58 protein-coding genes and 1 pseudogene (2 of these 59 cut by a window edge) are annotated in these 55,498 nt (G+C 61.1%); 27 read left to right on the top strand and 32 right to left on the bottom strand.

Features of this window, described 5'->3' with window-relative positions; translation table 11 throughout:
* The 3 genes from metF to AB4O36_RS27945 all read left to right on the top strand — a co-directional run.
* Positions 1–470: the 3' portion of a methylenetetrahydrofolate reductase [NAD(P)H] gene (gene metF, locus AB4O36_RS27955; protein WP_460120102.1), read on the top strand. 376 nt of this gene lie to the left of the window's left edge; 470 of the gene's 846 nt are visible here — the last part of the coding sequence; its start codon lies off the left edge, out of view; its stop codon occupies positions 468–470.
* Positions 471–663: 193 nt separating this feature from the next.
* Positions 664–1,467, top strand: coding sequence for a substrate-binding periplasmic protein (locus AB4O36_RS27950; RefSeq protein WP_460120100.1), 804 nt, complete (start codon positions 664–666; stop codon positions 1,465–1,467).
* A 224-nt stretch (positions 1,468–1,691) separates the two neighbouring features.
* Complete coding sequence (locus AB4O36_RS27945) at positions 1,692–3,557, top strand: DEAD/DEAH box helicase (RefSeq protein ID WP_460120098.1); 1,866 nt, start codon at positions 1,692–1,694, stop codon at positions 3,555–3,557.
* A 103-nt stretch (positions 3,558–3,660) separates the two neighbouring features.
* Here AB4O36_RS27945 and AB4O36_RS27940 read toward each other — a convergent pair whose 3' ends face one another.
* From AB4O36_RS27940 to AB4O36_RS27930, 3 genes are all read right to left on the bottom strand, one after another.
* On the bottom strand, positions 3,661–4,239 hold the full coding sequence (locus AB4O36_RS27940) for a YceI family protein (RefSeq protein WP_368555815.1): 579 nt from the start codon (positions 4,237–4,239) through the stop codon (positions 3,661–3,663).
* 31 nt (positions 4,240–4,270) lie between these two features.
* Positions 4,271–4,822, bottom strand: coding sequence for a cytochrome b (locus tag AB4O36_RS27935; protein ID WP_460120096.1), 552 nt, complete (start codon positions 4,820–4,822; stop codon positions 4,271–4,273).
* A gap of 336 nt (positions 4,823–5,158) precedes the next feature.
* Positions 5,159–6,919, bottom strand: a complete 1,761-nt coding sequence (locus AB4O36_RS27930; RefSeq protein ID WP_460120094.1) for a flavin monoamine oxidase family protein — start codon at positions 6,917–6,919, stop codon at positions 5,159–5,161.
* A gap of 223 nt (positions 6,920–7,142) precedes the next feature.
* On the opposite strand from AB4O36_RS27930, the gene AB4O36_RS27925 reads away from it, so the two are divergent.
* Both AB4O36_RS27925 and AB4O36_RS27920 read left to right on the top strand, forming a co-directional pair.
* Positions 7,143–8,549: an adenosylmethionine--8-amino-7-oxononanoate transaminase gene (locus AB4O36_RS27925; protein ID WP_460120092.1), complete on the top strand. Its 1,407-nt coding sequence runs from the start codon at positions 7,143–7,145 to the stop codon at positions 8,547–8,549.
* A gap of 47 nt (positions 8,550–8,596) precedes the next feature.
* Positions 8,597–9,316 (top strand): 16S rRNA (uracil(1498)-N(3))-methyltransferase, encoded by a 720-nt coding sequence (locus AB4O36_RS27920; RefSeq protein WP_460120091.1) that lies wholly within the window; start codon positions 8,597–8,599, stop codon positions 9,314–9,316.
* Between the two features lie 99 nt (positions 9,317–9,415).
* Here the strand turns inward: AB4O36_RS27920 and AB4O36_RS27915 are convergent, their stop codons facing one another.
* Genes AB4O36_RS27915 through AB4O36_RS27905 form a run of 3 tightly spaced genes read right to left on the bottom strand, consistent with a single transcriptional unit; the run spans position 9,416 to position 11,964 of the window.
* On the bottom strand, positions 9,416–10,318 hold the full coding sequence (locus tag AB4O36_RS27915) for a transporter substrate-binding domain-containing protein (RefSeq protein WP_460120089.1): 903 nt from the start codon (positions 10,316–10,318) through the stop codon (positions 9,416–9,418).
* 25 nt (positions 10,319–10,343) lie between these two features.
* A complete protein-coding gene (locus AB4O36_RS27910) occupies positions 10,344–10,694 on the bottom strand; it encodes a RidA family protein (RefSeq protein ID WP_460120088.1) in 351 nt (116 codons plus the stop codon).
* A 28-nt stretch (positions 10,695–10,722) separates the two neighbouring features.
* Positions 10,723–11,964 (bottom strand): D-amino acid dehydrogenase, encoded by a 1,242-nt coding sequence (locus tag AB4O36_RS27905; protein ID WP_460120086.1) that lies wholly within the window; start codon positions 11,962–11,964, stop codon positions 10,723–10,725.
* A 109-nt stretch (positions 11,965–12,073) separates the two neighbouring features.
* Between AB4O36_RS27905 and AB4O36_RS27900 the strand changes: the two genes are divergently transcribed.
* On the top strand, positions 12,074–12,991 hold the full coding sequence (locus AB4O36_RS27900; RefSeq protein WP_460120084.1) for a LysR family transcriptional regulator: 918 nt from the start codon (positions 12,074–12,076) through the stop codon (positions 12,989–12,991).
* 23 nt (positions 12,992–13,014) lie between these two features.
* On the opposite strand, the gene trhA is transcribed toward AB4O36_RS27900, so the two are convergent.
* The gene (gene trhA / locus AB4O36_RS27895; protein WP_460120082.1) at positions 13,015–13,632 is read right to left on the bottom strand and encodes a PAQR family membrane homeostasis protein TrhA; all 618 of its coding nucleotides are present in this window, start codon (positions 13,630–13,632) and stop codon (positions 13,015–13,017) included.
* Positions 13,633–13,761: 129 nt separating this feature from the next.
* On the opposite strand from trhA, the gene AB4O36_RS27890 reads away from it, so the two are divergent.
* Positions 13,762–14,676, top strand: coding sequence for a LysR family transcriptional regulator (locus AB4O36_RS27890; protein WP_460120080.1), 915 nt, complete (start codon positions 13,762–13,764; stop codon positions 14,674–14,676).
* A gap of 90 nt (positions 14,677–14,766) precedes the next feature.
* Here the strand turns inward: AB4O36_RS27890 and madM are convergent, their stop codons facing one another.
* The 17 genes and pseudogenes from madM to pilG form a co-directional block, all read right to left on the bottom strand.
* Positions 14,767–15,531, bottom strand: a complete 765-nt coding sequence (madM, locus tag AB4O36_RS27885; protein WP_460120078.1) for a malonate transporter subunit MadM — start codon at positions 15,529–15,531, stop codon at positions 14,767–14,769.
* Between the two features lies 1 nt (position 15,532).
* Complete coding sequence (gene madL / locus AB4O36_RS27880) at positions 15,533–15,949, bottom strand: malonate transporter subunit MadL (RefSeq protein WP_460120076.1); 417 nt, start codon at positions 15,947–15,949, stop codon at positions 15,533–15,535.
* Between the two features lie 65 nt (positions 15,950–16,014).
* Positions 16,015–16,935, bottom strand: coding sequence for a malonate decarboxylase subunit epsilon (gene mdcH / locus AB4O36_RS27875; RefSeq protein WP_460120074.1), 921 nt, complete (start codon positions 16,933–16,935; stop codon positions 16,015–16,017).
* A complete protein-coding gene (locus tag AB4O36_RS27870; RefSeq protein WP_460140747.1) occupies positions 16,932–17,552 on the bottom strand; it encodes a malonate decarboxylase holo-ACP synthase in 621 nt (206 codons plus the stop codon). The genes mdcH and AB4O36_RS27870 overlap by 4 nt, the downstream gene beginning before the upstream one ends.
* Positions 17,546–18,349 (bottom strand): biotin-independent malonate decarboxylase subunit gamma, encoded by an 804-nt coding sequence (gene mdcE / locus AB4O36_RS27865; protein WP_460140746.1) that lies wholly within the window; start codon positions 18,347–18,349, stop codon positions 17,546–17,548. The genes AB4O36_RS27870 and mdcE overlap by 7 nt, the downstream gene beginning before the upstream one ends.
* Positions 18,346–19,197, bottom strand: coding sequence for a biotin-independent malonate decarboxylase subunit beta (locus tag AB4O36_RS27860; RefSeq protein WP_460120069.1), 852 nt, complete (start codon positions 19,195–19,197; stop codon positions 18,346–18,348). Before AB4O36_RS27860 ends, mdcE begins: the two co-directional genes overlap by 4 nt.
* On the bottom strand, positions 19,190–19,489 hold the full coding sequence (locus AB4O36_RS27855; RefSeq protein ID WP_460120068.1) for a malonate decarboxylase subunit delta: 300 nt from the start codon (positions 19,487–19,489) through the stop codon (positions 19,190–19,192). Before AB4O36_RS27855 ends, AB4O36_RS27860 begins: the two co-directional genes overlap by 8 nt.
* Positions 19,489–20,364, bottom strand: coding sequence for a triphosphoribosyl-dephospho-CoA synthase (locus tag AB4O36_RS27850; protein WP_460120066.1), 876 nt, complete (start codon positions 20,362–20,364; stop codon positions 19,489–19,491). The genes AB4O36_RS27855 and AB4O36_RS27850 overlap by 1 nt, the downstream gene beginning before the upstream one ends.
* Positions 20,365–22,035: a malonate decarboxylase subunit alpha gene (gene mdcA, locus AB4O36_RS27845; RefSeq protein ID WP_460140745.1), complete on the bottom strand. Its 1,671-nt coding sequence runs from the start codon at positions 22,033–22,035 to the stop codon at positions 20,365–20,367.
* 214 nt (positions 22,036–22,249) lie between these two features.
* On the bottom strand, positions 22,250–22,675 hold the full coding sequence (locus AB4O36_RS27840) for a hypothetical protein (protein WP_460120062.1): 426 nt from the start codon (positions 22,673–22,675) through the stop codon (positions 22,250–22,252).
* A complete protein-coding gene (locus tag AB4O36_RS27835) occupies positions 22,638–23,267 on the bottom strand; it encodes a transcriptional regulator (RefSeq protein ID WP_460120060.1) in 630 nt (209 codons plus the stop codon). Before AB4O36_RS27835 ends, AB4O36_RS27840 begins: the two co-directional genes overlap by 38 nt.
* Positions 23,268–23,328: 61 nt before the next feature.
* Positions 23,329–23,784 (bottom strand): chemotaxis protein CheW, encoded by a 456-nt coding sequence (locus AB4O36_RS27830; RefSeq protein WP_460120058.1) that lies wholly within the window; start codon positions 23,782–23,784, stop codon positions 23,329–23,331.
* Positions 23,777–29,673 (bottom strand): annotated as a pseudogene (locus AB4O36_RS27825) (Hpt domain-containing protein). Before AB4O36_RS27825 ends, AB4O36_RS27830 begins: the two are co-directional and overlap by 8 nt.
* A 33-nt stretch (positions 29,674–29,706) precedes the next feature.
* Positions 29,707–31,764: a methyl-accepting chemotaxis protein gene (locus AB4O36_RS27820; RefSeq protein WP_460120056.1), complete on the bottom strand. Its 2,058-nt coding sequence runs from the start codon at positions 31,762–31,764 to the stop codon at positions 29,707–29,709.
* A gap of 162 nt (positions 31,765–31,926) precedes the next feature.
* Positions 31,927–32,466, bottom strand: a complete 540-nt coding sequence (locus AB4O36_RS27815; RefSeq protein ID WP_460120054.1) for a chemotaxis protein CheW — start codon at positions 32,464–32,466, stop codon at positions 31,927–31,929.
* A 10-nt stretch (positions 32,467–32,476) separates the two neighbouring features.
* On the bottom strand, positions 32,477–32,842 hold the full coding sequence (gene pilH, locus AB4O36_RS27810) for a twitching motility response regulator PilH (RefSeq protein ID WP_007987790.1): 366 nt from the start codon (positions 32,840–32,842) through the stop codon (positions 32,477–32,479).
* A gap of 46 nt (positions 32,843–32,888) precedes the next feature.
* Positions 32,889–33,305, bottom strand: coding sequence for a twitching motility response regulator PilG (gene pilG / locus AB4O36_RS27805; protein ID WP_460120052.1), 417 nt, complete (start codon positions 33,303–33,305; stop codon positions 32,889–32,891).
* Between the two features lie 361 nt (positions 33,306–33,666).
* Between pilG and gshB the strand changes: the two genes are divergently transcribed.
* From gshB to AB4O36_RS27760, 9 genes are all read left to right on the top strand, one after another.
* A complete protein-coding gene (gshB, locus tag AB4O36_RS27800; protein ID WP_460120050.1) occupies positions 33,667–34,638 on the top strand; it encodes a glutathione synthase in 972 nt (323 codons plus the stop codon).
* A gap of 103 nt (positions 34,639–34,741) precedes the next feature.
* Positions 34,742–35,641: a TonB family protein gene (locus AB4O36_RS27795; RefSeq protein ID WP_460120048.1), complete on the top strand. Its 900-nt coding sequence runs from the start codon at positions 34,742–34,744 to the stop codon at positions 35,639–35,641.
* Between the two features lie 95 nt (positions 35,642–35,736).
* Positions 35,737–36,309, top strand: coding sequence for a YqgE/AlgH family protein (locus AB4O36_RS27790; RefSeq protein WP_460120046.1), 573 nt, complete (start codon positions 35,737–35,739; stop codon positions 36,307–36,309).
* A complete protein-coding gene (ruvX, locus tag AB4O36_RS27785; protein WP_371050549.1) occupies positions 36,309–36,746 on the top strand; it encodes a Holliday junction resolvase RuvX in 438 nt (145 codons plus the stop codon). Before AB4O36_RS27790 ends, ruvX begins: the two co-directional genes overlap by 1 nt.
* A 93-nt stretch (positions 36,747–36,839) precedes the next feature.
* Positions 36,840–37,343, top strand: coding sequence for a bifunctional pyr operon transcriptional regulator/uracil phosphoribosyltransferase PyrR (pyrR, locus tag AB4O36_RS27780; RefSeq protein WP_460120044.1), 504 nt, complete (start codon positions 36,840–36,842; stop codon positions 37,341–37,343).
* 27 nt (positions 37,344–37,370) lie between these two features.
* Positions 37,371–38,375: an aspartate carbamoyltransferase catalytic subunit gene (locus AB4O36_RS27775; protein ID WP_460120042.1), complete on the top strand. Its 1,005-nt coding sequence runs from the start codon at positions 37,371–37,373 to the stop codon at positions 38,373–38,375.
* The gene (locus AB4O36_RS27770) at positions 38,372–39,643 is read left to right on the top strand and encodes a dihydroorotase (protein ID WP_460120040.1); all 1,272 of its coding nucleotides are present in this window, start codon (positions 38,372–38,374) and stop codon (positions 39,641–39,643) included. Before AB4O36_RS27775 ends, AB4O36_RS27770 begins: the two co-directional genes overlap by 4 nt.
* Before the next feature lie 323 nt (positions 39,644–39,966).
* Positions 39,967–40,359 (top strand): hypothetical protein, encoded by a 393-nt coding sequence (locus AB4O36_RS27765; RefSeq protein ID WP_460140744.1) that lies wholly within the window; start codon positions 39,967–39,969, stop codon positions 40,357–40,359.
* A 227-nt stretch (positions 40,360–40,586) separates the two neighbouring features.
* A complete protein-coding gene (locus tag AB4O36_RS27760) occupies positions 40,587–41,555 on the top strand; it encodes a lipid II-degrading bacteriocin (protein WP_460140743.1) in 969 nt (322 codons plus the stop codon).
* Between the two features lie 59 nt (positions 41,556–41,614).
* On the opposite strand, the gene AB4O36_RS27755 is transcribed toward AB4O36_RS27760, so the two are convergent.
* Positions 41,615–42,046: an NINE protein gene (locus AB4O36_RS27755; protein WP_460140742.1), complete on the bottom strand. Its 432-nt coding sequence runs from the start codon at positions 42,044–42,046 to the stop codon at positions 41,615–41,617.
* Positions 42,047–42,295: 249 nt separating this feature from the next.
* Between AB4O36_RS27755 and AB4O36_RS27750 the strand changes: the two genes are divergently transcribed.
* Positions 42,296–42,913 (top strand): C40 family peptidase, encoded by a 618-nt coding sequence (locus tag AB4O36_RS27750; protein ID WP_460140741.1) that lies wholly within the window; start codon positions 42,296–42,298, stop codon positions 42,911–42,913.
* A gap of 114 nt (positions 42,914–43,027) precedes the next feature.
* On the opposite strand, the gene AB4O36_RS27745 is transcribed toward AB4O36_RS27750, so the two are convergent.
* Positions 43,028–44,062, bottom strand: coding sequence for a type IV pilus twitching motility protein PilT (locus AB4O36_RS27745; RefSeq protein WP_460140740.1), 1,035 nt, complete (start codon positions 44,060–44,062; stop codon positions 43,028–43,030).
* 56 nt (positions 44,063–44,118) lie between these two features.
* Here AB4O36_RS27745 and AB4O36_RS27740 point away from each other — a divergent pair, with 56 nt between their 5' ends.
* From AB4O36_RS27740 to AB4O36_RS27700, 9 genes are all read left to right on the top strand, one after another.
* Complete coding sequence (locus tag AB4O36_RS27740) at positions 44,119–44,817, top strand: YggS family pyridoxal phosphate-dependent enzyme (protein ID WP_460140739.1); 699 nt, start codon at positions 44,119–44,121, stop codon at positions 44,815–44,817.
* A 35-nt stretch (positions 44,818–44,852) separates the two neighbouring features.
* Positions 44,853–45,671 (top strand): pyrroline-5-carboxylate reductase, encoded by an 819-nt coding sequence (proC, locus tag AB4O36_RS27735; protein WP_460140738.1) that lies wholly within the window; start codon positions 44,853–44,855, stop codon positions 45,669–45,671.
* A 10-nt stretch (positions 45,672–45,681) separates the two neighbouring features.
* Positions 45,682–46,272 carry a YggT family protein gene (locus tag AB4O36_RS27730; protein ID WP_460120024.1) on the top strand — a complete coding sequence of 197 codons (591 nt, stop codon included), beginning with the start codon at positions 45,682–45,684 and terminating at the stop codon, positions 46,270–46,272.
* Between the two features lie 252 nt (positions 46,273–46,524).
* Positions 46,525–47,664, top strand: a complete 1,140-nt coding sequence (metX, locus tag AB4O36_RS27725) for a homoserine O-succinyltransferase MetX (RefSeq protein ID WP_460140737.1) — start codon at positions 46,525–46,527, stop codon at positions 47,662–47,664.
* Between the two features lie 7 nt (positions 47,665–47,671).
* A complete protein-coding gene (metW, locus tag AB4O36_RS27720; protein ID WP_460120021.1) occupies positions 47,672–48,292 on the top strand; it encodes a methionine biosynthesis protein MetW in 621 nt (206 codons plus the stop codon).
* Between the two features lie 26 nt (positions 48,293–48,318).
* The gene (locus tag AB4O36_RS27715) at positions 48,319–48,753 is read left to right on the top strand and encodes a DUF4426 domain-containing protein (RefSeq protein WP_460120019.1); all 435 of its coding nucleotides are present in this window, start codon (positions 48,319–48,321) and stop codon (positions 48,751–48,753) included.
* Complete coding sequence (rdgB, locus tag AB4O36_RS27710) at positions 48,750–49,346, top strand: RdgB/HAM1 family non-canonical purine NTP pyrophosphatase (RefSeq protein WP_460140736.1); 597 nt, start codon at positions 48,750–48,752, stop codon at positions 49,344–49,346. Before AB4O36_RS27715 ends, rdgB begins: the two co-directional genes overlap by 4 nt.
* Positions 49,343–50,548 (top strand): radical SAM family heme chaperone HemW, encoded by a 1,206-nt coding sequence (gene hemW / locus AB4O36_RS27705; RefSeq protein ID WP_460140735.1) that lies wholly within the window; start codon positions 49,343–49,345, stop codon positions 50,546–50,548. Before rdgB ends, hemW begins: the two co-directional genes overlap by 4 nt.
* Positions 50,549–50,557: 9 nt before the next feature.
* Complete coding sequence (locus tag AB4O36_RS27700; protein WP_460140734.1) at positions 50,558–50,881, top strand: DUF3392 domain-containing protein; 324 nt, start codon at positions 50,558–50,560, stop codon at positions 50,879–50,881.
* A 160-nt stretch (positions 50,882–51,041) separates the two neighbouring features.
* Here AB4O36_RS27700 and trmB read toward each other — a convergent pair whose 3' ends face one another.
* The 4 genes from trmB to AB4O36_RS27680 form a co-directional block, all read right to left on the bottom strand.
* Positions 51,042–51,767, bottom strand: coding sequence for a tRNA (guanosine(46)-N7)-methyltransferase TrmB (trmB, locus tag AB4O36_RS27695; RefSeq protein WP_460120011.1), 726 nt, complete (start codon positions 51,765–51,767; stop codon positions 51,042–51,044).
* A gap of 9 nt (positions 51,768–51,776) precedes the next feature.
* Positions 51,777–52,571 carry a thiazole synthase gene (locus tag AB4O36_RS27690; RefSeq protein ID WP_460120009.1) on the bottom strand — a complete coding sequence of 265 codons (795 nt, stop codon included), beginning with the start codon at positions 52,569–52,571 and terminating at the stop codon, positions 51,777–51,779.
* Positions 52,572–52,634: 63 nt separating this feature from the next.
* Entirely contained in the window at positions 52,635–52,835 is a 201-nt protein-coding gene (thiS, locus tag AB4O36_RS27685) for a sulfur carrier protein ThiS (RefSeq protein ID WP_008026157.1), read from the bottom strand.
* 71 nt (positions 52,836–52,906) lie between these two features.
* A complete protein-coding gene (locus tag AB4O36_RS27680; RefSeq protein WP_460120007.1) occupies positions 52,907–53,287 on the bottom strand; it encodes a DUF423 domain-containing protein in 381 nt (126 codons plus the stop codon).
* A gap of 74 nt (positions 53,288–53,361) precedes the next feature.
* Here AB4O36_RS27680 and mtgA point away from each other — a divergent pair, with 74 nt between their 5' ends.
* Positions 53,362–54,084 carry a monofunctional biosynthetic peptidoglycan transglycosylase gene (gene mtgA, locus AB4O36_RS27675; RefSeq protein WP_460120005.1) on the top strand — a complete coding sequence of 241 codons (723 nt, stop codon included), beginning with the start codon at positions 53,362–53,364 and terminating at the stop codon, positions 54,082–54,084.
* Positions 54,085–54,197: 113 nt separating this feature from the next.
* Here the strand turns inward: mtgA and rpoH are convergent, their stop codons facing one another.
* Both rpoH and ftsX read right to left on the bottom strand, forming a co-directional pair.
* Positions 54,198–55,052: an RNA polymerase sigma factor RpoH gene (rpoH, locus tag AB4O36_RS27670; RefSeq protein WP_368555870.1), complete on the bottom strand. Its 855-nt coding sequence runs from the start codon at positions 55,050–55,052 to the stop codon at positions 54,198–54,200.
* A 112-nt stretch (positions 55,053–55,164) separates the two neighbouring features.
* A protein-coding gene (gene ftsX, locus AB4O36_RS27665; protein WP_460120003.1) for a permease-like cell division protein FtsX crosses the window boundary here: on the bottom strand, positions 55,165–55,498 show its 3' end. Its footprint extends 689 nt past the window's final position; the window shows 334 of its 1,023 coding nt (coding positions 690–1,023); its start codon lies off the right edge, out of view — the gene reads right to left on this strand; its stop codon occupies positions 55,165–55,167.

The following is a 55,498-nucleotide window of genomic DNA, read 5'->3' as shown; positions in this document are numbered from 1 at the left end:
AAGAAACCGGCAATCATTTCCACATCGAAGTCGCCGCCTACCCGGAAATGCATCCGCAAGCGCGCAACTTCGAAGATGATCTCGCCAACTTCGTGCGCAAGGCCAAGGCCGGCGCCGACAGCGCGATCACCCAGTATTTCTTCAACGCCGACAGCTACTTCTATTTTGTCGACCGTTTGCAGGCGCTGGGCGTGGATATTCCAGTGGTACCGGGGATCATGCCGATCACCAACTACAGCAAGCTCGCGCGCTTCTCCGACGCCTGCGGTGCGGAAATCCCGCGCTGGATCCGCAAGCAGCTGGAAGCCTACGGCGATGACACCCAAAGCATTCAGCGCTTCGGCGAGCAAGTCGTCACCGAGATGTGCGAACGCCTGTTGCAGGGTGGCGCACCAGGGCTGCACTTCTATTCCATGAACCAGGCCGAACCTAGCCTGGCCATCTGGAATAACCTGAAGTTGCCGCGTTAAGCGACAAACCAGGCATCGATCAAAAAATCGCCGTTTTTGACGGTTTCTGCGAGTGCCACACTCCATAGCAGAGACCGCCGAAGACGGCGATTTTTTTGCTTCTCATGCACATTTTTTGTGCAGCAATGCACGGAGCCAGAGCTTCTGGCGAGGGTTTCTGGCGATTTACGGTTTCTCGTCGTAATCTCAAGCCATGCCTTTGATCACCCAACTTCTCTCCCTGGTGCTTTTCACTTGCCTGAGCTTCGCCGCCCGGGGCGAGAAATTGCGCATTGTCACTGAGCCCTGGGCACCTTACGTCTTTGAGGAAGATGGCAAAGCGCTGGGCCTGGATTACGAAACCACGGCCATTGTCTTCAAGCGATTGGGGATCGAAGTCGAGTGGCAATTCCTGCCGTGGAAGCGCTGCCTGTCCATGCTCGAAACCGGGCAGGCCGATGGCGCGCTGGATATTTTTCACAGCGAGGAGCGCGATGCCACCTTGCTCTACCCCAGCGAGCCGCTCTCGCAGGTCCAGTTCGTGATGTTCTACGCCAACGAGCGCCCTCACCCGTTTCGCACCCTGGAAGATCTCAAGGGCCTGACCATCGGCACCTCACCTGGCTACCTGTACAACCCGGAATTCCGGGAGTCGCCTCTGTTCATCCGTGAGCCGGCGCCCACTCATGAGGCCAACTTCGGCAAGCTGCTGCGCGGGAGGATCGACCTGCTGATCACCGACCGCCGCGTGGGCCAGCATTTGCTCGACGAGCTGAACATCCGCGACAAGATCAGCGAAAACCCGACTGTGATCAGCCAGCAGAGCCAGTTCCTGGCGGTTCGGCGCAATGCCGGCATGGACCTGCTGGTCCAACGGTTTGGTGCCGAGCTCAAACGTTTCAAACGCGAGCCGGCCTACGCCGAGCTCAGTGCCCGTTACGGCGCGGCGCCCAAAGTCAGCGAGTCCACGGCTGTCCTGGATAAAACCGTTGAGCAGCAGGAAAGCAGCGCACAGTGATTGCTCTGTTATACTCCGGCGTTCCCGCCAGGCTCACGCCCGGACGCTCGAACCTGTTCAAGGCATCTCGACCCGCTACAGCGCAGCTTTTCAGCCCGCGCGAGTGCTCCAGATGTGCTTCCAGGGCTCAGCAGGACCGGACGGGATTGCGTTGCTCTTGAACGCCATTCGCGCCAGGCAAGACTCCCATTTGGGCCCAGCTCTAACTCACAACAGGATTACTCATGTCCTTTGCTTCCCTCGGTCTCTCCGAGGCTTTGGTCCGCGCTATCGAAGACGCGGGCTATACCGAGCCTACTCCGGTGCAACAGCGGGCCATTCCCGCCGTGTTGCAAGGTCGCGACCTGATGGTTGCGGCTCAGACAGGTACTGGTAAAACCGGCGGTTTCGCCCTTCCGATTCTGGAGCGGTTGTTCCCCAACGGTCACCCGGACAAATCCCAGCGTCACGGCCCGCGCCAACCGCGCGTGCTGGTCCTGACCCCGACCCGCGAACTCGCCGCCCAGGTTCACGACAGCTTCAAGGTCTACGCCCGTGACCTGAAGTTCGTCAGCGCCTGCATCTTCGGCGGCGTCGGCATGAACCCACAGGTTCAGGCCATGGCTCGCGGTGTCGATGTCCTGGTAGCCTGTCCGGGCCGCCTGCTCGACCTCGCAGGTCAAGGCAGCGTCGATTTGTCCCACGTGGAAATCCTCGTGCTGGACGAAGCCGACCGCATGCTCGACATGGGCTTTGTTCATGACGTGAAGAAGGTCCTGGCCCGTCTGCCGGCCAAACGCCAGAACCTGCTGTTCTCGGCGACCTTCTCCAAGGACATCACCGACCTCGCCGGCAAGCTGCTGCACAACCCCGAACGCATCGAAGTGACGCCGCCGAACACCACGGTCGAGCGCATCGAGCAGCGCGTGTTCCGCCTGCCTGCCAACCACAAGCGCTCGTTGCTGGCTCACCTGATTACCGCAGGCGCCTGGGAACAGGTGCTGGTGTTCACCCGTACCAAGCACGGCGCCAACCGTCTGGCCGAGTACCTGGACAAGCACGGCCTGAGCGCTGTGGCGATCCACGGCAACAAGAGCCAGAACGCACGCACCAAGGCCCTGGCCGACTTCAAGGCCGGCAGCGTGCGCATCCTCGTCGCCACCGACATCGCCGCCCGTGGCCTGGACATCGACCAGTTGCCACACGTGGTCAACTTCGAGCTGCCTAACGTCGACGAAGATTACGTACACCGCATCGGCCGTACCGGTCGTGCCGGTCGCTCGGGCGAAGCGATCTCGCTGGTCGCTCCGGACGAAGAGAAGCTGCTCAAAAGCATCGAGCGCATGACCAAGCAGAAAATCGCCGATGGCGACCTGATGGGCTTCGATGCCAGCGCCGTGGAAGCCGAGAAGCCGGAAGTACGCGAACGTCCGGACGTGCGTAACCCGCGCAATGCCCGTGGCCCGCGTGGCGACGGTCCGAACGGCAGCGGCGGTGGCGGCGGTCGTAAAGACAAAGGCAAGGACAAGGGCGGTAAGGAAAAACCTGCCGCCAGCGGTCGTGGCGAGCGCCCGGCGCGTGAGCAGAAACCCCGCGAAGGCACAGCGCGCGAGCAGCAGCGCCCGGCGCCACGCGCGGCCGCTGATCGTGCCCCGGACGAGTTCCTCGATGACGACATCGATAACTTCGGTAACCGTGTCGACTACGTGCCCCAGGCCAAACCGGCCCAGGGTCGCGGTCGTCGCCCGGGTGCTCCGGCCCAAGGCTCGGCTGGCGGTGCCGGCGCACCACGCAACGGTGCCAAGCCTCAAGGTCGTCAAGGCGGCCCACGTGGCGGCGATGCCAGCGGCTCCTCGACCGGCAAGCGCAGCGGCCCTCGCAATGGCGCACCACGTGACGGCCAGGCCCGTCGCGAAGAAGGTCGCAACCGTCGTCCGGCCCGTGACGATCAGCCGCGTTCGGAACCGGCCGTGCAGAACACCCGCAGCCCGGCACCGAAGATCATTCACAAGGAGTCCAAGGCTGATCGCTTCCCGACGCCTGAACAGCTTGATCAATTGCCAGTACGCCCTCGCGGCGAAAAACCAGCGCTGCTGACCCGCAACCGCTGAGTTTTCATCGCAACAAAAAAATGCCCCGGCTCGCAAAAGCCGGGGCATTTTTTATGCTTCACCACAAACCCAAACAGGTGGGAGCACTGTGTGAGGGCGAAAATTACTTCGCTTTCACACCTTCAAACGATACGTACAACTCAACGGTATCAGACGCTGGGCCCAGGTCTTTCTGCTTGCCGAAGTCGGAACGCTTGATGGTGGTCGTGCCTTCGAAACCGGCACGGTAGCCGCCCCATGGATCCTTGCCTTCACCCAGGAAAGTGGCCTTGACCACGACTGGCTTGGTCACGCCCAGGATGGTCAGATCGCCGGTCACATCGGCAGTCTTCTCACCGGTGGACTTGACGCTGGTGGAGACGAAGGTGGCCTTGGCGAACTTGCTGGCGTTCAGGAAGTCAGCGCTGGCGATGTGCTTGTCACGCTCGGCGTGGTTGGTGAACACGCTGGCGGTATTGACGTTGAACTCGATTTTGCTGGCTTCAGGCTTGGCAGCGTCGAAGCTGAACTTGCCGTCGATGTCCTTGAAAGTACCGGTGATGTAGCTGTAGCCCAGGTGGCTGATCTTGAAGTCAACGAAGGCGTGCTGGCCTTCTTTATCAACAACGTAATCAGCGGCCATTACGTTGGCGGACAGTACGGCAGAACCGATTGCCAGAGCGGCCAGAGTCTTTTTCAACATGCTTTCTTTTCCTTTGAGTCGAGGTTGAACTTCAGGCTTTGCGACCGAGCATTCGCGTCAGGGTCGCATCACGATCGATAAAGTGGTGCTTCAATGCTGCCAACGCATGGAGACCGGAAAAAATTACCAGCGCCCATGCCAGATACAGATGAATCACCCCAGCGGTATCTGCCTGGTCCGGTAGTCCGGAGATCAATGCAGGCACTTCAAACAGGCCAAACACCGGGATACCGACACCGTCTGCGGTGGAAATCAGGTAACCGGCAATCATCACAGCGAACAGACCGAAATACAGAAACCCATGGCCGAACTTGGCGCCAATGCGGGTCATCCGGCTGTAGCTTTGCAGCGTCGGTGGCGGTGGACTGACAAAGCGCCACACCACCCGCAGCAGCATCACACCCAACAGCACCAGCCCAATGCTCTTGTGCAGGTCCGGCGCGTCTTTGCGCCAGGTGCTGTAGTAGTCCAGCCCCACCATCCACAGACCGAGTGCAAACAGCCCATAGACCGCCAGCGCTACGCCCCAGTGCATGAAGATGCTGACCCAACCATAGCGTGAAGAAGAGTTACGTAGCTGCATTGCCCAAATCCTGTGAGAACTGCGAACCAAGACTATCGAGTTATCTATCGAATTAAAGCGGAAAATTTCGCTTTGAAATATCGAGAAATACGATCAAGAGTCTGAAATAGACGCGTTAAGGAAAGATTAAAGGCGAAAGTGTGACGGGGTGTTAGGGGGCAGGCTCAATATTTTTGCTGTGCCTGGCAGGGCCTCATCGCGAGCAAGCCCGCTCCTACAGGGGTTCTTGCATCCGCACCGCCACCCTGTAGGAGCGAGCTTGCTCGCGATGGCTATCTCAAGAGCAATAAAAAAAGCGCGGCTCAAGAGCCGCGCTTTTTGGTTCAGCGCAAGGCCTTACTGCGCCTTGGCCTCAGTCGCCGCAGGCTTCTTGGCCGGCTCGGCTTTTTTGGCGGGCGCCTTGGCCGCAGGTTTTTTCGCTTCGGTCTTGGCCGCCGGTTTTTTCACCGGGGCTTTTGCCGGCGCCTTCTTGGCAGGCGCGGCTTTCGCCGGTGCGGCAGGCTTGGCAGGCTCAACCGGAGCAGGCGCTGGAGTCGGCGCAGGTGCCGGGGCGGGTGCGACCGGTGCCGGAGCAGGCTCTGGCGCCTTGACCGGTTCCGGTTTTTTCTCGTCATCCGAGCCGCCGAACAGATTGCTGAAGAAATTGCCCTTCTTCGCCGCCACAGCGCCCGCTGCGGCAGCTGCGGCAGCTGCCGCTACAGGGGCCGCTTTCTGCGGTTCAAACGATTTGCCGGCCGCCAGGTCTTCAACCTGACTGGCGGCACGCTGGCCGGTACGCAAAGCGCCTTCCAGGGTACCGGGGTACAAGGCGTCAGTGTGCTCACCGGCGAACGCTACGCGCTGAATCGGACGCTCCCACAGGCGCCAGAACTTGCTGATCTGCCCCGGGCCGAACGCCAGGTAAGCGCCACCCATCGAAGGATCGACGCTGTAACGACGGATTTCATAACCCGTGAACGAACCCCGAGCCTGTGGATAAAACGCATGCAGACGGATCAGCACCTGGTCGGCCATCTGCTTGTCGCCGAATGCCTGCATCACCCGCGCATTATCACCGGACAGGTTGATCACCACATTGGCGCCACCCTTGAGGGCTGGCTCGACCCACAACATGCCAAGGCCGGTGTTGCTGTAGATCTCGCCGGACATGCGCGCCTTGCTCTCCCACACCGGCGTCTTGAACTTGAGCATGATCTGATCGCGCCAGCCGTAGTTGGTGCCCTTGATCGCGGCCACGTGCTGGGCGTCCAGCGCGGGGGTCATCTGGATCTTCGCCAGCGCACGCAACGGTACCGCCACGACGACGTAGTCCGCCTGATAACCGACGCTGCCGACCTTGACGGTCACGCTGTCCTTGTCCTGGGTAATGGCCGAGACCGGGGAATTGGTCTTGATGACTTTCAACTGCTTGACGAAGGCCTGGGCCAGCACCGGGCTGCCACCGACCAGACGCGAGGCGCGCAGGTCACGGTCAGAGACGCCTCGATAAACGCGGTTCTGCTGTGCGAAATACAGCAGCGACAGGCGCGACGGTTCGTCATATCGCGAACGAATCTGCTGGTTCACCAATTGACGCGCGGTGGCTGGCAGGTTCAGTCGATCCAGCCAGTTGGACACGTTGATCTGGTCCAGCGCATGCAGCGTGTTGTTGGCGGCCGGGTTGAGCGGGTCTTCGATGGAGCGCGCCAGGTCATCCAGGGTCTTCTCGTAGCGTTTGAGCGCTTCGGCGGTCGCCGGCTCCTTGGTGGCCAGGTCGGACGCGCTGTAATACACACCGTCGATCAAGTAACCCGGCGTGCGGACGAACTCGGGAGCTGGCGTGGTGCTCAGCTTGAAAGTCGAAACGTATTTGTTCAATACCGGCTGGGTCTTATCGTTGCCGATCCATTCGCTGGTGGCCATGCCGGAGCGACCGCCCATGCCTGGCTTGGCCTCCAGCAAGGTGACCTGCCAGCCCTTGGCCTGCAGTTCGTAGGCCGCCGTCAGGCCGGAAAGCCCGCCGCCAATCACGATTGCCGTTTTATCCTTGGCCAGCGCAGACACGCTGAACAGCCCCAACATCACTAGCGCACAGGCGCGCAGCCAACCAGCAGACATTCAGCGAACTCCGGAAATACACGTAGGAAAAGGCAGTTTTACGAGTCAGGCGACTCAGAGAGTCGCGAAGAATACGTCAGCCATCAGTAGGCCGCCAGCGACGTCTATCGCCCTCTACAAAGTAGCTCAATCGACACAATGGGTTGTTCCCGCGCGACGCATTGCATAGGCTTGCGCGATTGTACGTCCGCGCCTGCCACGGACCGCCTCGAGGAGACTGAACATGGGCCTGAACAATCAGTGGATGCAACGCGATCTTGCCGTGTTGTGGCACCCCTGTACCCAGATGAAAGACCACGAACAGCTGCCGCTGATCCCGATCAAGCGCGGCGAAGGCGTCTGGCTGGAGGACTTTGAAGGCAAACGCTACCTCGATGCCGTCAGCTCCTGGTGGGTCAATGTGTTCGGCCACGCCAACCCGCGCATCAATCAGCGCATCAAGGATCAGGTCGATCAACTGGAGCACGTCATCCTCGCCGGCTTCAGCCATCAGCCGGTGATCGAGCTGTCCGAGCGCCTGGTCAAGATGACGCCGGAGGGCCTGAATCGGGTGTTCTACGCCGATAACGGTTCGTCCTGCATCGAAGTGGCGCTGAAAATGAGCTTTCACTACTGGCTCAATCGCGGCCAGCCGAACAAGAAACGCTTCGTCACCCTGACCAACAGCTACCACGGCGAAACCATGGCGGCGATGTCGGTGGGCGACGTGCCGCTGTTCACTGAAACCTACAAAGCCCTGCTGATGGACACCCTCAAGGTGCCAAGCCCGGATTGCTACCTGCGTCCCGAGGGCATGAGCTGGGAAGAACACTCGCGCAACATGTTCGCCGCCATGGAGCAGACCCTGGCAGAGCACCACGCCAGCGTCGCAGCCGTGATTGTCGAGCCGTTGATCCAGGGTGCGGGCGGCATGCGCATGTATCACCCTGTGTACCTCAAGCTGCTGCGCGAAGCCTGTGACCGTTACGGTGTCCACCTGATCCATGACGAAATCGCCGTCGGCTTCGGCCGCACCGGCACGATGTTCGCCTGCGAGCAGGCCGGCATCCGCCCGGACTTCCTCTGCCTGTCCAAGGCCCTGACCGGCGGCTACCTGCCACTGGCGGCGTGCCTGACCACCGATGAAGTCTACAGCGCGTTCTACGACGATTACCCGACCCTGCGCGCCTTCCTCCACTCGCACAGTTACACCGGCAACCCGCTGGCCTGTGCGGCGGCATTGGCGACGCTGGATATCTTCGAGCAAGACAACGTCATCGAGAACAACAAGGCGCTGGCCGCGCGCATGGCGTCGTCCACCGCGCACCTGGCCGATCATGCCAACGTGTCCGAGATTCGCCAGACTGGCATGGTCCTGGCCATCGAGATGGTCAAGGACAAGGCGAGCCGCGAACCCTATCCGTGGCAGGAGCGCCGGGGCTTGAAGGTGTTCCAGCATGCTCTGGAGCGTGGCGCTTTGTTGCGGCCATTGGGCAGCGTGGTGTATTTCCTGCCGCCTTATGTGATTACCCCGGAGCAGATCGACTTCCTGGCTGAAGTGGCCAGCGAAGGGATCGACATCGCGACCCGCGACAGCGTCAGCGTGGCAGTGCCGAAAGATTTTCACCCGGGGTTCCGCGATCCGGGCTGACCGCACCACCGATCCACCTCTGATTCACACCTTTGCAGAGACAAGATATGAGACTGTCCCGCTTCTTTATCGACACCCCCATGAGCACCGGCGAGCACGAGTTGCCTGAAGCACAGGCTCACTACATCAGCCGTGTACTGCGCATGGCCGAGGGCGATGCGTTGCAGTTGTTCGATGGCTCGGGCCAGGAATTTCGCGCCACGCTGAGCGAAGTCGGCAAAAAACGCGTGGTCGTGCAGATCGATGAAGGCTTCGCCGGCCAGGTCGAATCGCCATTGCAGATCCATCTTGGCCAGGGTTTGTCCCGGGGTGAGCGGATGGACTGGGCGATTCAAAAAGCCACTGAACTGGGCGTGAACGAAATCACCCCGATCTTCAGCGAACGCTGCGAAGTGCGCCTCAAGGATGAGCGCGCCGACAAGCGCCTGCTGCATTGGCGGCAGGTGGCAATCAGCGCCTGCGAACAATGTGGCCGGTCACGGGTGCCAGTGATTCATCCGCCGGTGTTGCTGGCCGACTGGCTGAAGCAGACCGAGGCAGATTTGAAGCTGGTGCTGCATCCGGTGGCCGAGCCGTTGACCAGCCATACCAAACCGTCGAGCCTGGCATTTCTGATCGGGCCTGAGGGCGGGTTGTCGGATGCGGAGGTCGATCAGGCCAAGGGCGCTGGTTTTCATGCGGCGCGCCTGGGGCCGAGGGTGTTGCGCACTGAGACGGCGCCGGTGGTGGCTTTGTCGGTGGCCCAGCAGCTTTGGGGTGATTTCTAGGGCCCCATCGCGGGCAAGCCCGCACCTACAAAAACAACCCCCCTGTAGGAGCGGGCTTGCCCGCGATGGCCGCGCCGCGGTCTGCGGCGGTACCCAAAACTACTGCACCGGATCACTCACCGGCTTGGCAATGATCGCCTTCAGTTCACTGGTCATCGGAAACTCAAGGTTCAAACCCTTCGGCGGAATCGGCTGCTCGAACCAGCGCTGATAAATACCGTTGATCTCCCCCGAACTGTAGAGCTCGCCCAGCACACCGTTGACCAGCGCGAGGAACTGCGGATCGTCCTTGCGCACCATGCAGCTGTAGATCTCCCGCGATTGTTCCTGTCCGACCACCACCCACTTATGCGGGTCGTGGGCCTTGGCGCGTTCACCGTAGAGCAGCGCGTCGTCCATGTAGAACGCCGCAGCACGCCCCGATTGCAGCATCTGGAATGCTTCGCCGTGATCCTTGGCGCTGATGACGAACATGTCGATCTTGTGGTCGACGTTGTAGCTTTTCAGGAACCGCTCGTTGGTCGTGCCGGCGGTGGTCACCACGTTCTTGCCGCGCAGGTCGTCGAAGCCCTTGATGCCGCTGTCCCTGGCGGTCAGCAACTGCCCTTTGACGTAAATAAAGCCGTAGGAAAACGCCACTTGCTTCTGACGCTCGGCGGTGACGCCGGTGGAACCGCACTCCAGGTCAACGGTGCCGTTCTGCACCAGCGGGATGCGGGTCTGCGAAGTCACCAGGTTGTATTTTACTTTCAGATCCGGCAGCGCCAGCTGTTGCTGGATACGCTCGACGATCTTGTTCGCCAGGTCCACCGAGTAGCCCATGGGCTTGCCGGTGTGATCACCCACATACGAGAACGGCACCGACGCATCGCGATAGCCCAGGGTGATGCTTTGGCTGCTGGCGATCTTGCCCAGGGTGCCAGCCAAAGGCGCTTCGTTGGCCTGAACCTGGTTGGCGAGCAACAGCCCGAGGGTGCAGCCGAGCAACGTGATTTTTTGCATTGTTATTCTCCGTTGTGGGTGTGTTTTACGAGCGAGCGGCGATGACGGTTATTTCCACCAGTACCTGCGGCCGGGCCAGTTCGGCCTGCACGGTGGTGCGGGTGGGTGCCTGGCCCGGCGACAGCCAGTCTGACCACACCTCGTTCATCGCAGCAAAATCCTCGTCGATGTTTTTCAGGTAAATCGTCGCGCTGAGCAGATGATCCTTGTCACTGCCGGCTTCGGCCAGCAGCGCGTCAATTTTGGCCAGGACTTCGCGGGTCTGGCCGCCGGCATCCAGCGCCTCGCCCGGCACTTGGCCGGAGAGAAACACCAGGTCGCCGAAGGTCACGGCGCCGGACAGGCGCGGGTTGCTGTGCAGACGTTCGATGGTCATGAAGCAGTCCTCTTGTCAGATGGATATTTCAAGCCGCACGAGGCGTGAAACCGTGCAGGTCGATGGAGGGTTGGCGCTGGCCGATCAGCTCACTGAGCAAGCGCCCACTGCCACACGCCAGGGTGAAGCCCAGCGCGCCATGGCCAAGGTTGAGCCAGAGGTTGCGATACGCCGTGGCGCCCAGCAACGGCACGCCACTGGGTGTGGCCGGGCGCATGCCAGCCCATTCCACGGCGCGGTCGTAGTCGCCGGCATCCGGGAAAGTGTCGCGGGACTGGCGCTTGATCAGTGCCAGGCGTTTGGGGTCTATGGACGGGTCGAAGCCGACGATGTCGACCATTGCCGCCACTCGCAATTGCGCGCCGATACGGGCGTAGACGATCTTGCGGTCATAGTCGGTGATGCTCACGTCCGGCGCCTGGTGGTTGGCGCCTATCGGTACGGTCAGGCTGTAGCCCTTGAGTGGGTACAGCGGGAATCGCAGGCCGGGCAGGTGCAGCAACGGGCTGCGGTGGCCCGCCGCGATCACCAGTTGATCCACCGGCAGCACCTGCTCACCCAACTCGATGGCGTTGACGCTCCCGTTGGCGTGGCGGATGCCGGTCACGGCCTGTCCCAATCGCCACTCGCAACGCCCGGAGGCGGTCAGCCGCTCGGCCAGCAACTGGCAAAACGCATGGCAATCGCCGACTTCTTCGTCCGGGGTGTAGATCGCCCCTACGAATGGGCCGTTCGCCAGCGCCGGTTCCAGCTGCGAGCACTCGCTGGCCGACAATACCTGCTGCTGTTGCGGATCGGCCAGGCCCTTGCGCGCGTGGTCGAAACTGCCCGAATTGCGGAACGTCACCAGTTTGCCGTTGCGCCGCCACTCGAAACCGGCCAGCCCGTCGTCCTCGCGCCAGTGCTTGAGGGTGCTTTGGCTCAACAGCGCCAGGCGCAACAGGTGCGCGGCGTTTTCCCGGTTGACCGAGCTGCGGCACGCCCCGAGGAACGAAGCCATCCAGCGCCACTGCGCCGCGTCGAACCGTGGGCGCAACTTCAGCGGGGAGTCACCGCGCAGCATCCATCCAATGGCCTGCAAAGGCACGCCAGCATCGGCCAGCGGCGCGACGTATCGGTACGAGAGCTGGCCGCCATTGGCGAAACTGGTCTGGCTGCCCAACGCATCCCGAGCCTCGACCACCGTCACGTCGTAGCCGTCGCGCACCAGCGCGTAGGCCGTTGCCAGGCCAATCACACCGCCGCCGATGATGCACACACGCTGAGCCATGTCTGTCCTTAAAACCGTTGTGAAGACCAGAGCGAGGTTAGAGCCAGGTGACAGACGATGAATAATGAATAAAGATGCCCATCCCATAAACAAAGGTTATGGACTCGCCATGCGCCTTCGTCACATCGAGATTTTCCAGGCCATCCGCCAGACCGGCTCGATCAGCGCCGCCGCACAATTGCTGCACGTCTCGCAACCGGCGGTGACCAAGGTCCTGCAACATGCCGAGCAGCAACTGGGCTTCCCGCTGTTCCTGCGGGTGCGCGGCAAGTTGCAGGTCACACCCGAGGCGCTGGAGCTGGAGCGCGAAGTCGACAAGGTCAGCGAAAGTCTGCAAGGCGTGCGGCGCCTGGCCCAGAGCCTGCGTCGCGAGCCCGGCCACAGCCTGCGGGTCGGCGCCACCCCGGCCCTGGCCCTTTCCTTGCTGCCGCCGGCCATCCACGAGTGGACCGGACGCTATCCGGACATCGCCTGCGAACTGTCCAGTGCCCATAGCCGGGAATTGGTGCAAAACCTGCTGATGCGCGAAGTGGATGTAGCGCTGACGTTGCAGCGCCCTGATCATCCGGGATTGAAGGCCGAAGCGCTGGCCAGCGGCGTTCTGGTCGCACTGGCGCCGAAAGGCCACTGGCCCGACGAAGAACTTGGCCAGCCGCTGCCGTTGATGGCGTTGGCGGGGGCACCGTTGATTGGCTTGTCCAGCGCCGACCCTTTGGCGGCGCGACTCGACAGTTACCTCGAAGCGGTCGAGCCACCACCTCGAGTGCGCGTCGCCGTGCAAACCTACTCATTGGCCCGGGCAATGGTGGAATCCGGTGCGGGGCTGGCGGTGATCGACCCGTTCACAGCCCTGGGTGCCTCTGCTCTCACGACAACCATCCGGCCGCTGGCCCCGCCGCTGCCCATCACCCTGTATGCCGTGACCCGCACGACGGAACCGTTGCCGCATACATTGAACGATTTGTTGCAGATCTTCGGTCGTCGAGCGCAGGAGCAGTTGGATCGGTTGGTTCCGGCACCGACTTGACAGCGCTCCCACAGATTTTGGGTTCACAACACATAGAACCAGATCGCCACGAAATGCAGCAAACTCCCGGCGATCACGAACAGATGCCAGATCCCGTGGGCATGCCGCATTCGATCACTGAGGGCAAAAAAGATAATGCCCACGGTGTACAGAACGCCTCCTGATGCCAGCCAGGCAAAGCCCGCCGTACCCAGGGCCGTGAGCAGCGGGTTGACCGCGATCAGCACAATCCAGCCCATCACCGCGTAGATCACGATCGACAGGATCCGCGCGTCCGAGCGTGGCTTGATTTCCTGCAGGATGCCTATCAGCGCCAGCCCCCAGACAATCCCAAACAGCGTCCACCCCCAAGCCCCCCGCAAGGTCACCAGACAGAACGGCGTGTAGCTGCCGGCAATCAGCAAATAGATCGAAAAGTGATCGACCTTCTGCATGATCGCTTTTTTGCGGCCGCGCACGCTGTGGTAAACGGTCGATGCGCTGTAGAGCGCAATCAGCGTGAACCCGTAAATCGCCACGCTGACGATCTTCCACGGACTGCCGTCCATCCCGGCAATCACCAGCAGCCATAAGGCGCCGACCGTCGCGGCCACCGCCCCAAGCAGATGCGTCCAGGCGTTAAATTTTTCCCCGTGGTACATGGGTGTCTCACCTCCAAAACCAAAAGCACTGCGCAAGGCTCAAGCCTTGAGCCTAAAAGCGCAATATTTCCAAACGACATCGACAGCAATAATTGGGCACAATCAGCGCACTACAAGAGAGTACGGCCCATGCTGATCGACGAAGAGTTGACCCTGAAAAAACTCGAGGTGTTCCTGGCCTTCATGCGCACCGGCAACCTGGCACGGGCCGCCGCCGAGTTGCAGACCAGCAACGTCAGCGTGCATCGCGCCATTCACTCCCTGGAAAACGCCCTGCGCTGCCCGCTGTTCAAGCATGAGGGCCGCAACCTGACGCCGCTGGAGAGCGCCTACGTGCTGGAAGAACGGGCGCAGAAGCTGATACAGGACGTCGTCGAAAGCGTGCGTCTGACCCGCGAGGCCGCCGGTTTCTCCGCCGAGCGTTTCAAACTGGGGTCGCTGTATTCGCTGACGGTGAAGACCGTGCCGCAATTGATCATGGGCCTGAAAATCCGCCGCAGCGAACTGAATATCGACCTGATCCTGGGCTCCAATTTCGACCTCTTATACAAGCTCAAGAACATGGAAGTCGATGCGATCCTGGTGTCGCTGGACGACAGCGTGAACGACCCGGATTGCGAGCACATTGCCCTGTTTTCCGATGATATCTACCTGGCAACGCCCGCCGATTCCAGGTTCGCCCAGCGCACCGAGGTCGACCTGGCCGAGGTGCGCGACGAAACCTTTATCACCCTGACCCAAGGCTTCGCCACGCACCAGGACGGCAATCGCGTGTTCAGCCAGGCCGGGTTCGAGCCGAAGGTGGCGATGCAGGTCAACGACATCTTCACCCTGCTGAGCATGGTCAGCTCGGGCGTGGGTTATGCCTTGCTGCCGGGGAGGATTGCGGCGGTGTACGAGAACCGGGTGAAGCTGATCCCGTTACAGGAAAAGTACCGGTTGCAGCAGCACATTGGCGTGGTGTTTCTCAAGGCCAAGGAGCGCGATCCGAACTTGCTGGCGTTGCTGGCGGAATGTCGGATGTATGCCAATCGGCAAGGTTGAGACCGAGTCGCCTGCATCGCGGGCAAGCCCGCTCCTACACACAATGAGAACCTGTAGGAGCGGGCTTGCCCGCGATGGCGATCCAGGGGCCTAACCCACAATCCCCCGAACAATGAAGTACAACACCGAAGGCCCCATCAGGCAACCAAGCCCGGTGTGAAACGTCGCCGTCAGCGCGCCATAAGGCACCAGGCGTCGGTCGGTCGCCGCCAGCCCGGCGGTCACGCCGCTGACCGTCCCGGCCAGGCCGCCGAACACCATGGCCGAGCGCGGGTTATCAAGGCCCATCCAGCGCGCTGCCATCGGTGTGCCAACCATCACCAGGATCGCCTTGATCAATCCGGTCGCAATCGACAGCGCCATGACATCCGAGCTCGCGCCAATGGCTGCGCCCGTCACCGGACCGACAATGTATGTCACCGCACCGGCGCCGATGGTGGTCATGCTCACCGCATCGCGGTAACCAAACGCCCAGGCCATGCAGGCGCCGACAATGAACGGCAGCACCGTGCCCAGCAGCAAGGCAATCACGCCAATCAGCCCGGCCTTTTTCGCTTCGGTCGCCTGCACCTCGAACGCCGTGGCGACGATGGCAAAGTCGCGCAGCATCGCGCCACCCATCAGGCCGATGCCGGAAAACAGCGTCAGGTCCGCGAGGCCTTTCTGCCCGCCGGTCATCGTGCCGCCGACCCAGGCCAGTACCAATCCGATGACGATGGCAATGGCCGAACCGTGAATACGTCCGAACGTCAGGCGCTTCGACAGGACGACCGACACCCACATGATCACGCCCACGAAGGCAAATGCCGTGATCAAACCATTGTGTTCCAGGCCTTTCTCGATGAGATCCCACATATCAGCGACCTCCTACCGGTGTGCCGACCGGAGAGACCTGCTCCGGTTCGTCGGGCAAGGGTTCACCCTTGTGGGTCCGGCTGATCAGGGCGATGGTGCAACCGCACAGCACCACTGAACCAATGGCCGCCAGCACCGCTACCGGGCCGCCGTGCAAGGCGGTCACCACGTTCTGTTGCGCTGCCATCGCGACAACCACGGGAATGTACATGGCACCCCAGAAGCCGACACCCATCTCGCATTCCTTGGTCATGCCTCCGCGCTTGTGCATCCATAACCGGGCGCAGATCAGCAGGATCATCGCGATGCCGACTCCACCCACGTTTGATTTCACACCCAGCAACACGCCAAGCATGTCGCCCATGATCACACCTGCCAGCGTACAGATCGCCAACAGCGCCACACCGTAAATAATCATTGTTGTTGTCCTCAAAGTGCATCGTCGAATGTTGTTTTTGTTGTTCGAAGGCCTGAGTCGGATGTCTAGTTCTGGCGGCTTCCCTCCTCACGCATCAGCGCCTGCAAGGTATCGAGCCGTGCCCCGTCGAAGGCCATGACGGTGCCCTGCTCGAACACCCGGCGCGCCAGCCCGGTCAACACCGCACCGGGCGGCAGTTCGATCTGTAGTCGTACACCGCGCTCGTAGGCGCTTTGTACCGTACCGCGCCAATCCACCACACGGCACATGTTGAACGCCAGGTCGTCACGCAAGGCATCAGTGTTGACGACGGGCCTCGCGCGGCTTCCACTCAGGTAGCCCGAGGTCGGAATTTTCAATGGCACCCTGGCGAAGGCTTCGGCCAGGGCTTGCGCAGGTTCATCCAGCAATGGGCAGTGCGAAGGTACGCTGACTGCCAGGCGCTTGACCACGCAGGTGCAGGCACCCAGGCGTTCCTTGGCCAGCGCTGCCACGGCTCTCATGGCGGCGTCACTGCCGGCAATCACCATCTGGTTATCGGCGTTGATGTTGGCCAGGTAAACCGGTGAATCGGCGCTGTGAACCTGCGCCAGCAACACCTCCACCGTGGCCAGGTCGAGGCCGATGATCGCGGTCATGCCGTAGCCTTGCGGATAGGCCCGTTGCATCAGCTCACCGCGCAGGCTGACCAGGTGCAACGCATCGCTAAAATTCAAGGCGCCGGCCACCACCGCCGCCGGGTAAGCACCGATGGACAACCCGGCGACGTAGTCCGGCGCCATCGCCAACTGACGCGAAGCGGCCACCCCGGCGATCAACAGGCATAGCTGGACAGCCCGTGTTGATTTCAGCGCGTCGGCGGTGTCCAGTAACAAGACGTCTTCGCCCAATACGTCGTTTGCCTCGATGACCGTTTCCCTAGGCAAATGATGGAGCATGCCCGGCTGCTGCGCACCCTGGCCGGGGAACACCAGCAAGCTGCTCATGCGACGTGCTCCAGTGGCTGCCACGGATCAGCGACCAGGCAGGCTCCGCTGGCATTTTTCAGCAACACTCGGCGTTGCGAACCCGCCCATTCACGCAGGGCGACCGCACCGAAGGGGGTTTGCAGTTGCATATCGACCGGGCACATCGCCGAGTCCAGAATCTTCACCCAGGCTTGCGCCTGCCGACGATCCAGTGATTGCGGTGTGCGCATGATCAGGTCGAGATCACTGCCCTCGTGCAAGGCCTGCACACCACAGGCCAACTCGAACCCGGCGCTACCGCTGACACCCCAGACCCAGCCGCAGTCATCGAGCAGCGGACGCAGTTGATCCAGAGCGCGCAAGGCCGGCAGATCACGGTCAACCGGGACCTGACACAGCGCCTCTGGCTTCACGCAGCGCTGGACCGCATCAACCGCCATGAACGTTGCGTACCGCTGTTCACGCAGACGACCGCGTACACCCACCGCAACCAGGCCCTGCCCACTCAGCGCGCGCCGCACCACCACCGGCTGACCGGCAGCGAGCGCGTCAAGCACCCAGTCCGGCGCGTTTGCGGGCAACCGCTCAGGGGGCATTCCCCAGAGCAGGTCGTGGGCCTCAAAGGTGTTCACCACTGCGCTCTCAGCAATTGGCGCACCTTGCTCGATGCCGCGCGATTGCTTGCACCCAAGCGACTGCTGAGGTCGCGGCCATTGGCGGCGACATCGCTGATCGCCTGAGCCAGGCACTCGGTCACCCGGGTCAGATCAGCGGCGCTCGGTTGCTCAATCTGTTCCACCGACAGGGTTTCCCACAGCAAGCCCAGGCCGGCATAGCTGTCGATGTCATAGGCCATCGGCGGTACGCTGGCGGCGAGCGCTTCGAGTTCTTCAACGCTGCGCAATGTCACCCGCGCTGCCGACGCCTTGCCCATGGCATGCACCATCACCCCCGGATCGCGCAGCGCGATCAGGCAATTGGCCTGGTAACCGTGGGCCAGAAACGCGCCGGACATGGCCTTGCCCACCAGCAGCCCGATTACCGCGTGGCCGGCTAATCGAGCACGGGCATAACTGTCCGCCGCACCGGCCAGGGCCTGGTGAATGCCGAGTGCTTCCTCGCGTCGGCCATAGGCCTGGCTGGGTACGTCGACGATGGCGACCAGGGCACGCTTGTGTGTTTTATCCGCATCGGCAGCAATGACGTCATCCACGGCCTTGGCCAGGCCCCAGCCTTCGAGCAGACCGACCTCGCCGCTGCGCGCCCGAACAAAACGGTTGCCCGGGTCCGCCACGACAGCGATGAACCGCACGGCTTGTTGGCCCAACACGCCATCGGCGGCTTTCAGCGACGCCGGCAAGCCATCGACCGCTTGCGCGCCGGCACTCAGGGCGTTGAACCAGTGCAGCCCTCTCAGGGAATACGAACTCATGAGCGTTCTCCTTGGTACAGCGCGCGAACCGTCGACGGCTCGATTTGCGGCTCGGCGTCCAGGCGGGCCAGCCGTTGCAGGAACAGTTCGGCCTGACGGCTGCGTTGTTGTTCAGGAAGTCCCTGTTGCAGCAGCTCACTGACTTGCTGCTGGATCTGTGCCACGTCGTCGGCGACAAAACGATCCACCAGTCCACTGGCAAACCGCTGCTCGCCGCCGGTGAGGCTCCAAATGAACGGACGGTCACGGGAGTCGTATTCCGCGAGCCCGGCTTCCTGCTCGATCACCTGCGGACCGTTGAGCCCCAGCCGCGCTTCCTGGGTCACCAGCAGATAGCTGCACAACCCGGCGGCAATCGACATGCCGCCAAAGCAGCCGACGCTACCGGCGACCACGCCAACCACCGGTTGGTACTGGCGCAGATCGACGATCGCTGCATGAATATCGGCAATCGCCGCCAGCCCGAGGTTGGCTTCCTGCAGGCGTACGCCGCCGGTTTCCAGCAGCAACACGGCGCGGGTCGGTAGGCCGTTGCGGTTGTCTTCGGCCGCCAGCTCCAGTGCGCCGGCAATCTTCGCCCCACCGACTTCACCGAGACTGCCGCCCTGGAACGCGCCCTCGATAGCCGCCAGCACCACCGGCAAGCCGCCGATGCTGCCCTTGGCAATCACCACGCCGTCATCGGCTTGTGGCACCACGCCCTGTCGCGACAGCCATGGCGACATGACGCGCTGGAACGGGTCGAGCAATTCGCGGAAGGTCCCGGCATCGAGCAAGGCTTTCGCCCGCTGCCGCGCACCCAATTCAACAAAACTGCGTTTTTGCAGGAGTGCGGCGTTATCAGTCATGGCCGATCTCCTCAAAGCCCTGCTCCAGCCGCAAGCGCACCACCCCCGGCGTGGCGCCGAAATCGTGGATGTCGATGCTCATGGCCGGTGGTGTCTGGCCGTCGAACATCCGGGCGAACAGATGCTGCCAGCGCTGCTCGCTGCCGTTGACCGACGTCTGCACGGTGATGCTCAGCTTTCCCGGTTGACCGGGTTCGATCAGCACTTCCAGGTCGCCCGAGCCGACACAGCCGACCAGGGTGCGTCCGCGTGGCGGTTGGCCGGCGGGAAATTCAAAGGATAAGGTTTCCATCAATACGCTCCCGGGTGAATGCCGTCAGTCGAACCGACGCGGTCGATGAACAGGCAGGCCGCGAGCAGGTCCGCAGCACCGCCGGGCGAGGCATTCAAGGCGATCAGTTGTTCGTCCAGTTCATGTAATCGGCGGCGTCCGGCGAGGCTGGCGCTGCCGCCCGCCTCCAGCACCGCCTGGGCGCCCTGTTGCATGGTGTTCAGGCCCACTTCACCAGCCCGGTAAAGCACGCAGGTGTCGGCCAGCCCCGTCATGATCGCCAACAAGGCGTCGAGCCGAGCGTTCTGTTCGCCATGGCCGGCGGCGCGGCTGCGTTGCAGCTGCGGCAAGGCACGTTGCGTCACGGCGGGGAAAGCCAATTGGGCTTCTTCCCGGGCCCCGTGGGCACCGTAACGCTGGGCAACTTGCGCGCCGTGGCTGAAAGGGCGTGGCGCGTAGCGATCGTCGAGCAAGGCCAGGCGTGCGGCGCGCAAAGTCAGTGAGCCGGCTGAACAGGCTTCAGGTTCCAGCGCTGCCGCCGTGACCAGCAAGCCCAAGGCCCAGATGGCGCCGCGATGGGTGTTCACCCCATCGGTGGTAGCGAGCATCGCTTGCTCGCCCTCCCGGCCAATCCGGCCGATGGCTTCGCGCAACGGCAAACCCGTTTCGCCAAGCGCCAAGGCGGCTTCGGCCATCTCCTTGAACGTCGGCCACAGCGACAGCGCTGAAGCGTGCATGAGGCCCAGGTGCAAATCGGTGTGGGCGCCATTGCCGCGACGGTCCACCAGCGCCGGTTTTGGCGACAGGTCGGCTTCGTCGATCAACGCGTCCACCGCCAGGTCCGCCAGCCGCTCGGCCAGGGACAGAGGTTTGGGTTGCAGATTGAAGGCGTGCATTTACCAGCTCCTGAATTTGGCGGGCGGGTTGTAGAGACCACCCGACCACTCGACCAGATCGGCCACGCTTTTTGCCGCCAGCAATTCGCGGGTGGCGTCAGTACGGCGAATGCCGAGGTCTTCGGGCAAGGCGATCAAGCCTTCACGGCGCATGCGTGCGGTGTCTTTCGGGTCGTGCCGCAAGCCGATGGTGGTGACCCCGGCGACGGCGGCGATCATGGCCTGACGCTCTTCAAGAGATCGTGCCTTGTACAGGTAGGCGATGCCTTCCTCGGTGAGCAGGTGGGTAACGTCGTCGCCGTAGATCATGACCGGTGCCAGCGGCATGCCGCTTTTCTTCGCCACTTCCACGGCATCAAGGGTTTCGACGAAGGTCGGTTTGCCACCCTCCTGGAAAGTCTCGACCATTTGCACCACGAGTTTTTTGCCGCGTTCGAGCATCGGCTGGTCGCTATCGCCATGACGCATGTCGAGCCAGGCCGGCGTGCCGTGACGACGTCCGCGTGGGTCGTGGCCCATGTTCGGGGCGCCACCGAAACCGGCCAGGCGACCCCGGGTCACAGTGGAGGAATGACCGTCGCCATCGACTTGCAGGGTGGCGCCGATGAACAAATCCACCGCGTATTGCCCGGCCAACTGGCTAAACATCCGGTTGGAACGCAGCGAGCCATCGCGCCCGGTGAAGAACACGTCGGGCCGTGCGGCGATGTACTGCTCCATGCCCAGTTCGGTGCCGAAGCAATGCACACTTTCGACCCAGCCACTTTCGATGGCAGGGATCAGGGTCGGGTGCGGGTTCAGCGTCCAGTTGCGGCAGATCTTGCCTTTCAGGCCCAAGGATTCGCCATAAGTGGGCAGGATCAATTCAATGGCGGCGGTGTTGAACCCGATGCCATGATTCAGCGACTGCACATTGTGTTTTTCGTAGATGCCACGGATCGCCATCATCGCCATCAACACGTGCACCGGCTTGATGTGCCGAGGGTCACGGGTGAACAACGGCTCGATGTAGAACGGCTTGTCTGCCACCACCACAAAATCGACCCAGGACGCCGGGATGTCGACCCGAGGCAGGTCGCTGACGTCGTCGACCAGTTGGTTGACCTGGACGATGACGATGCCATCGCTGAAGGCCGCCGGTTCGATCAGCGCCGGCGTGTCCTCGGTGCTGGGGCCGGTGTAGATGTTGCCGGCGCGGTCGGCCATGAAACCGGCCGAGAGCACAACGTTGGGAATCAGGTCGACCACCAGGCGGGCGTAGAGCTCGATGTAGGTGTGGATCGCGCCGACTTCCAACAGCCCGTCTTCCAGTAGCTGGCTGATGCGCAGGCTCTGGGTGCCGGCGAAAGAAAAGTCGAGCTTGCGGGCGATGCCGCGTTCGAACAGGTCCAGGTGCTCGGCACGACCCACGCTGGGCATGATCATGTGAAGATCGTGAAGCTTGCCCGGATCGGCCTTGGCCAGGGAGCGCGAAAGAAAATCCGCCTGCTTCTGGTTGTTACCTTCCAGCACCACCCGGTCGCCCGGAAGAATCAGCGCCTCGAGCGCCGCGACGATGTTTTCGGTGGGCAGCACCACACCGTCAGCCAGTCCCTTGACCAACTCAAGACGCCGCTGCTTTTCACTGCGCCGCCGCGTCCATCGCGAGTCGGGGGATATTGTTGTTGTCATGACCACTCCACGGGTTCGCTGTCGTGGAGGTCACCTTAGGAGCGTTGGGTAGGGGGCATCAATCAAGCGCAGCGGCGGATCGTTACGGTCAGGGTAATGGTTGGCTGTGCTGACGCCATCGCGGGCAAGCCCGCTCCCACAGGTCTCGTGAACACCATAAACTTACTGTGGGGGCGAGCCTGCTCGCGATGGGTACTTCAAATGATCATGCATATCAGAGGCAAGTTAGCTGTGCCCGCACTTGCTTCGACAGCTGTTCGGCAATTTGCAGCAACTGCGCCAGTAACGGCTCGTCGTCATCCATGTACCCCTCATATTCCGCCAAATTGCGTCGTTCATGGCACAGTGCTAACAGCCGTACCTCGACCCTGTTCACATCGGCGGTATGCACCAGACACTGAAAAACCAGATAACGTTTATCGGACCGATATCCGCTCAGGCGCAATGCAGTCAATGCAATGGCATGAGCGGCGTTATAGGCCAGGTCGAAGCGACCGGCGAACGATAATGACGCCGTTTGTGCATCCTTGAGACGATCTGCTGCCGAGCGCATTAACCCTTCGCACTCCCTGCGATCTGGTGGTTCGGCTTTTAATCCACCACTACGTAACAGATTCTCCAGATTCTCGTTGCCGCCCATCCGTGGACTCCAACAGGCTCGCGCCCATCAAGTTGATTTTGTCCTGCTGCGCTACACGCACGACGAAGCTATTCTCGGCGGACAGTTTTGTCATCCAGTCGTCAGGGGTGTACAGCGTCGGGTTCAGGGGGCGGCCCAGCTGTTCTTCCAGAGGTAAAAGCCGCTCCATCACGTCACTGTAGTTCAGGCCCTGACCGATCAACATGAGATCAATGTCACTGGATGCGTTTGCCTCGTCCTTGGCAACGGACCCATAGATGAATGCCCAGATGAGCTGACTGGAGAACGGCTGCAGTGCATCACGAACAGGATCGGCAATGCCAAATGTCTTGCGGGTGATGCCCAGCAACTCGGCATAAATTGGACAGTCGGGATTGGCCTGATAGTGAATCTGATTACCCTGCCGGAACATGGTCAGCACACCCGCTCGCTGCAGTCTGTCCAGTTCTCGTACGAGGCTACCTTTTCCCATCTGTGCCCATCGAGCGATCTCATTGGTGTAGAAACTGCGCTCAGGTTTCCCGAATATCAGCCCCAGCACCTTTTGCTGGGTAGCCGTAAACAGAGCATTACTCAGGGAAAGCGTATTCACGACAACCACCTATCGGTCCCAAAAAAGGAACGATAGGTCCCTTTTTGGGAATCTTCAAGACTCAGCCCAACCCCGCCGCCGCCAACATCTCTTCCACCCCCAACAAATCCGGCACCTTCGCCACCTGGTCAGCCACCTGCACCGCCGCTTTTTCCAACGGGCACAACGGCACATCGACATAGCTCAACTGGCTGTCGAGCTTGTAGGAGCGCGGGATGCCCTGGACCAGCATGGCGATGAATTTCAGTTCCGGGCGGCCGCCCAAGGCGTTGAGGACGACGATACGGGCGCGTTCGCCGATCACGATCTTGTTGCCACAGGCCGACTCGAAACTGATCAGCGGTATCTGCCGGTTACGCCAGGTGACACGACCCAGGTACCACGGTGGCGTGTCGAGATCGAACGCGCCGGCCTGGTAGTCGATCAACTCGGCGATCGCCACGTTCGGCAGGATCAGCGTGCGGTCGGCCAGGGGCAACAAAAGCCCGGTCAGGTTGCTGGTGCGGTGTTCAAGCATGGGTTTTGCTCCACAACGCGATGCTGTCGAGCAACACCGATTCCTGGTAGGGCTTGCCAAGGTAGTCGTTGACGCCAATCGCCATGGCGCGATCCCGGTGTTTCTGTCCGGTACGCGAAGTAATCATGATGATCGGCAGATGCCGCAACCGTTCGTCGGCGCGCACCTGGGTGGCGACTTCAAAACCGTCCATGCGCGGCATCTCGATATCCAGCAGCATCAGGTCGGGCATGTGATCTTCGAGCAACAGCATGGCATCGACACCGTCTTTGGCCGTCAGCACGCTCATGCCGTGTCGTTCGAGCAAGCGGCTGGTCACCTTGCGTACCGTGACCGAATCATCCACCACCAGCACCAGCACCAGCAACGGCTTGTGCGCCTCGGCCTCGCTGACCTGTCCTGGCGCGCGTTGCGCCACCCGCGCCTGCATGGCGCGAATGGGGGCCAGCAGGTCGAGAATCAGCACCACCCGGCCGTCGCCAAGGATCGTCGCACCCGATAACCCCTGGACCGCCGCAAATTGGGGGCCAAGACTTTTCACCACGATTTCCCGGGTGCCGGCCATGGCGTCGACCTGCACGGCGACGTGACGTTCATTGCATTGCACCAGCAACACCGGCAACGGCTGGCTCTGGCCGAGCAGTTTCGGGCGAGAGCCGGTGTTCAGCAGTTCGCCCAGGTAGCACAACTCATAGCGCTGCCCGGCGTACTGGTAAGTCGGCGGATCGAGTCGGTAATGCTCTTCGAGCTCAACGGGCAGCACACGCACGATGCCGTCGATGGTGTTGAGCGGGATCGCATATTGATCCTCGCCACAGTGCACCATCAGCGCGCGGTTGACTGACACGGTGAACGGCAGGCGAATGCGAAAATGAACGCCCTGCCCCGGCACGGACTCGATGCTCATGTTGCCGCCCAGTTGCCGGACCTCTTCATGGACCACGTCCATGCCCACGCCACGCCCGGATATCTGGGTGATTTTCTCGGCAGTGGAAAACCCTGGCTGCAGGATGAATTGCAGCACGTCGCGATCGCTGAGGTCGCTGTCCGGGGACAGCAAGCCGCGCTTGATCGCCTTGCGCCGCACCGCGTCCAGCGGCACGCCGGCGCCGTCGTCGCGAATGTCGAAAATCATGTCGCCGCCTTCCCGAGACAGGTCAAGGGTAATCCGTCCCTGCGCCGGCTTGCCCGCTGCCACGCGCGCCTCGGCCGACTCAAGGCCATGATCGACGGCGTTGCGCAGCATGTGTTCCAGCGGCGCCGCCATGCGCTCCAGCATGTTGCGGTCCATCTCGCCCTCGGCATTGCCCACGACGAAGGCCACGTCCTTGCCCAACTCACTGGCGACCTGGCGGACGATGCGTTTCAGGCGTGGCAGCATGCGCTCGAAGGGCACCATGCGCGTGCGCATCAGGCCTTCCTGCAATTCGCTGTTGATGCGGCCCTGCTGTTGCAGCAGGTTCTGTGCATCCTGATTGCGCCGGTCGAGGGTTTCCTTGAGATCGAGCAAATCCGAAGCGGACTCGAACAGCGCCCGCGACAGTTGCTGCAATTGCGAGTGACGATCCATTTCCAGGGGGTCGAACTCTTCGTAGCCCGAACGCTCGGCATCCACTTGCTGGCGGCTGAGAATCCGCCCCTGGGTTTCCGTGTCGAGCCGGCGCAGTTGATCGCGCATGCGCTCAATAGTGGTTTCCATCTCGTTGAGCGTCACGTGCGCATCATTGGCCTGCTGTTCGATGCGGCCATGGAAAATTGAGGTTTCCCCGGCGAGGTTGACCAGATCGTCGAGCAGTTCCGCCGAAACCTTGACCATGTCGGCGCCGGCATCGGCCTGTGGCACGGGCGTCTCGACCTTGGGAGCCACCGGTACAGTGGCCACCGCTTCCTGCGGATGACTGAAGTTGCGGATCGCATCGATCAACCGATCTGCCGGCGGCAGCGGTTGCCCGGCGCGGGTGGCGTCGAGCATTTGTGCCAACCGGTCATGGCTGCCCTGCAACAGGCCGAACAATGCGTCGGTGGGTTTCAACACGCCGGCCGACAAGCCTTCATAGAGGAATTCCAGCTCATGGGCCAGATCGCCGATGGGCGCGATTTCCACCATCCGCGCGCCACCTTTGAGCGTGTGCAGATCGCGCAGCAGGGTTTCCACTTCCTGGCGGTTCGAAGGTTCGGCCTGCCAGCGCACTAACGCTGCACCGGAATTCTCGATGATGTCGAAGCCTTCCTCGAGGAAGATTTCGAGCAATTCCGGATCATGCGCCGACGACTCCTCAACCCGTGTCGGCTCGGCGACTTCGGGCGCGCCGGCCTTGCCCTGGCGAAATTCGCGGATGGCTTCGATCAGCTCTGCCGGATCGCTCAACGGTTTTCGGGTCTGTAACTGCTCAAGCAGTTGCGCGAGCCGGTCATGGCTTTGTTGAAGCAGCAGCGCCAGTGCCTCGGCGTGGTTATAGCGACGATCTACCAGCCCTTCATAGAGGCTTTCCAATTCATGGGCGAGATCGCCAACCGGCTCGACCTCGGCCATCCGCGCACCGCCCTTGAGCGTGTGCAGATCGCGCTGCAATGAGAGCAGCGGTGCGGCGTTTTCCGGATCGTCCAGCCACCGCTGCAAGGCCTGGCCAGCGCTTTCAAGGATGTCCACCGCCTCTTCGAGAAAGATCGTGACGATCTCCTCGTCCACCCCGGCTGGCGGTTCGCTTTGCTCGAGTTGCGCCGTGGCATCACTCAACTCGCGGATGCTCAGACTTCGGCTGCCATCGCTGCGAATCAGGCCCATGGCGGAGGGGTCGAGGCCTTCGTCGAGCAATTCGCGCAAGGCCCGGATCCGTGCAGGCGCCGGGCTGACTTCCTGGCCAGCGGCCAGTTCGTCGAGCATGTTGATCAGCGCTTCATGGGCGCCTTGTGCCTCGTGGAAAAACCGTTCGCTGACGGCCAGACTGCTTTCTTCCACCGCGCCATACAGGTCGAGCAAGGCTTCGCAGAGTTCGTCCACCGGGTGCAGGTCGGCCAGGTGCGCACCTTCTCCAAGGGTGGTGAGTTCATCGAGCAACGCACTGAGTTCCTGGCGTTCGCCGGGATGCTGCTGCCAGCGCTGCAACAGGCTCTCGGCGTCCAGCAGGATATCCATGCCCTGGGCCAGAAAGTTGTTGATCAACTGCGGGTCGCGCCTGGTTCGCTGCGCCGCGCTAGGAGTGGTCAACGCGGTTTCCAGCCGCTCGGCCAATATTGCTCGGGCTCGCTGGACCAGTGAGGCGGCACCGGGAATCGGTGCCAGTGGATCGACCTTCAACTGCCGCAAGCCAACCCGGAACAGGCCCTCGGCCTCCAGCAGCAATTCGACCTCGTCCAGGTCCAGGGCGATCAGGTGCGCCTTGTACTCACGGGCCAACATGTCCAGTGGCACCGCCAGCTCGTAGATAGGCTGCACGCCAGCCATCGACGCGCTGCCCTTGAGCGTGTGCAACGCGCGTTGCAGCTCGTCACTGGCGGGCAACGGCACGTGCTCGGCGGCCTGGTCGAGGTAACGATCAAGGCTGGCCAGGTGGGTCTCGGCTTCCTTGCGGAAGATCTCCAGCAACAACGGGTCCAGCGCTGCAACGTCCTGAACGTCTTCATCGGCCTGCGGCTCGTCGCCTTTGGCGAGGGCGTGAGCGCGGGCGGCCAACTGGTCGACGTCGGCGCGCTGTCGCTGGGCATGAGCGGCGTACTCCTCGATCAGGCCCGGCAACAACTCCAACACATCCCCAAGCAGCTTTTGGACCTCCGGGCCGGGCTGAACGCTGTGCTCCAGCACACGGTTGAGCAGGTTTTCCACGGTCCAGGCCAGCTCTCCCAGCACCAGAGCGCGGACCATCCGTCCACTGCCCTTGAGGGTGTGAAAGGCCCTGCGCAATTCAACCAGGCTCGTGTCATCGGCAGGATCGGCCCGCCAACGCGGCAAATATTCACGCAGGATGTCGAGGACCTCGTCTGTTTCCTCAAGGAACACTTCACGCAATTCCTCGTCCACCGGCGCTTCGCCGGGGGAGGTGGCAGGAGGCTGCCTGGGGAGCTGAGCGCTGGCGGGTTGACCGCCGTCGAAGGGCTGGTCAGTACATCGGCGAGGGTCTGGACGACGTCGGGATCGTCCAGCTCCTGCAAATCCTGCATGACCTGCGCTTCGCTGGGGCTCAGGACATCTTCGAGTACGGGCACATCGTTTTCGCGAGGGAAAAAGCCGAGCGACGCCAGGCTGGTTTCGGCGACGTCAAGCAACTGTTCGCTGGCCGCCTCGGGGTCGTCGCTCAGACGCTCCAGGTAATACTCGATGCTGGTGATGACGTCGGCCAGGCTGTCCAGTTCCTCCCAGTCAGGTTGCCCCGGCTCTACCAGCAAATGCTCGCGGATAAAGTGATTGGCGGTTTCGACCAGGCTCGCCGCCCTGCCCAGCGCGATCAAAGCCAGCGCGCCGCGCACCTGGGTGAGCAACGCAGGCAGCGGTTGCAGGGTCTGGCGATCCCAGTCTGCATCGATGTAGTCGACGATCATGTCCTTGGCCTGTTGCAGACAGATACGCGCTTCCTTGATCACGATCTGGTGGATCTGCGTCAGGTCGATAGTCGGCAGGGTGTCTTCCTGGCTTTGGGGCTCGACGGTGCCCACCATGCCCGCCAGGGTCGCCTCGACGTAGAGCAAGGCCCCGGCGACATCCATGAGAACCGCATCGTCGGGTTCGCGCTGGCCCTGGACCAGGCTCAGTACCATCGCCAGCTGATCGATAATGACCTTGCGTGGCTGGCCGAAACCGAGCACCGCCAGGGTGTCGGCGATCTGTCGTAACGGCGCGAGCAGGCTGTCGAGGTCAGCGGTGTGCTGGCGGTCGCTGCGCACGAACAGGTCGAGGCGTTCCTTGACCCGAACCAACTCTTCGCACAGCGCGGCCAGGACCGAACGCATCGCATCGCGGTCGGGACCGGCCAACCGCACGTGCTCTTCGTCGGCCATTGCGCTGCCTGGCAGCGCGTCGTCCAGTGCATAGCGATCTTTCATGGTCTGCATTTGCCCGGTAGGGTGTTCCGCCTTGGCGATGTAGAACAGCAGGCTCTTGAACAGCTCCTGCGGCGCCGGCTGGTTGATCGCGGACATGCCCTGTTCGAGCATGCGCTTGAGTTCCTTGTCGGCGTCCTTCAACAGGCTGCGCAAGGCCGGGCTGTTGGCAATCACACCGTCGCGCATGCCTTCGACCAGCGCTGACGCCACTTGCCACAACGGGCCAAGAGGCGCATCGCCGCACAGCCCTTCAAGACGGGAAAACACCTTGGCCAGGTAAGCCAGGTGCGTCTCGTCATCCTGTTCGCGCAGCAACCCGACCAGGGCCATTTGCATCATCTGACGCCATTTGCGCAACACATTCGGCAAGTCCGTCGGTTCCAGCAACGTCAGCGCCTCTTCATCGAGGGGCGGCAGGTCTTGCCATTGCGGAGCGAACAAGCTGGTTTCCGAAAGCAGGCTCTCGCCGCGCAGGCTGCGCAGATCGTTGATCAGTGGCAATACCGCCAACGGCAGGTCGCGACGGGCGCCCTGCACTCGGTCCAGGTAGACCGGTAATTGACCGAGGGCCTGCATCAGCAGATGGATCGCCTCGTCCCGATGGCTGACGCGTTTCTGCCGCACAGCGCTGGCCAACTGTTCCATTTCCTCGGCGAGCAGGGCCGCACCGTAGAACTCGACCATCTGCAGGCTGCCGTGAACCTGATGGATGCACGCCAGGCATTCATCCAGGGCGTGCGTCGCCTGTGGGTCATCGAGCAACGTTTCCATCGCCTGATGAGCCACTTTCAACGTTTCGGCAATCTCGCCCTTGACCCACTCGAGGGCCACATAGTCGTGCCGATCAGCCATAACGACTCCGATCACTGTCCATACAAGCGCGCGTCACACTTTATCCACAGTCTGCGCCTTGGCGGCCGGCAAGGTGAAACCCGACACCGAGCGGCGCAACTGGCTGGCCATTTTCGCCAGGTTGCCGATGCTGTCAGCCGTGGCGGTGGAACCGGACGAGGTCTGCGTAGTGATTTGCTGGATCACGTTCATCGTCAGGGAAATCTGGCCGGCCGACGAGGTCTGTTGCTGCGCGGCGTTGGAGATACTCTGGATCAGCGCCGCCAGGGTCTTGGAGACCCCTTCGATTTCTTCCAGTGCCACTCCGGCATCCTGCGCCAGGCGCGCGCCGCGTACCACCTCGGTGGTGGTCTGCTCCATGGAGATGACCGCTTCGTTGGTGTCGGTCTGGATCGCCCGCACCAGGGTTTCGATCTGCCGGGTCGCGGCGGATGAGCGCTCGGCCAGCCGCTGGACTTCATCGGCGACCACCGCAAAACCACGTCCGGCGTCGCCGGCCATCGACGCCTGGATAGCCGCGTTCAGGGCGAGGATGTTGGTCTGATCGGCAATGTCATCGATCAGGCTGACAATATCGCCGATTTCCTGTGACGACTCGCCCAGGCGCTTGATGCGCTTGGCGGTGTCCTGGATCTGCTCGCGAATGTTGTCCATGCCGTGGATGGTGTTGTGCACCACCTCGTTTCCCTTGTTGGCGATTTCCACCGAGCGCTCGGCCACCGCCGAGGATTCGGCAGCATTGGCCGACACCTGATCGATCGATTGCGCCATGTCGTTGATCGCGGTGGAGGCTTCGCTGATCTGCTGGGCCTGATGTTCCGAAGCCTGCGCCAGATGCATCGCGGTGGCCTGGGTTTCCTGCACCGCAGCCGCAACCTGGCCAGCGGTGAGGTTGATCGTGGCCACCAGATCGCGCAATTGGTCCACGGAATAGTTGATCGAGTCGGCGATGGTCCCGGTGAAGTCTTCGGTGACCGAGGCGGTCACGGTGAGGTCGCCGTCGGCCAGGTCTTCGATTTCGTCGAGCAGACGCATGATCGCGTTCTGGTTGCGTTCATTCTTCTCGGCGGTCTCGCGCAGCTGGCGATTGGTCTCACGCACCATCACCAGGCCGATGAGGATGATCGAGGCCAGGGCCAGCAAACCCAGCACGTAGCCGCCGATGGTGTCGGTGTCGCGCCCACCGGCCAGGTTCTCCAGGCGCACGGCCAATTGCGAGGCTTCGTCCAGCAGGGTTTGTGACAGGCTGAAAATATTGGTCGCCGACTCACGAACCTTGAACAGTTCCGGCGAGGTTTCGAGGATCTCATCCACCGACCCCGAGACGAACTCGAACAGCTCGGAAATCTCGAGCAACCGGGCGCGGGCATCGTGGTCCTCGACCTGGCTGATCTTCAGTGCCGGATTACCCTGCAACATGCCGGTGAGCACCTGGCCGAAACGGGTGGCATCGCGGCCAAACGCATCGGCAGCCTGTTGAGAATTCTCGTCGCCGGACAGCACGGTGTTCACCGCGCCGAGGATCCGCTCAGCCAGCAGCGACTGGCGCTGAGCCATCGCCACCTGTGCAGCCGGGGCGCCCCGCTGCAGGAGGATTTCGACAACCTTTTCGTACTCGATCTGCAACTGCGGAACGGTTTCGGCCAGGGTCGCGGCCACCTGATGCAGGGACAGCACGGTCTGTTCACTGGACAGGATCGCATCGGTGTTTTTCAGCAGGCGCTCCCAGTCCATCTGTACCGCGCGCATTTCCGGGCGCACGCTCGACGGCGCCGGCGGCAGGCCGGTGGCCGGGTCGCCTTTCTTCAGGTAGCCCCAGCGCTGGGCGAAATCGTTGCGCGCATCACTCAGCAATTTGAAGGCGGCCGCCTTGCCGGCGGCCGCCTCGGTCGCGTTCTTGGCGATGCGCTGGGACAGCACGCGCAGCTCGCCGGCGTGGCCGATGTACTGTTTGTCGTACGTGGCCTGCGTATTGAGGTAAGCGAAGTTGGCAAACAGCAGCATGATGAAGATGATCAGCGCGATGAACAGCACGATGATCTGCGATCGGCTGCGCGATCCTTCCGGCCTGCCTGGTTTTGCTTTTGTCATCGGTCCTCGCCCATTTGAACCTCGCCTTTTTGACCTAGCTCAAGACTCCGCTGTGGGAGCGGGCTTGCTCGCGAAAGCGGTGTGTCAGGCAACACAAGTTTCGACTGGCACACCGCTTTCGCGAGCAAGCCCGCTCCCACAATGGGTTCTCTGTTGCTGCAACTACACCGCTACATTCATGAAACTTGCAGACCGCGCCAGCGCAAACAGACTGAACACCCGCCAGTCATATTCACGCTTGAAATGCCCGCTGACGAACTCAGCCTTGGCGCCCTGTCGCTCCCCCACCGGCAGCGGCTCGAAACTGTCCTGCTCGAAGTGCTGCAAACCGCACACCTCATCGACCAACAACCCGGCAAATACGTCCGCATGCTCCACCACCAGCACCCGTCGCTGCTTGCGTACGGGTGAGAGTTCATGACCGAAGAATCCACACAGATCCATCATCGGCAGGAGGCGCCCACGCAGGTTGGCCACGCCCTTGACCCAGGGCTTGACCCCTGGCAGCGGGGTGAACCTTGGCTCGTGGAGTATTTCGCTGACTTCGCCCATCGGCGCGACGTACCAGTGCTCCCCCAAGCGAAAGCCGATGCCACTCCAGCCGTCCTGTCGAGTTGGTTGCGACGGCAGGTCCGCCGCCAGCAGGCGGCAGCGCTGGTCGATCTGCAACAACAGTTCGAAGGCGGTCAGCGACTCGGTCATGGCCGGACGATCAACCGGCCAGCACGTTGTTCAGCGTCTTGATCAGGGTGTCTTCATCGACCGGTTTGGTCAGGTAATCCCTGGCGCCCTGGCGCGTGCCCCAGACCTTGTCGGTTTCCTGGTCCTTGGTGGTGATGATGATCACCGGGATGTGCCCGGTTTCCGGGTCCTTGGTCAACTGGCGGGTTGCCTGGAAACCGTTCAGGCCAGGCATGACGATGTCCATCAGCACCGCGTCGGGCTTTTCCTGGCGGGCAAGCGCTACGCCGTCGGCGCCGTTCTCGGCTTTCAACACTTCGTGACCGTGTTTTTCCAGCATGCCGGTCAATTTGTACATTTCAGTCGGCGAATCATCGACGATCAGAATACGTGCCATGGTTTTCCCCATTTTTCTTGTCGACGCCGGGCCCGCTGGCCAAGCGTCACTGCATGTCCTGTTGCGGCAATACGGCGGCGAAGCCCGGAACATGGGCCTGGATCGCGCTCAGCAATTCGTCCTTGCTGAATGGCTTGGTCAAAAACTGATCAGAACCGACAATGCGCCCCTTGGCTTTGTCGAAAAGCCCGTCCTTGGAGGACAGCATGATCACAGGTGTGGACTTGAACGCGTGATTGTTCTTGATCAGGGCGCAGGTCTGATAGCCATCCAGACGCGGCATCATGATGTCCACAAAGATGATGCCTGGATGATTGTCGGCAATCTTGGCCAGGGCATCAAAACCGTCGATGGCCGTAATGACCTCACACCCCACGTTCTTGAGCAGCGTTTCGGCGGTGCGGCGAATCGTCTTCGAATCGTCGATCACCATGACCTTCAAGGCGCTGGAATGCTGATCCATAAATGCTCTACCGTCGCCTTTGCGAATCATTTTGTCCGTTTTCGGACCTTCGGTGGCTCGAAACCCTTGATAAGCAAGGGTCCGTACGACATGGCAGCCTTTTTAGCACAGTCTCCAAACGCAATCTATCGGCCAGCCTGCTCGATGGTTTTTCCTTGACCGGGGACACACTCGGCGCCAATCTGACGCCACTTTTTACGCCGATCTTCTGATCTTCTGATCTTCTGTAGGAGCGAGCATGCTCGCGATGGTCGCCAACGATAACGCTGGCAGCCTGACACCCCGCGGTGTTTTCCAGTCCATCGCGAGCATGCTCGCTCCTACAGGTCATCAACAGCCCCCATTTTTTGAGGAATGACCCATGAGCGTTCGCGTCGGGATTGTCATGGACCCTATCGCCAGCATCTCCTATAAGAAGGATAGCTCGCTGGCCATGCTGTTGGCCGCGCAGAAACGCGGCTGGGAACTGTTCTATATGGAACAGCGCGACCTCTATCAGCTCGAGGGCCAGGCGCGGGCGCGCATGCGTCCACTGAAAGTGTTTGCCAACCCGGAAAAATGGTTCGAACTGGAGTCCGAGCAAGACGCCCTGCTCAGCGACCTCGACGTGATCCTGATGCGCAAGGATCCGCCGTTCGACATGGAATTCGTCTATTGCACCTACTTGCTGGAACAGGCCGAGAGCGCCGGCGTGCTGGTGGTCAACAAGCCGCAAAGCCTGCGTGACTGCAATGAAAAGCTGTTCGCCACGCTGTTCCCGCAGTGCACGCCGCCGACCGTGGTGAGCCGCCGCGCCGACGTATTGCGTGAATTCGCCGCCAAACATGGCGATGTGATTCTCAAGCCGCTGGACGGCATGGGTGGCACCTCGATCTTCCGTCACCGCGCAGGCGATCCGAACCTGTCGGTGATCCTGGAGACCCTGACCTCCCTGGGCAACCAGCAGATCATGGGCCAGGCGTACCTGCCGGCGATCAAGGACGGCGACAAACGCATCCTGATGATCGACGGCGAGCCTGTGGACTACTGCCTGGCGCGGATCCCGGCCGCTGGCGAAACCCGTGGGAACCTGGCGGCCGGTGGTCGTGGCGAAGCCCGTCCGCTCAGCGAGAAAGATCGCTGGATTGCCGCGCAAGTCGGCCCGACCCTGCGCGCCAAAGGTTTGCTGTTCGTGGGCCTGGACGTGATCGGCGAGCACCTGACCGAGATCAACGTCACCAGTCCGACCTGCATTCGTGAGATCGATAATGCCTTCGGCACCGACATCGGCGGCATGCTGATGGAGGCCATTGAGAAGAAGCTGCAAGCTGCAAGCTGCGAGCCGCAAGCGTAAGAGCAGCGACAGCTTGTCGCTTGCACCTTGAAGCTTGCAGCTAAAAACCACCATTGCGTTATCATGCCCGCCCCATGAAAACGCTATGGTGGTTTTTTTTGCCATGACACTTCCGTCCGATCTCCCCGCTGAACTCGCCCATCGTGGCGTGCGCCCGGCCGATCGCCTCGGATTTACCCTGTTTCTGGCGGCGTTGATTCACCTGGCGTTGTTACTGGGCGTCGGCTTCACCATGGTCGAGCCCCAGCAGATCAGCAAGACCCTGGAAATCACCCTCGCCACCTTCAAGAGTGAAAAGAAGCCGCAAAAGGCCGATTTTCTCGCTCAGGAAAACCAGGAAGGCAGCGGCACCCTGGACAAAAAGGCGATCCCCAAGACCACCGAGGTCGCACCGTTCCAGGACAACAAGGTGCAGAAGGTCACCCCGCCGCCGGCAGCCAAGCCACAAGTCCAGGAAACTGCGCCCAAGGCCGCCGTCACCACCGTCGCGCCGAAGCCGAAAAAAGCAGCAGCCAAGACCGAAGAACCCAAACCCGTCACCAAGCCTGCAGTGGCCGCACCGACATTTGACAGTGAACAACTGTCCAGCGACATCGCCAGCCTGGAAGCGGAGCTGGCCCAGGAACAACAGCTCTACGCCAAGCGCCCGCGCATCCACCGCCTGAGCGCCGCCTCGACCATGCGCGACAAGGGCGCCTGGTACAAGGATGAATGGCGCAAGAAGGTCGAGCGTATCGGCAACCTCAATTATCCCGACGAAGCCCGGCGCAAACAGATCTACGGCAACCTGCGACTGATGGTCTCGATCAACCGCGACGGCTCGCTGTATGAAGTGCTGGTGCTCGAATCCTCCGGGCAACCGCTGCTGGACCAGGCCGCCCAGCGCATTGTCAGGCTGGCCGCACCGTTCGCACCGTTCACCGGCGACCTGTCGGACATCGACCGCCTGGAAATCATCCGCACCTGGAAATTCGCCCGTGGGGATCGCCTGTCCAGCAACTGATCGCTGCTCCCCTGCCTCCTACAGTTGAGGGTGAATTCGTTTTACGGTGCATCCCCAGCTTGTCAGTTCGCCCCCCGAACGCCACACTAGCGCTCATGAAAAATGTCAGCCCCAGCTACCTCAAGCATCACTTCCTGATCGCCATGCCACATATGGCCGACCCGAACTTTGCGCACACCTTGACCTATATCGTCGAGCACACGGCCAACGGTGCCATGGGGCTGGTGGTCAACCGCCCGCAAGAGCTGAACCTGGCCGACATTCTCGAACAACTTCGCCCAGACATCGAACCGCCGGCGCTGTGCCAGCATGTACCGATTTTCATCGGTGGCCCGGTGCAGACCGATCGCGGTTTTGTCCTGCACCCCTCGGGGCAGAAATACCAGGCGACCGTCGATCTGGAAGGCGAGCTCTCGCTGTCCACCTCCCAGGACGTGCTGTTTGCCATCGCTGACGGCGTCGGTCCCGCCAGGAGCCTGATCACCCTGGGCTACGCCGGCTGGGAAGCGGGGCAACTGGAATCGGAGCTTGCGCAAAACGCCTGGCTGACCTGCCCGTACGACGCAGACATCCTGTTCAACACCAGCAGCGAACTGCGCCTGGACGCCGCGGCCAAACATCTGGGCATCAACCTCAGCCTGCTCACCAGCCAGGCGGGGCACGCCTGATGGCTTTGCGCCTGATCCTGGGTTTCGACTACGGCACCAAACAGATCGGCGTGGCAGTCGGCCAGGTCGTGACCGGCCAAGCCCGCGAGCTGTGCACGTTGAAGGCACAAAATGGCATTCCCGACTGGAACCAGGTCGAAGCCCTCATCAAAGAGTGGAAGCCCGACGCCGTGGTGGTCGGCCTGCCGCTGAACATGGATGGCACGCCGAGCGACATGTGCGCCCGCGCAGAAAAATTCGCCCGGCGACTCAATGGCCGTTTCAACCTGCCCTTCTATACCCATGACGAACGCCTGACCACGTTCGAGGCCAAGGGCGAACGCCTGGCGCGTGGTGGGCAAAAAGGCAGTTACCGTGACAACCCCGTTGACGCCATTGCCGCCGCCCTGCTGTTGCAGGGTTGGCTCGACGAAAACGGCGAGCTGTTCGACACCTGATGCATTCAACCCGGAAGAGCCGCCTAGCGGCTCTTTTAGTGATAACCCGAACCCATCAAGCTTCAGCGGTCTCGGGCCCAAGAAGGAGCAACCATGAGCCTGCCAAATCCCGCCGAACTGATCAGCCAGATGGCGATCCGTCTCAAGGCACACCTGGAACACCGGGGCATCAGCGAACCGCGCTACATCGGTATCCGTACCGGCGGCGTGTGGGTGGCCCAGGCCCTGCTCAAAGAGCTGGGCAGTGAAGAACCGCTCGGCACGCTCGACGTTTCCTTCTACCGCGACGACTTCAGCCAGAACGGCCTGCACCCGCAAGTGCGTCCTTCGGCGCTGCCCTTCGAAATCGAAGGCCAGGACCTGGTGTTGATCGACGATGTGCTGATGAGTGGCCGCACCATCCGCGCGGCGATGAACGAACTGTTCGACTACGGTCGCCCGGCCAGCGTGACACTGGTCTGCCTGCTGGACCTGGACGCTGGCGAGCTGCCTATCCGCCCGAACGTGCTCGGCGCCACCCTGACGCTTGCCGCCCATGAGAGGGTGAAACTGTCCGGGCCGGAACTTCAGCTCGAGCTGCAAGACCTCGCCCTTTAATCCGCCCTATTGAGAGTCCCCCTCGCGATGACGCCTCTAGACACCAAGCGCCCGCTGCAGCTCAATGATCAGGGCCAGCTGCGCCACTTCCTCTCGCTCGACGGCTTGCGCCGCGAGCTGCTGACGGAAATCCTCGACACTGCCGACTCGTTCCTCGAAGTCGGTGCCCGGGCGGTCAAGAAAGTCCCGCTGCTACGCGGCAAGACCGTGTGCAACGTGTTCTTCGAGAACTCCACCCGCACCCGCACCACCTTCGAACTGGCCGCCCAACGCCTCTCCGCCGACGTGATCACCCTGAACGTGTCCACTTCGTCGGCAAGCAAGGGCGAAACGCTGCTCGATACGCTGCGCAACCTTGAAGCCATGGCCGCCGACATGTTCGTCGTGCGCCACGGTGATTCCGGTGCCGCGCACTTCATCGCCGAGCATGTGTGCCCACAGGTGGCGATCATCAATGGCGGCGACGGCCGGCATGCGCACCCGACCCAGGGCATGCTCGACATGCTGACGATCCGCCGGCACAAGGGCAGTTTCGAAAACCTGTCGGTAGCCATCGTTGGCGACATCCTGCACTCGCGGGTGGCGCGCTCGAACATGCTGGCGCTCAAAACCCTCGGTTGCCCCGACATCCGCGTGATCGCACCGAAAACCCTGCTGCCGATCGGCATCGAACAGTACGGCGTGAAGGTCTATACCGACATGGCCGAAGGCCTCAAAGACGTCGATGTGGTCATCATGCTGCGCCTGCAACGCGAACGCATGGCCGGTGGCCTGCTGCCGAGCGAAGGCGAGTTCTACCGCCTGTTCGGCCTGACCACCGCACGCCTGGCCGGCGCCAAGCCGGACTGCATCGTGATGCATCCGGGCCCGATCAACCGCGGGGTGGAAATCGAGTCGGCGGTAGCCGATGGACCGCACTCGGTGATTCTCAACCAGGTGACCTACGGCATCGCCATTCGCATGGCAGTGCTGTCCATGGCCATGAGCGGGCAGACTGCGCAGCGCCAATTCGAACAGGAGAACGCCCAGTGAAGCTCAGCATTCTCGGCGCCCGCGTCATCGATCCAGCCAGCGGCCTGGATCAAGTTACCGATATTCATATCGAAGCCTGCAAGATCGTCGCCCTCGGCGCCGCACCCGCCGGTTTCGTGGCCGTCGAGTCCATCGATGCCAAGGGCCTGGTGGCCGCCCCTGGGCTGGTCGACCTGAACGTCGCCCTGCGTGAACCGGGCTACAGCCGCAAAGGCTCGATTGTCAGCGAAACGCGCGCAGCCGCTGCCGGCGGCGTGACCAGCCTGTGCTGCCCGCCGAAGACAAAACCGGTGCTGGACACCTCCGCCGTGGCCGAATTGATCCTCGACCGCGCCCGCGAGGCCGGCAACACCAAGGTCTTCCCGATTGGCGCCTTGAGCAAGGGCCTGGACGGCGAACAGCTCGCCGAGCTCGTGGCATTGCGCGATGCCGGTTGCGTGGCATTTGGCAACGGCCTGGAGAGTTTCCGCAATACCCGCACCCTGTGCCGGGCGCTGGAATACGCGGCGACTTTCGACCTGACCGTGATTTTCAACTCACAGGACCATGACCTGGCCGAAGGTGGTCTGGCCCATGAAGGTCCGACGGCCAGCTTCCTCGGCTTGCCGGGCATCCCGGAAACCGCCGAAACCGTCGCCCTGGCCCGCGACCTGCTGCTGGTCGAGCAAAGCGGCGTGCGCGCGCACTTCAGCCAACTGACCAGCGCCCGCGGTGTGGCCCTGATTGCCCAGGCCCAGGCCCGCGGCCTGCCGGTGACCGCCGATGTCGCCCTGTATCAGTTGATCCTGACCGACGAGGCTCTGATCGACTTCAGCAGCCTCTATCACGTCCAGCCGCCGCTGCGCACCCGCGCCGACCGCGACGGCCTGCGCGAGGCGGTGAAGTCGGGGGTGGTTTCGGCGATCTCCAGTCATCACCAACCCCACGAGCGCGACGCCAAACTCGCACCTTTCGGCGCGACCGAACCAGGCATCAGCAGCGTCGAACTGCTGCTGCCGCTGGCGATGACACTGGTGGACGATGGTCTGCTGGACCTGCCGACGCTGCTGGCGCGCCTGAGTGCCGGCCCTGCCGAAGCATTGCGCCTGCCGGCCGGCAAACTGACGGTGGGTGGCGCCGCCGACATCGTGCTATTCGACCCGACGGCTTCGACCGTGGCCGGTGAGCGCTGGTTGTCCAAGGGCGAGAACTGCCCGTTCATCGGACACAGCTTGCCGGGCGTGGTGCGTTACACCCTGGTGGATGGGCGGATCAGTCACCAAGCGTAATATACTGCATAGGGGGCACCAGATTGCCCCCTCATGCGGTAAACATCCACGAACATAACTCACTTCAAAGACACCAGGCACTTACCCTCCACCCGAATTGACGCGCGTTTAAATCAGATACGACACGCACATTCCTCGTCAGAAATTTCTGCCAAGCCTATAAGCTTTTATAAAGCTTTGCGTACGAAACATTCTGTAATCGCTCCTAGTTTGATACTCCCTTCCTCCTTATCCGATCCAACCTACAGAACTACAGGACTCTGTCAGCCTGTTTATCAATTAAAATTCAAAAAGCATGGAGAAACGTCAATGGAGGAAAATCGATGAACTGGACGTATCCATTAGTCACCTTCGCAACCGCTGCGGTCGCGATCGCGATCGCCATGATAATAAAAAACCATGCAGACTCTACATATAACACTAGTCAAGACTCCGCCATCATTCCGATAGCCTCAGTATTTATTGTATTTTTCATACTCATCGGCACCCACTTCACCCAACGACTCCTTAATAAAATATCTCCGACTTCGAAAACTGGAAAAGCTTTTCAAATAGCCTTATTAACTTTCACCCCTGCAGCATCTTTCATCCTGACTGTTGTCAGCGCTATCTATTGGCTCACACCAAACCATATGGCCATTTCATTTTTTTACAGTTTGAATGCAATTTTTTTAATCGCCCACCAGATGGTTAATCTTAAAATCCGCCCACATTAAAAACCCATATAATTTTGAAAGCGACATAAACATACCGGAAACATCGCCGAAACCCACAGTGCATATCTTTTAAATCAGGAAATATACTGCCCCGCGAGCTGAACAATCTTTCACGCTTATCGGAATTAGCCTACAGAGATATTGGATCCGACAGTCAGTTACTCTTTTACTATCAATCAGGCCAAGAAACCCGATTGAGCTCTGCACCACAGGGCAAAGGAGTAACAATGAAATATGAGCTGACATTACCCCCAATCGACACCCGCGGTGAATTCGGTGGACTCACCCTGGATGAAAACTTCAAGTGGGAGAAACCCGCCACCGCGCAGTGGGATGATCCTTCAACGGCCACGATCACCACTGACGGTTTCAGCTATTCGCTCCCGCTGGCCAAGGGTCCGGTCATTTCCTCCGGCGACATGGACAGGTTTCTGGTGTGGCTGGAAATGAAAAGCACCCTCGACGCTTTCAGTTATGAATTGAAACTGGCAAACAGGGCAATCAAGTACGGTGACGCCATCGGCGCCATACAGGAACTGTGGGAAATCACTGAATGCGATGACTACCTGCTCAATAGTTGCCCGACCGTGACCCACGCCTATTTCAAACATAAGCTGGTCAACTTCAGCCTGGCCGATGCCTTCGCAGCGCAGAAATACATGAGCCCGGAGGAGGCCCTGGCGCAGGCTTCGGCAAGCGGTTACAGCACCCGCTACGAGAAAATCACCGGCGAACTCTCAGGGGGCACGTTCAGCCCGGTCAAGGCATTCGCTCATTACTTGTGGGGTAATGGCGAAAGCCTTAGCGTCAACATCAACAACATTGAACTGAATCTCAAGGCTGTGGATATCCCGTCACTGACGGACGCCATCGCCAACAACGCTGAGGCTGGCAGCTACCGTTTTAGTGAACAAGCGTTCGTCTACGACACGTTCGACAGCAGTCGGGTAACCGGTACCTATCTGGGCAAGATCACCTTGAAAGCCGAAGGGAGTTTTATCCGTCATGCAGATGCCAGTTGGGAACTCACTGCGGTTGTGAGCGCCCTCCCGAAAAAATTCGATTCCATCGCCGGCAACAGGGCCCCTGTACTGGAGATCCTGACCACCGCTGGCAGAATGTTTGACGGACACACCTATGAAATTGAAATAACGGGCGAGCATCGCATCAGCCTGTACGGCGAGACCCCGGACTGAAAACGTTGATCTGCCCCCATCCGGCTGTTACAGGGTTTGGCGCCCTGTATCAGCAAGGGTTATTGGAAGGTGCCCCTGTTCTGCGCGTTACGCACCGATACCTGATCATTAAGCGTCCAGAAGTCATACAGCACCCCCAGGAAGAACAACCCACCCGTTACCAGGTACACCAAGCCGCTGATCCACCTCCCCTGGTACATCCGGTGCACGCCGAACACCCCGAGGAATGTCAGCAAAATCCACGCGACGTTGTATTCGATGGGCCCCGAGGTAAAACGCAGGTCCGCTTCACGATCCATGGCCGGGATCAGGAACACGTCGATCAGCCAGCCAATCCCCAGCAGTCCGAACGTGAAAAACCAGATCGTCCCGGTCACCGGCTTGCCGTAATAAAAGCGGTGCGCGCCGGTAAAACCGAAAATCCACAGCAGGTAGCCGACCACCTTGCTATGGGTGTCGTGATGCGAAACGGGCTGTTGATAGGTGTTCATGGATGACCTCAATTCACACGATAGATAAATATTCTTTAAATCTTTGTGACTTTTTTACGAGTCCCCGACGGATGGCAGGTGCAGACTTGTATGGCTTCAAACCCTTATAGCAGCGGACTTCTGTCGGACAATTGCGTCTTTTTGCCGCTCATTTGGTTCCCTTAGAACCTGGCGGAATCGACCAACGGCCTCGGGAAGCCAAAAAAAGCTGTTATAAAGTTTCGCGCTAATCCATACGAGCCTTGCCTAATGCGTCCATTTTTCAAGACATGGCTAACCATTTGCCTATTATTGCCACTGGCCGCCCACGCCACCAATCGTGAGCAACGTCTTCCGAACGTTAATGGTTACACCCCAAAATCCCATGCTTCTGCTCCCGCGAGCAAAAGCAAGAAATCGGTCAAAGCAGCTCCACAGCTCAGCAGCAAAAGCGGCCTGGTCCCACCGATGGGTACCAAGGAAAGCAGCAACGTGCTGAGCCGTGCCGTAAACGTCCTGGGTACGCCTTACCGTTGGGGCGGCAGCAGCCCAAGTAAAGGCTTCGATTGCAGCGGCCTGGTGAAATACGCATTCAACGATGCCACGTTCGACCTGCCACGCACCTCGAACGCCATGGCCAGCGCTCATGGCGAGAAAGTCGATCGCAAGGACCTGAAACCGGGCGACTTGATTTTCTTCAACATCAAGAGCCGTCGAGTCAATCACGTTGCCATCTACCTGGGCAACGACCGCTTCATCCACGCACCGCGTCGTGGCAAGTCTGTGACCATCGATACGCTGAAGAAGCCGTATTGGGAGCAGCACTACGTTGTTGCCAAGCGGGTTCTGCCGAAAGAGAAGAGCGGCCTGCAGGTGGTTCAGCGGTGATCTGATGCATCGCCATCGCGAGCAGGCTCGCTCCCACAGAGGATTTGTGTCGATCACGATCCAGCGTGGGAGCGAGCCTGCTCGCGAGATGTACCTTGAAAGCCCCTCATTCCCTCAAAAATTATCCGGCGACCGCGCCTTCTCCCGCGCATGATCGCGAGTGATCAGGCCCTTGGTCACCAGTTCCTTCAAGCACATATCCAGGGTCTGCATGCCCAGGCTCCCGCCCGTCTGGATCGACGAATACATCTGCGCGACCTTGTCCTCGCGAATCAGATTACGGATCGCCGACGTGCCCAGCATGATTTCATGTGCCGCAATGCGCCCACCGCCGACTTTCTTGACCAGCGTTTGCGAAACGACCGCCAGCAGGGACTCTGACAGCATCGAGCGCACCATCGACTTCTCATCCCCCGGAAATACGTCCATCACCCGGTCAATGGTTTTTGCCGCCGACGTGGTGTGCAGGGTGCCGAACACCAGATGACCGGTTTCCGCCGCCGTCAGCGCCAGTCGAATGGTTTCCAGGTCACGCATCTCACCCACCAGGATCACGTCCGGGTCTTCCCGCAGCGCCGAGCGCAAGGCGGTGGCGAAACTGCGGGTATCACGGTGGACTTCGCGCTGATTGATCAGGCATTTGCGCGATTCGTGGACGAATTCGATCGGATCTTCGATGGTCAGGATGTGGTGATGTCGATTGTTGTTGAGGTAATCGATCATCGCCGCCAGGGTCGTGGACTTGCCCGAACCGGTCGGCCCGGTCACCAGCACCAGGCCTCGGGGCGATTCGGTGATCCGGCGAAACACCTCGCCCATGCCCAGGTCGTCCATGCTCAGGACCTTTGACGGAATGGTCCGAAACACCGCCCCCGCCCCCCGGTTCTGATTGAATGCATTGACCCTGAAGCGCGCAACACCGGGCACGTCAAAGGAAAAGTCGGTTTCCAGGTGCTTCTCGAACTCCATGCGCTGGGTGTCATTCATGATGTCGTAGACCAGCGCCTGAACCTCCTTGTGATCCAGGGCCGGCAGGTTGATGCGCCGCACGTCGCCATCAACGCGAATCATCGGCGGCAGCCCGGCAGACAGGTGCAGGTCGGACGCGCCTTGTTTGGCGCTGAACGCCAGCAGCTCAGTGATATCCATAGCACTCCTCAATTCCAGTAGAATGCCGCCAACCTCAGACCGCTGGCGCCTCTTGAATGTCCACGATAGCAGACAACATTGCCCTGGTTAGTTCACGCATCCGGGCTGCCGCCCTCGCCGCCCACCGCGACGAGCACAGCGTGCAGCTGTTGGCAGTGAGCAAGACCAAGCCTGCACACGAGCTGCGTGAAGCGCACGCCGCAGGCCTGCGCGATTTTGGTGAGAACTACCTGCAGGAAGCCTTGAGCAAACAGCTCGAATTGGCCGACCTGCCCTTGATCTGGCACTTCATCGGCCCCATTCAGTCGAACAAGACTCGCGCTATTGCCGAACACTTCGCCTGGGTGCACTCCGTGGATCGTCTGAAAATTGCACAACGCCTGTCCGAGCAACGTCCGGCGGATCTGCCGCCCCTGAACATCTGTATCCAGGTCAATGTCAGCGGTGAAGCCAGCAAGTCCGGCTGCACCCCGGCCGACCTTCCCGCACTGGCCCAAGCCATCAGCGAACTGCCGCGCCTCAAGTTGCGCGGGTTGATGGCCATCCCCGAGCCGACGGAAGATCGCGCCGCCCAGGACGCCGCATTTGCTGCAGTGAAAAGCCTGCAAGCCAGCCTTCAACTGCCACTCGACACCTTGTCCATGGGCATGAGCCATGACCTCGAGTCCGCCATCGCCCAAGGCGCCACCTGGGTCCGCATCGGTACGGCCCTGTTCGGCGCCCGCGACTATCCACACATGCAAGGCCAGCCCTGAACAATGGCTGACACCTCTTTTTATAAGGACCTGACATGAGCAAGACTCGCATTGCCTTCATCGGTGCCGGCAACATGGCGGCCAGCCTGATCGGCGGCCTGCGCGCCAAGGGTCTGGACGCCGCGCAGATCCGCGCCAGCGATCCAGGCGCTGAAACCCGCGCCAAAGTGAGCGCCGAACACGGCATTGAAACCTTCGCCGACAACGCAGCGGCCATTCAGGGCGCGGACGTGGTCGTGCTGGCCGTCAAGCCACAAGCCATGAAAGCCGTGTGCGAAGCCCTTCGCCCAAGCCTCGCGCCGAACCAACTGGTGGTGTCCATCGCGGCCGGCATCACCTGCGCCAGCATGAACAATTGGCTGGGCGCACAGCCGATCGTGCGCTGCATGCCCAACACCCCGGCATTGTTGCGCCAGGGCGTGAGCGGCCTGTTCGCCACCCCCCAAGTCACCGGCGAGCAACGCCAGCAGGCGCAAGAGCTGCTGTCGGCCGTGGGCATCGCCCTGTGGCTGGATGAGGAGTTGCAACTCGACGCGGTCACCGCCGTTTCCGGCTCCGGTCCGGCGTATTTCTTCCTGCTGATCGAAGCCATGACCGCCGCCGGGGTGAAACTCGGCCTGCCTGCCGACATCGCCGCCCAACTGACCCTGCAAACCGCACTGGGTGCTGCGCACATGGCGGTGTCCAGTGATGTGGACGCTGCCGAATTGCGCCGCCGTGTAACATCGCCAGCCGGCACCACAGAAGCTGCAATCAAATCGTTCCAGGCGGGTGGCTTCGAAGCCCTGGTCGAAAAAGCATTGGGCGCAGCAAAGCACCGCTCGGCCGAGATGGCCGAACAACTGGGTCAATAAGGAGCCTGACATGATTGGATTGAACACCGCAGCGGTCTACGTGCTGCAAACCCTGGGCAGCCTGTACCTGCTGATCGTGCTGCTGCGTTTTGTGCTGCAACTGGTGCGCGCCAACTTCTACAACCCGCTGTGCCAGTTCGTCGTCAAGGCCACCCAGCCACTGCTCAAACCACTGCGCCGGATCATTCCGAGCCTGTTTGGCCTGGACATGTCCTCGCTGGTGCTGGCGATCCTTGTGCAGATGGCACTGATGGCCCTGACCCTGCTGCTGACCTACGGCACCACCGGTAACCCGCTGCAATTGCTGATCTGGTCGCTCATCGGCGTGACCGCGCTGTTCCTGAAGATCTTCTTCTTTGCACTGATCATCAGCGTGATCCTGTCGTGGGTCGCCCCGGGTAGCCATAACCCTGGCGCCGAACTGGTCAACCAGATCTGCGAGCCGGCCCTGGCGCCATTTCGCCGCATCCTGCCAAGCATGGGCGGCCTGGACATCTCGCCGATCCTCGCCTTCATGGTGCTCAAGCTGATCGACATGCTGGTGATCAACAACCTGGCGGCCATGACCATGATGCCGGAGATTTTGCGTCTGTTGATCTGATGGATCGCTGATCGCCAGCAAGCTGGCTCCTACAGGGGAATGCATGCTTCCTGTAGGAGCCAGCTTGCTGGCGATGGGTGTATCAGACACCGCAGGCATTCAGGCATCCAGCGTTATCGTTGACGACCATCGCGACGGTTCGACGTTTCGACGTGCTCGCTCCTACAGGGGGCTACCCCTGGGTTTACCTTCGCTTGCCGCTAACCCCATCGGTCTTTAGACTTACGCCTCATTTAACCGAGAGCAGGGTCGATGCCAGCTGCCTTTCCCCCCGATTCTGTTGGTCTGGTGACGCCGCAAGTGGCGCACTTCAGCGAACCCCTGGCCCTGGCCTGTGGCCGTTCGCTGGCCGCCTATGACCTGATTTACGAGACCTACGGCACGCTGAACGCCACGGCGAGCAACGCCGTACTGATCTGTCACGCTCTGTCGGGCCATCATCACGCCGCCGGCTACCACAGCCCCGACGACCGCAAGCCTGGCTGGTGGGACAGTTGCATCGGCCCCGGCAAGCCAATCGACACTAACAAATTCTTCGTGGTCAGCCTGAACAACCTCGGCGGTTGCAACGGCTCCACGGGTCCGAGCAGCCTCAACCCGGAAACCGGCAAGCCATTCGGCGCCGACTTCCCGGTGCTGACCGTGGAAGACTGGGTGCACAGCCAGGCACGCCTGGCCGACTCGCTTGGCGTGGCGCAGTGGGCAGCCGTGATCGGCGGCAGCCTCGGCGGCATGCAGGCCTTGCAGTGGACCATCACCTACCCGGACCGCGTGCGACACTGCCTGGCAATCGCCTCGGCGCCCAAGCTGTCGGCACAGAACATCGCGTTCAACGAAGTGGCACGTCAGGCGATCCTGACCGATCCCGAATTCCACGGCGGCTCGTTCCAGGAGGCCGGTGTGATCCCCAAGCGCGGCCTGATGCTGGCGCGGATGGTCGGTCATATCACCTACCTCTCCGATGACTCCATGGGCGAGAAATTCGGCCGAGGCCTCAAGAGCGAAAAGCTCAACTACGACTTCCACAGCGTCGAGTTCCAGGTCGAAAGCTACTTGCGTTACCAGGGCGAGGAGTTCTCCGGACGTTTCGACGCCAACACTTACCTGTTGATGACCAAGGCGCTGGACTACTTCGACCCCGCCGCCGACTTCAACGATGACCTGGCGAAAACCTTCGCCAATGCCACCGCCAAATTCTGCGTGATGTCGTTCACCACCGACTGGCGCTTCTCCCCAGCCCGCTCGCGGGAACTGGTGGACGCGCTGATGGCGGCCAGGAAAGACGTCTGCTATCTCGAGATCGACGCTCCGCAAGGCCACGACGCCTTCCTGATTCCGATCCCGCGCTATTTGCAAGCGTTCGGCAACTACATGAACCGTATTGCGTTGTGAGAAAGCCATGAGAGCTGATCTGGAAATCATCCAGGAATGGATCCCCGCCGGCAGCCGCGTGCTCGACCTGGGCTGCGGTGACGGCGAGCTGCTGACCTGGCTGCGCGACAACAAGCAAGTCACCGGCTACGGCCTGGAAAATGATCCGGACAACATCGCCGAGTGCGTGGCCAAGGGCATCAATGTCATTGAGCAGGACCTGGACAAGGGCCTGGGCAACTTCGCCAGTAACAGCTTCGACATCGTGGTCATGACCCAGGCGCTGCAGGCCGTGCACTACCCGGACAAGATCCTCGACGAAATGCTGAGGGTCGGTCGCCAGTGCATCATCACCTTCCCCAACTTCGGTCACTGGCGCTGCCGCTGGTACCTGGCGAGCAAGGGTCGGATGCCGGTCTCTGAATTCCTGCCGTACACCTGGTACAACACGCCAAACATCCACTTCTGCACCTTCGAAGACTTTGAGGCACTTTGCCGCGAACGTGAAGCGAAGGTCATTGATCGGCTTGCCGTGGATCAACAGCATCGCCATGGGTGGGCCAGTAAGCTATGGCCTAATCTATTAGGAGAAATTGGTATCTATCGTGTCAGCAGCCCAGGGCTTGCTGACCACAAGATCGCGGTCTGAACCGCGCCATTGCAAGGAGAATGGTCATGGGTCGTCTAGCGCTGTTTTTACTCACTGCCTGCCTGAGTGTCACGGCCATGGCCGCTGATGCGATCAAAAGCGATCGCCAGGAAACGTTCGGTGATGTGACGGTGCACTACAACACCTTCAATTCAACGTACCTGACGCCTGACATTGCCAAGTCGGCGGAGCTGATCCGCAGCAAGAACCAGGGCGTCATCAACGTCTCGGTGCTCAAGGACGGCAAGCCGTTGATGGCCAACGTCACCGGTACGGTCAAGGACTTGACCAGCCAGAGCGTGCCCCTGACCTTCAAGCAGATCACAGAGCAGGGCGCGATCTACTACATCGCACAGTATCCGGTGCCGCAGCAGGAAACCCGCACCTTCGAAATCAAGGTGCAGACCGGTGACAAGATCAACACCCTCAACTTCAACCAAGAGCTCTTCCCCGGCGAATGATCAATTTCACGCAACTCGTATTGGCCAGCCATAACGCCGGCAAACTCAAGGAACTGCAGGCCATGCTCGGTCAATCGGTGCAACTGCGCTCGATCGGCGAGTTCAGCAACATCGAGCCTGAAGAAACCGGCCTTTCGTTCGTCGAGAACGCCATTCTCAAGGCCCGCAATGCTGCGCGTATTTCCGGTTTGCCGGCGCTGGCAGACGATTCGGGGCTGGCGGTGGATTTCCTCGGCGGCGCGCCGGGCATTTACTCGGCCCGCTACGCCGATGGCAAGGGCGATGCGGCGAACAACGCCAAGCTGCTCGAAGCGCTCAAGGACGTGCCCGACGCCGAGCGCGGTGCGCAGTTCGTCTGCGTACTGGCGCTGGTGCGCCACGCCGATGATCCGCTGCCGATCCTCTGCGAAGGGCTGTGGCACGGCCGCATCCTGCACCAGGCCAGCGGCGAACACGGTTTTGGCTACGACCCGCTGTTCTGGGTGCCGGAGCGCGACTGCTCCAGTGCCGAGTTGAGCCCGGCCGACAAGAACCAGATCAGCCACCGCGCCCGTGCAATGGATCTGCTGCGCCAGCGTCTGGGCTTGAAATGACCCCTGAATCATCCGCGTTGCCGCTGATACACGGCGGCGGCGCAGCCTCTCTCCGGGCGCCCCTGCCGGTGCTGCCGCCGCTGGCGTTGTACATCCACATCCCGTGGTGCGTACGCAAATGCCCCTATTGCGACTTCAACTCCCACACCGCCAGCCCCGAGTTGCCGGAACAGGCGTATGTCGACGCATTGCTGGCCGATCTCGACCAGGACATGCATGCCGTGTACGGCCGTGAACTGAGCTCGATTTTCTTCGGTGGCGGCACGCCGAGCCTGTTCAGTGCCCAGGCGCTGGGTCGTCTGCTCAAAGGGGTCGAGCAGCGCATCCCCTTTGCCGCTGACATCGAAATCACCCTGGAAGCCAACCCAGGCACTTTTGAGCAGGACAAGTTCGTGGCTTACCGGGCACTGGGGATCAATCGCCTGTCGATCGGCATCCAGAGCTTCCAGCAGGAAAAGCTCAAGGCGCTGGGACGCATCCACAATGGCGACGAGGCCGTGGGTGCCGCCGGAATGGCCCGTCAGGCCGGGTTCGATAACTTCAACCTCGACCTGATGCACGGCCTGCCCGACCAATCCCTGGATGACGCCCTGGCCGACCTGCGCACCGCCATCGCCCTGAAGCCGACACACCTGTCCTGGTATCAGTTGACGCTGGAGCCCAACACAGTGTTCTGGAACCAGCCACCGACGCTGCCGGAAGACGACACCTTGTGGGATATTCAAGAGGCCGGGCAGGCGCTGCTGGCCGAGCATGGTTACGCGCAATACGAGGTTTCGGCCTACGCGCAGCCTGGCCGTGCGGCAAGGCATAACCTCAATTACTGGAGCTTTGGCGACTTCATCGGCATTGGCGCCGGTGCCCACGGCAAGCTCAGCCATCCGGACGGGCGCATCGTGCGCACCTGGAAAACGCGTCTGCCGAAGGATTACCTTAACCTGGCGAAAAACTTCAAGGCTGGCGAAAAGACGCTGACCGATGATGAAATGCCGTTCGAGTTCCTGATGAATGCCCTGCGGCTGACCGAGGGGGTCGAAGCGTGCCTTTACCCGGAGCGCACTGGTATGCCCCTGGACAGCCTGGCCGAAGCCCGCCGCGACGCCGAACAAAGCGGCCTGATGCAGGTCGAACCGTCACGTCTGGCGGCCACCGAACGCGGACAACTGTTTCTCAACGACTTGCTGCAGAATTTTCTGACCTAAGGAAACCGAATGGATCTGGTACTCGACCTGCTCGCCACCGTGTCTCGCTGGAGCCGCAGCAATCTCTCGGAAATCGCCTTGGCCCTGGTGGGCTGCCTGCTGGTGCTGTTCGGTGCGGATTTCAAAGGCTGGGTCGAGCAACGCCTGGGCAGCATCGCCGGCGCCTTGCGTGTCCCGCTGATGGCATTGCTGTGCATGATCGGCAGCGGCGCAGCACTGATCTACGCCACGCCATGGATTGTTCGCGGCCTGAGCCAGTTCAACAACTACAGCCTGGCGCCGGTGTTGTTGGTGGTGTTGGTGTTGATTGGCGTAGTGGCTGACCGCAAGTAATTTCTGCCCCAACCAGAAACAACTGTGGGAGCGGCGGTGCGACGATTCGACTTGCCCGCGATGAGGCCATAACATCCAACACCTTCGTTGACTGTTCGTACGCCATCGCGGGCAAGTCGAATCGTCGCACCGCCGCTCCCACAGTGTTATCGCGTGTGGCTTAAGACTGTTTTTCGAACTTCAAGTCCCAAACCCCATGCCCAAGCCGTTCACCACGGCGTTCGAACTTGGTGATCGGGCGCTCTGCCGGGCGCGGCACGCACTTGCCATCTTCGGCCAGGTTGCGATAACCCGGTGCGACGTTCATCACTTCCAGCATGTACTCGGCATACGGCTCCCAGTCGGTGGCCATGTGCAGTACACCGCCAACCTTCAATTTGCTGCGCACGAGCTCAGCGAACGACGCCTGGACGATACGGCGCTTGTGGTGTCGGCTCTTGTGCCACGGGTCCGGGAAAAACAGCATCAGGCGATCGAGGCTGTTGTCGGCCACGCAACGGTTGAGCACTTCGATCGCATCGCAATCGTAGACCCGCAGATTGGTCAGGCCCTGGGTCAGCACGCCATTGAGCAACGCACCGACACCCGGACGGTGCACTTCCACACCAATGAAATCCTGTTCAGGCGCAGCGGCTGCCATTTCGAGCAGCGAGTGGCCCATGCCGAAACCGATTTCCAGCGAGCGCGGTGCCGAGCGACCGAAGACCTGGTCGTAGTCCACCGGCGAGTCGGCCAACGGCAGCACGAACAGCGGCGCGCCTTGCTCCAGGCCGCGTTGCTGGCCTTCGGTCATGCGCCCGGCGCGCATCACGAAGCTCTTGATGCGGCGGTGTTGGCGCTCGTCGCCTTCTTCCGTCTGGATTGGCGTTTCGTTTGATTCAGTCATCAATGGCTCTTACTTGATCAGACCATCCAGCGGCGAAGAGGCGCTGGCGTAGAGTTTTTTCGGCATGCGACCGGCGAGGTAAGCCAGGCGACCGGCAACGATGGCGTGCTTCATGGCTTCGGCCATCATGATCGGCTGTTGCGCGTTGGCGATGGCCGAGTTCATCAGCACGGCTTCGCAGCCCAGTTCCATGGCGATAGTGGCGTCGGAAGCGGTACCGACACCGGCGTCTACCAGCACCGGGATCTTGGCTTCTTCGAGGATGATCTGCAGGTTGTACGGGTTGCAGATCCCAAGGCCGGTGCCGATCAGCCCAGCCAGCGGCATGACGGCAATGCAGCCGATTTCGGCCAGTTGCCGTGCGATGATCGGGTCATCGCTGGTGTAGACCATCACGTCGAAGCCTTCCTTGACCAGCACTTCGGCGGCCTTGAGGGTTTCGATCACGTTGGGGAACAGGGTTTTCTGGTCAGCCAGCACTTCCAGCTTTACCAGGTTGTGGCCATCGAGCAGCTCACGGGCCAGTCGGCAGGTGCGCACGGCCTCAATGGCATCGTAGCAACCGGCGGTGTTCGGCAGGATGGTGTAGCGATCCGGCGGCAGGATATCCAGCAGGTTCGGTTCGCCCGGGTTCTGGCCGATGTTGGTCCGGCGCACGGCCACGGTGACGATCTCGGCACCCGAGGCCTCGATGGCCAGGCGGGTTTCTTCCATGTCACGGTATTTGCCGGTGCCGACCAGCAGACGCGACTGGTAAGTACGACCGGCCAGGACGAAAGGCTTGTCGGTGCGAACGATGCTCATGGGAAATCCTCTGTTGGGGTGAGGTTCTTGCACAATAATGCTATGGCCACCTGGGCCGGGCGACTAGCCGCCGCCGATGGCGTGCACCACTTCGACTGAATCACCGTCGTTGAGCGTGGTGTCCGCATGCTGGCTGCGCGGGACGATATCCAGATTGAGCTCGACCGCCACCCGGCGTCCGGTCAGTTCCAGACGGGTCAGCAGGGCCGCAACGGTTTCACCGTCGGGCAGTTCAAGGGATTCGCCGTTCAACTGAATGCGCATGCCAAATGCCGCCATCATTTTTAGGGGCTGGCATTCTAGCCCGATCGTGACCTCAAGGTCAGCAATAAGCGTCAAGCGGTCAGCGGCAAACGCCAGGCGGCGAGGCCCAGGCACAGCCAGCCGATCAGGAAGGCCAGGCCGCCGAAAGGCGTGATGATGCCCAGCTTGCCGATGCCGATAGTGGTCAGCAGGTACAGACTGCCGGAAAACAGCAGGATGCCGACGGTGAACGAGATGCCCGCCCAGGCCACCAGCCGCCCCTGAATTTGCGTGGCTAGCAGTGCGACGCCGAACAGCGCCAGGGCATGCACCAGTTGATAGGTGACGCCGGTATGGAAGATCGCCAGATACTCGGGCGTCAGACGGCTTTTCAAGCCGTGGGCGGCGAACGCACCCAGGCCGACGCCGGTGAAACCGAAGAAAGCAGCCAGCATCAGAAAGCCACGCAGCATGAAGAACTCCAGTCAGACTCGATCAACAGGGTCTGTATAATGGCCCGCTCGACGGGTTCGGCCAAGCCATCTCTATGCTGCGGTTATTTTTACGACGATTCACGAAGGCGCTGCTCTGGTTCGCGGGTGGTAGCGTCGTGCTGGTCCTGATTTTTCGCGTGGTTCCACCACCGGGCACGGCCTTGATGGTGGAACGCAAGATCGAATCCTGGCTCGACGGCGAACCGATCGACCTGCAACGCACCTGGAAACCCTGGGACGAAATCTCCGACGACCTGAAAGTCGCAGTGATCGCTGGTGAAGATCAGAAATTCCCGGAGCACTGGGGATTCGACATCGGTGCGATCCGTGCCGCCCTGGCCCACAACGAGCTGGGCGGCTCGGTGCGCGGCGCCAGTACGCTGAGCCAGCAAGTGTCGAAGAACCTGTTCCTGTGGTCTGGCCGCAGCTGGCTGCGCAAGGGCCTGGAAGCCTGGTTCACCGGATTGATCGAATTGCTCTGGCCCAAGCAGCGGATTCTCGAGGTCTACCTCAACAGCGTGGAATGGGATGACGGCGTGTTTGGCGCCGAAGCGGCAGCCCGACATCACTTTGGCGTCAGCGCGAAGAACCTCAGTCGCCAGCAATCGAGCCTGCTGGCCGCCGTGCTGCCCAACCCACGTGTGTGGAGTGCAAGCCACCCAACCAACTACGTCGCCCGCCGTGCAGGCTGGATTCGTCAGCAGATGAGCCAGTTGGGGGGAGACAGCTATCTGGTGGGGCTCAATGATTCGCGTCGGGCACCCTGGTCCAAATAACGCCGTACACCCCCCTGTAGGAGCGAGCTCGCTCCTACAGGGGGGAAAAATGACACCTGAAACAAAAACGCCCCGATCAATGATCGGGGCGTTTTTTATTGCCGGGGTGCAGGTTACGCAGCAATCGACAGTTTGAGCTTGTTCATCGCACTCTTTTCGAGCTGACGAATACGCTCGGCCGACACGTTGTACTTCTGCGCCAGATCGTGCAGCGTCGCTTTTTCTTCCGCCAGCCAGCGCTGGTAGAGAATGTCACGGCTACGGTCGTCCAGCACTTCCAGCGCTTCGTGCAGGTTGTGGTTGGAGTTGTCACTCCAATCAGCGTCTTCCAGTTGACGCGCCGGGTCGTACCGGTGGTCTTCCAGGTAGTTGGCCGGCGATTGGAAAGCACTGTCGTCGTCCGCCTCAGCGGCCGGGTCGAAGGCCATGTCCTGGCCGGTCAGGCGACTTTCCATCTCGCGCACTTCCCGCGGCTCTACGCCAAGGCTTTCCGCCACACGGTGGACTTCCTCGTTGTTCAGCCACGCCAGGCGTTTCTTCTGGCTGCGCAGGTTGAAGAACAGCTTGCGCTGGGCCTTGGTGGTCGCGACTTTCACGATGCGCCAGTTGCGCAGGATGAATTCGTGGATTTCCGCCTTGATCCAGTGCACGGCGAACGAAACCAGGCGCACACCCATTTCCGGGTTAAAGCGCTTCACGGCCTTCATCAGGCCGACGTTGCCTTCCTGAATCAGGTCTGCCTGAGCCAGGCCATAGCCGGAATAGCTGCGGGCGATATGTACGACAAAACGCAGGTGGGCGAGCACCATCTGCCGAGCCGCCCCCAGATCCTGCTCATAGTAGAGACTCTCGGCCAGTTCACGCTCCTGCTCTGGCGTCAGCAATGGGATGCTGTTGACAGTGTGCACATAGGCCTCCAGGTTCGCACCCGGGACCAGAGCATATGCAGGTTGCAAAGAATTGGTCATACGTCAAAACCTCCGACTTACAAACTCGTGCAGTTCAGCACTGCGAAAATTGACCGGAAACCGAAAGACAAGTTCCCAAAAACGCTGAAAGGTCAATACGAGCAAAATGATACTACTTAGGCGCAAGCTCCCTCAGGTGGCGTGCGACTGCAATCCATGCACCGATATACCCCAACAGCACCGCGCCAAGCAAGAGCGACAGACCGTCGGCAACCGGCACACCGGCCAGCGCAAAATCGCTGCCGTACAAACCCGCCAACCCGACCACCGCATCGTTCAGCCAGTCCAGGCCAAACGCCAATACGCCCCAGGAAAGTATCCCCGCACCGAAGCCATACAACGCGCCCATATAAAGAAAGGGCCTGCGCACATAACTGTCGGTGCCGCCGACGAGTTTAATCACTTCTATCTCGGTGCGGCGGTTTTCAATATGAAGACGAATGGTA

This window comes from Pseudomonas sp. S2_E01, from assembly GCF_054668365.1.
Note: the sequence above shows the minus strand (reverse complement) of the source record. Positions and strands in the feature narration are given on the sequence as shown.

What these genes read in the sequence shown, in the direction of transcription:
- AB4O36_RS27935 (WP_460120096.1), bottom strand. Translation starts at nt 4,822, where the DNA reads ATGCAGCTACGTAACTCTTCTTCACGCTATGGTTGGGTCAGCATCTTC.
- mdcE (WP_460140746.1), bottom strand. Translation starts at nt 18,349, where the DNA reads ATGAGTTCGTATTCCCTGAGAGGGCTGCACTGGTTCAACGCCCTGAGT.
- AB4O36_RS27750 (WP_460140741.1), top strand. Translation starts at nt 42,296, where the DNA reads ATGCGTCCATTTTTCAAGACATGGCTAACCATTTGCCTATTATTGCCA.
- rpoH (WP_368555870.1), bottom strand. Translation starts at nt 55,052, where the DNA reads ATGACCAATTCTTTGCAACCTGCATATGCTCTGGTCCCGGGTGCGAAC.
- pilG (WP_460120052.1), bottom strand. Translation starts at nt 33,305, where the DNA reads ATGGATCAGCATTCCAGCGCCTTGAAGGTCATGGTGATCGACGATTCG.
- metX (WP_460140737.1), top strand. Translation starts at nt 46,525, where the DNA reads ATGCCAGCTGCCTTTCCCCCCGATTCTGTTGGTCTGGTGACGCCGCAA.
- AB4O36_RS27840 (WP_460120062.1), bottom strand. Translation starts at nt 22,675, where the DNA reads ATGGGCGGCAACGAGAATCTGGAGAATCTGTTACGTAGTGGTGGATTA.
- AB4O36_RS27790 (WP_460120046.1), top strand. Translation starts at nt 35,737, where the DNA reads ATGAAAAATGTCAGCCCCAGCTACCTCAAGCATCACTTCCTGATCGCC.
- AB4O36_RS27830 (WP_460120058.1), bottom strand. Translation starts at nt 23,784, where the DNA reads ATGCTTGAACACCGCACCAGCAACCTGACCGGGCTTTTGTTGCCCCTG.
- AB4O36_RS27690 (WP_460120009.1), bottom strand. Translation starts at nt 52,571, where the DNA reads ATGAGCATCGTTCGCACCGACAAGCCTTTCGTCCTGGCCGGTCGTACT.
- AB4O36_RS27910 (WP_460120088.1), bottom strand. Translation starts at nt 10,694, where the DNA reads ATGACCATCGAACGTCTGCACAGCAACCCGCGCCTGTCCGGCGCCGTG.
- thiS (WP_008026157.1), bottom strand. Translation starts at nt 52,835, where the DNA reads ATGCGCATTCAGTTGAACGGCGAATCCCTTGAACTGCCCGACGGTGAA.
- AB4O36_RS27850 (WP_460120066.1), bottom strand. Translation starts at nt 20,364, where the DNA reads ATGCACGCCTTCAATCTGCAACCCAAACCTCTGTCCCTGGCCGAGCGG.
- AB4O36_RS27905 (WP_460120086.1), bottom strand. Translation starts at nt 11,964, where the DNA reads ATGGCTCAGCGTGTGTGCATCATCGGCGGCGGTGTGATTGGCCTGGCA.
- madM (WP_460120078.1), bottom strand. Translation starts at nt 15,531, where the DNA reads ATGTGGGATCTCATCGAGAAAGGCCTGGAACACAATGGTTTGATCACG.
- mdcA (WP_460140745.1), bottom strand. Translation starts at nt 22,035, where the DNA reads ATGACAACAACAATATCCCCCGACTCGCGATGGACGCGGCGGCGCAGT.
- AB4O36_RS27915 (WP_460120089.1), bottom strand. Translation starts at nt 10,318, where the DNA reads ATGCAAAAAATCACGTTGCTCGGCTGCACCCTCGGGCTGTTGCTCGCC.
- AB4O36_RS27795 (WP_460120048.1), top strand. Translation starts at nt 34,742, where the DNA reads ATGACACTTCCGTCCGATCTCCCCGCTGAACTCGCCCATCGTGGCGTG.
- AB4O36_RS27920 (WP_460120091.1), top strand. Translation starts at nt 8,597, where the DNA reads ATGAGACTGTCCCGCTTCTTTATCGACACCCCCATGAGCACCGGCGAG.
- metW (WP_460120021.1), top strand. Translation starts at nt 47,672, where the DNA reads ATGAGAGCTGATCTGGAAATCATCCAGGAATGGATCCCCGCCGGCAGC.
- AB4O36_RS27860 (WP_460120069.1), bottom strand. Translation starts at nt 19,197, where the DNA reads ATGACTGATAACGCCGCACTCCTGCAAAAACGCAGTTTTGTTGAATTG.
- AB4O36_RS27815 (WP_460120054.1), bottom strand. Translation starts at nt 32,466, where the DNA reads ATGACCGAGTCGCTGACCGCCTTCGAACTGTTGTTGCAGATCGACCAG.
- AB4O36_RS27900 (WP_460120084.1), top strand. Translation starts at nt 12,074, where the DNA reads ATGCGCCTTCGTCACATCGAGATTTTCCAGGCCATCCGCCAGACCGGC.
- rdgB (WP_460140736.1), top strand. Translation starts at nt 48,750, where the DNA reads ATGATCAATTTCACGCAACTCGTATTGGCCAGCCATAACGCCGGCAAA.
- AB4O36_RS27855 (WP_460120068.1), bottom strand. Translation starts at nt 19,489, where the DNA reads ATGGAAACCTTATCCTTTGAATTTCCCGCCGGCCAACCGCCACGCGGA.
- madL (WP_460120076.1), bottom strand. Translation starts at nt 15,949, where the DNA reads ATGATTATTTACGGTGTGGCGCTGTTGGCGATCTGTACGCTGGCAGGT.
- mtgA (WP_460120005.1), top strand. Translation starts at nt 53,362, where the DNA reads ATGCTGCGGTTATTTTTACGACGATTCACGAAGGCGCTGCTCTGGTTC.
- trhA (WP_460120082.1), bottom strand. Translation starts at nt 13,632, where the DNA reads ATGTACCACGGGGAAAAATTTAACGCCTGGACGCATCTGCTTGGGGCG.
- ruvX (WP_371050549.1), top strand. Translation starts at nt 36,309, where the DNA reads ATGGCTTTGCGCCTGATCCTGGGTTTCGACTACGGCACCAAACAGATC.
- AB4O36_RS27940 (WP_368555815.1), bottom strand. Translation starts at nt 4,239, where the DNA reads ATGTTGAAAAAGACTCTGGCCGCTCTGGCAATCGGTTCTGCCGTACTG.
- proC (WP_460140738.1), top strand. Translation starts at nt 44,853, where the DNA reads ATGAGCAAGACTCGCATTGCCTTCATCGGTGCCGGCAACATGGCGGCC.
- AB4O36_RS27760 (WP_460140743.1), top strand. Translation starts at nt 40,587, where the DNA reads ATGAAATATGAGCTGACATTACCCCCAATCGACACCCGCGGTGAATTC.
- pyrR (WP_460120044.1), top strand. Translation starts at nt 36,840, where the DNA reads ATGAGCCTGCCAAATCCCGCCGAACTGATCAGCCAGATGGCGATCCGT.
- AB4O36_RS27765 (WP_460140744.1), top strand. Translation starts at nt 39,967, where the DNA reads ATGAACTGGACGTATCCATTAGTCACCTTCGCAACCGCTGCGGTCGCG.
- AB4O36_RS27930 (WP_460120094.1), bottom strand. Translation starts at nt 6,919, where the DNA reads ATGTCTGCTGGTTGGCTGCGCGCCTGTGCGCTAGTGATGTTGGGGCTG.
- hemW (WP_460140735.1), top strand. Translation starts at nt 49,343, where the DNA reads ATGACCCCTGAATCATCCGCGTTGCCGCTGATACACGGCGGCGGCGCA.
- AB4O36_RS27755 (WP_460140742.1), bottom strand. Translation starts at nt 42,046, where the DNA reads ATGAACACCTATCAACAGCCCGTTTCGCATCACGACACCCATAGCAAG.
- AB4O36_RS27775 (WP_460120042.1), top strand. Translation starts at nt 37,371, where the DNA reads ATGACGCCTCTAGACACCAAGCGCCCGCTGCAGCTCAATGATCAGGGC.
- AB4O36_RS27700 (WP_460140734.1), top strand. Translation starts at nt 50,558, where the DNA reads ATGGATCTGGTACTCGACCTGCTCGCCACCGTGTCTCGCTGGAGCCGC.
- AB4O36_RS27945 (WP_460120098.1), top strand. Translation starts at nt 1,692, where the DNA reads ATGTCCTTTGCTTCCCTCGGTCTCTCCGAGGCTTTGGTCCGCGCTATC.
- AB4O36_RS27680 (WP_460120007.1), bottom strand. Translation starts at nt 53,287, where the DNA reads ATGCTGCGTGGCTTTCTGATGCTGGCTGCTTTCTTCGGTTTCACCGGC.
- AB4O36_RS27890 (WP_460120080.1), top strand. Translation starts at nt 13,762, where the DNA reads ATGCTGATCGACGAAGAGTTGACCCTGAAAAAACTCGAGGTGTTCCTG.
- AB4O36_RS27820 (WP_460120056.1), bottom strand. Translation starts at nt 31,764, where the DNA reads ATGACAAAAGCAAAACCAGGCAGGCCGGAAGGATCGCGCAGCCGATCG.
- AB4O36_RS27950 (WP_460120100.1), top strand. Translation starts at nt 664, where the DNA reads ATGCCTTTGATCACCCAACTTCTCTCCCTGGTGCTTTTCACTTGCCTG.
- trmB (WP_460120011.1), bottom strand. Translation starts at nt 51,767, where the DNA reads ATGACTGAATCAAACGAAACGCCAATCCAGACGGAAGAAGGCGACGAG.
- AB4O36_RS27925 (WP_460120092.1), top strand. Translation starts at nt 7,143, where the DNA reads ATGGGCCTGAACAATCAGTGGATGCAACGCGATCTTGCCGTGTTGTGG.
- pilH (WP_007987790.1), bottom strand. Translation starts at nt 32,842, where the DNA reads ATGGCACGTATTCTGATCGTCGATGATTCGCCGACTGAAATGTACAAA.
- AB4O36_RS27740 (WP_460140739.1), top strand. Translation starts at nt 44,119, where the DNA reads ATGTCCACGATAGCAGACAACATTGCCCTGGTTAGTTCACGCATCCGG.
- AB4O36_RS27745 (WP_460140740.1), bottom strand. Translation starts at nt 44,062, where the DNA reads ATGGATATCACTGAGCTGCTGGCGTTCAGCGCCAAACAAGGCGCGTCC.
- AB4O36_RS27730 (WP_460120024.1), top strand. Translation starts at nt 45,682, where the DNA reads ATGATTGGATTGAACACCGCAGCGGTCTACGTGCTGCAAACCCTGGGC.
- gshB (WP_460120050.1), top strand. Translation starts at nt 33,667, where the DNA reads ATGAGCGTTCGCGTCGGGATTGTCATGGACCCTATCGCCAGCATCTCC.
- AB4O36_RS27715 (WP_460120019.1), top strand. Translation starts at nt 48,319, where the DNA reads ATGGGTCGTCTAGCGCTGTTTTTACTCACTGCCTGCCTGAGTGTCACG.
- mdcH (WP_460120074.1), bottom strand. Translation starts at nt 16,935, where the DNA reads ATGAGCAGCTTGCTGGTGTTCCCCGGCCAGGGTGCGCAGCAGCCGGGC.